This is a genomic window from Saccharopolyspora taberi (assembly GCF_039534165.1).
Classification (GTDB): domain Bacteria; phylum Actinomycetota; class Actinomycetes; order Mycobacteriales; family Pseudonocardiaceae; genus Saccharopolyspora_D; species Saccharopolyspora_D taberi.
In genome coordinates, this window is record NZ_BAAAUX010000012.1 from 136,651 (window position 1) to 177,247 (window position 40,597).

Annotated in this window: 44 protein-coding genes and 2 pseudogenes (1 of these 46 cut by a window edge); 24 read left to right on the forward strand and 22 right to left on the reverse strand. The window is 69.6% G+C overall.

The genetic code is table 11. The features are described from left to right. A protein-coding gene (locus tag ABD691_RS13140; RefSeq protein WP_344679902.1) for an IclR family transcriptional regulator crosses the window boundary here: on the forward strand, positions 1-666 show its 3' portion. 117 nt of this gene lie to the left of the window's left edge; only the last 666 of its 783 coding nucleotides appear in the window; its start codon lies beyond the left edge, outside the window; its stop codon occupies positions 664-666. A 116-nt stretch (positions 667-782) separates the two neighbouring features. Further along, a complete protein-coding gene (locus ABD691_RS13145; RefSeq protein ID WP_344679903.1) occupies positions 783-1,883 on the forward strand; it encodes a hypothetical protein in 1,101 nt (366 codons plus the stop codon). Positions 1,884-1,893: 10 nt separating this feature from the next. Here the strand turns inward: ABD691_RS13145 and ABD691_RS13150 are convergent, their stop codons facing one another. The 4 genes from ABD691_RS13150 to ABD691_RS13165 are packed head-to-tail and all read right to left on the reverse strand — an operon-like array spanning position 1,894 to position 5,253. Beyond that, positions 1,894-2,766 (reverse strand): ABC transporter substrate-binding protein, encoded by an 873-nt coding sequence (locus tag ABD691_RS13150; protein ID WP_344679904.1) that lies wholly within the window; start codon positions 2,764-2,766, stop codon positions 1,894-1,896. Further along, positions 2,763-3,518, reverse strand: a complete 756-nt coding sequence (locus ABD691_RS13155; protein ID WP_344679905.1) for an ABC transporter permease — start codon at positions 3,516-3,518, stop codon at positions 2,763-2,765. Before ABD691_RS13155 ends, ABD691_RS13150 begins: the two co-directional genes overlap by 4 nt. Next, on the reverse strand, positions 3,515-4,180 hold the full coding sequence (locus tag ABD691_RS13160) for an ABC transporter permease (RefSeq protein ID WP_344679906.1): 666 nt from the start codon (positions 4,178-4,180) through the stop codon (positions 3,515-3,517). Before ABD691_RS13160 ends, ABD691_RS13155 begins: the two co-directional genes overlap by 4 nt. Beyond that, positions 4,177-5,253 (reverse strand): ABC transporter ATP-binding protein, encoded by a 1,077-nt coding sequence (locus ABD691_RS13165; RefSeq protein WP_344679907.1) that lies wholly within the window; start codon positions 5,251-5,253, stop codon positions 4,177-4,179. The genes ABD691_RS13160 and ABD691_RS13165 overlap by 4 nt, the downstream gene beginning before the upstream one ends. Positions 5,254-5,466: 213 nt before the next feature. On the opposite strand from ABD691_RS13165, the gene ABD691_RS13170 reads away from it, so the two are divergent. Beyond that, positions 5,467-6,981: a bis-aminopropyl spermidine synthase family protein gene (locus ABD691_RS13170; RefSeq protein WP_344679908.1), complete on the forward strand. Its 1,515-nt coding sequence runs from the start codon at positions 5,467-5,469 to the stop codon at positions 6,979-6,981. A gap of 3 nt (positions 6,982-6,984) precedes the next feature. Here ABD691_RS13170 and ABD691_RS13175 read toward each other — a convergent pair whose 3' ends face one another. After that, positions 6,985-7,866: an RNA polymerase sigma-70 factor gene (locus ABD691_RS13175; protein ID WP_344679909.1), complete on the reverse strand. Its 882-nt coding sequence runs from the start codon at positions 7,864-7,866 to the stop codon at positions 6,985-6,987. A gap of 148 nt (positions 7,867-8,014) precedes the next feature. Here ABD691_RS13175 and ABD691_RS13180 point away from each other — a divergent pair, with 148 nt between their 5' ends. Then, the gene (locus tag ABD691_RS13180) at positions 8,015-8,500 is read left to right on the forward strand and encodes a carboxymuconolactone decarboxylase family protein (RefSeq protein WP_344679910.1); all 486 of its coding nucleotides are present in this window, start codon (positions 8,015-8,017) and stop codon (positions 8,498-8,500) included. 37 nt (positions 8,501-8,537) lie between these two features. Here ABD691_RS13180 and ABD691_RS13185 read toward each other — a convergent pair. The 3 genes and pseudogenes from ABD691_RS13185 to ABD691_RS13195 form a co-directional block, all read right to left on the reverse strand. Then, positions 8,538-9,809 (reverse strand): annotated as a pseudogene (locus ABD691_RS13185) (putative bifunctional diguanylate cyclase/phosphodiesterase); the annotation flags it as partial. After that, complete coding sequence (locus tag ABD691_RS13190) at positions 9,701-10,072, reverse strand: hypothetical protein (RefSeq protein WP_344679953.1); 372 nt, start codon at positions 10,070-10,072, stop codon at positions 9,701-9,703. The gene ABD691_RS13190 and the pseudogene ABD691_RS13185, both read right to left, overlap by 109 nt. A 350-nt stretch (positions 10,073-10,422) precedes the next feature. Then, positions 10,423-11,616 carry an NAD(P)-dependent malic enzyme gene (locus ABD691_RS13195; RefSeq protein ID WP_344679911.1) on the reverse strand — a complete coding sequence of 398 codons (1,194 nt, stop codon included), beginning with the start codon at positions 11,614-11,616 and terminating at the stop codon, positions 10,423-10,425. Positions 11,617-12,177: 561 nt separating this feature from the next. On the opposite strand from ABD691_RS13195, the gene ABD691_RS13200 reads away from it, so the two are divergent. After that, positions 12,178-12,783, forward strand: a complete 606-nt coding sequence (locus tag ABD691_RS13200) for a dTDP-4-dehydrorhamnose 3,5-epimerase family protein (RefSeq protein WP_344679912.1) — start codon at positions 12,178-12,180, stop codon at positions 12,781-12,783. A 1-nt stretch (position 12,784) separates the two neighbouring features. Here ABD691_RS13200 and ABD691_RS13205 read toward each other — a convergent pair whose 3' ends face one another. Together ABD691_RS13205 and ABD691_RS13210 are read right to left on the reverse strand one after the other, a co-directional pair. Further along, entirely contained in the window at positions 12,785-14,392 is a 1,608-nt protein-coding gene (locus ABD691_RS13205; RefSeq protein ID WP_344679913.1) for a GMC oxidoreductase, read from the reverse strand. A 90-nt stretch (positions 14,393-14,482) separates the two neighbouring features. Continuing rightward, on the reverse strand, positions 14,483-14,797 hold the full coding sequence (locus ABD691_RS13210; protein WP_344679914.1) for a S24 family peptidase: 315 nt from the start codon (positions 14,795-14,797) through the stop codon (positions 14,483-14,485). A 111-nt stretch (positions 14,798-14,908) separates the two neighbouring features. On the opposite strand from ABD691_RS13210, the gene sodN reads away from it, so the two are divergent. The 7 genes from sodN (at position 14,909) to ABD691_RS13245 (ending at position 21,661) form a co-directional block, all read left to right on the forward strand. Then, positions 14,909-15,316 (forward strand): superoxide dismutase, Ni, encoded by a 408-nt coding sequence (gene sodN / locus ABD691_RS13215; RefSeq protein WP_344679915.1) that lies wholly within the window; start codon positions 14,909-14,911, stop codon positions 15,314-15,316. Positions 15,317-15,980: 664 nt separating this feature from the next. Then, positions 15,981-18,401: a hypothetical protein gene (locus ABD691_RS13220; protein ID WP_344679916.1), complete on the forward strand. Its 2,421-nt coding sequence runs from the start codon at positions 15,981-15,983 to the stop codon at positions 18,399-18,401. A gap of 56 nt (positions 18,402-18,457) precedes the next feature. Further along, a complete protein-coding gene (locus tag ABD691_RS13225) occupies positions 18,458-19,693 on the forward strand; it encodes a helix-turn-helix domain-containing protein (RefSeq protein ID WP_344679917.1) in 1,236 nt (411 codons plus the stop codon). Further along, the gene (locus ABD691_RS13230) at positions 19,690-20,265 is read left to right on the forward strand and encodes a flavoprotein (RefSeq protein ID WP_344679918.1); all 576 of its coding nucleotides are present in this window, start codon (positions 19,690-19,692) and stop codon (positions 20,263-20,265) included. The genes ABD691_RS13225 and ABD691_RS13230 overlap by 4 nt, the downstream gene beginning before the upstream one ends. Positions 20,266-20,370: 105 nt before the next feature. Then, positions 20,371-20,640, forward strand: coding sequence for a hypothetical protein (locus ABD691_RS13235; RefSeq protein ID WP_344679919.1), 270 nt, complete (start codon positions 20,371-20,373; stop codon positions 20,638-20,640). A 41-nt stretch (positions 20,641-20,681) separates the two neighbouring features. Next, entirely contained in the window at positions 20,682-20,900 is a 219-nt protein-coding gene (locus tag ABD691_RS13240; protein ID WP_344679920.1) for a hypothetical protein, read from the forward strand. Positions 20,901-21,202: 302 nt separating this feature from the next. Beyond that, the gene (locus tag ABD691_RS13245; RefSeq protein WP_344679921.1) at positions 21,203-21,661 is read left to right on the forward strand and encodes a tyrosine-type recombinase/integrase; all 459 of its coding nucleotides are present in this window, start codon (positions 21,203-21,205) and stop codon (positions 21,659-21,661) included. 171 nt (positions 21,662-21,832) lie between these two features. Here the strand turns inward: ABD691_RS13245 and ABD691_RS13250 are convergent, their stop codons facing one another. Continuing rightward, positions 21,833-22,804 (reverse strand): hypothetical protein, encoded by a 972-nt coding sequence (locus ABD691_RS13250; RefSeq protein ID WP_344679922.1) that lies wholly within the window; start codon positions 22,802-22,804, stop codon positions 21,833-21,835. A gap of 129 nt (positions 22,805-22,933) precedes the next feature. Between ABD691_RS13250 and ABD691_RS13255 the strand changes: the two genes are divergently transcribed. From ABD691_RS13255 to ABD691_RS13270, 4 genes are read left to right on the forward strand one after another with little or no spacing between them, the layout of a single operon-like run. Then, positions 22,934-23,884 (forward strand): GlxA family transcriptional regulator, encoded by a 951-nt coding sequence (locus ABD691_RS13255; protein WP_344679923.1) that lies wholly within the window; start codon positions 22,934-22,936, stop codon positions 23,882-23,884. A 12-nt stretch (positions 23,885-23,896) separates the two neighbouring features. Then, entirely contained in the window at positions 23,897-24,523 is a 627-nt protein-coding gene (locus tag ABD691_RS13260; protein ID WP_344679924.1) for a DJ-1/PfpI family protein, read from the forward strand. 18 nt (positions 24,524-24,541) lie between these two features. Beyond that, a complete protein-coding gene (locus ABD691_RS13265; protein WP_344679925.1) occupies positions 24,542-25,138 on the forward strand; it encodes an acid phosphatase in 597 nt (198 codons plus the stop codon). Between the two features lie 14 nt (positions 25,139-25,152). Continuing rightward, a complete protein-coding gene (locus ABD691_RS13270) occupies positions 25,153-25,620 on the forward strand; it encodes a GNAT family N-acetyltransferase (RefSeq protein WP_344679926.1) in 468 nt (155 codons plus the stop codon). Position 25,621: 1 nt separating this feature from the next. Here ABD691_RS13270 and ABD691_RS13275 read toward each other — a convergent pair whose 3' ends face one another. After that, entirely contained in the window at positions 25,622-26,050 is a 429-nt protein-coding gene (locus tag ABD691_RS13275; protein WP_344679927.1) for a hypothetical protein, read from the reverse strand. A 402-nt stretch (positions 26,051-26,452) separates the two neighbouring features. Here ABD691_RS13275 and ABD691_RS13280 point away from each other — a divergent pair, with 402 nt between their 5' ends. Together ABD691_RS13280 and ABD691_RS13285 are read left to right on the forward strand one after the other, a co-directional pair. Further along, on the forward strand, positions 26,453-27,379 hold the full coding sequence (locus ABD691_RS13280) for a diacylglycerol/lipid kinase family protein (RefSeq protein ID WP_344679928.1): 927 nt from the start codon (positions 26,453-26,455) through the stop codon (positions 27,377-27,379). Between the two features lie 244 nt (positions 27,380-27,623). Next, a complete protein-coding gene (locus tag ABD691_RS13285; protein WP_344679929.1) occupies positions 27,624-27,881 on the forward strand; it encodes a WhiB family transcriptional regulator in 258 nt (85 codons plus the stop codon). A gap of 237 nt (positions 27,882-28,118) precedes the next feature. Here ABD691_RS13285 and ABD691_RS13290 read toward each other — a convergent pair whose 3' ends face one another. Together ABD691_RS13290 and ABD691_RS13295 are read right to left on the reverse strand one after the other, a co-directional pair. Beyond that, entirely contained in the window at positions 28,119-29,612 is a 1,494-nt protein-coding gene (locus ABD691_RS13290) for a histidine kinase N-terminal domain-containing protein (protein WP_344679930.1), read from the reverse strand. 3 nt (positions 29,613-29,615) lie between these two features. After that, positions 29,616-29,840, reverse strand: coding sequence for a biotin/lipoyl-binding carrier protein (locus tag ABD691_RS13295; protein WP_344679931.1), 225 nt, complete (start codon positions 29,838-29,840; stop codon positions 29,616-29,618). Positions 29,841-30,037: 197 nt separating this feature from the next. Here ABD691_RS13295 and ABD691_RS33730 point away from each other — a divergent pair, with 197 nt between their 5' ends. Further along, a complete protein-coding gene (locus ABD691_RS33730; RefSeq protein WP_372448851.1) occupies positions 30,038-30,112 on the forward strand; it encodes a 50S ribosomal protein bL37 in 75 nt (24 codons plus the stop codon). A 77-nt stretch (positions 30,113-30,189) separates the two neighbouring features. On the opposite strand, the gene rsrA is transcribed toward ABD691_RS33730, so the two are convergent. Then, positions 30,190-30,525, reverse strand: coding sequence for a mycothiol system anti-sigma-R factor (gene rsrA / locus ABD691_RS13300; RefSeq protein WP_344679932.1), 336 nt, complete (start codon positions 30,523-30,525; stop codon positions 30,190-30,192). Then, entirely contained in the window at positions 30,522-31,214 is a 693-nt protein-coding gene (locus ABD691_RS13305; RefSeq protein WP_344679933.1) for a sigma-70 family RNA polymerase sigma factor, read from the reverse strand. Before ABD691_RS13305 ends, rsrA begins: the two co-directional genes overlap by 4 nt. Before the next feature lie 308 nt (positions 31,215-31,522). Here ABD691_RS13305 and ybaK point away from each other — a divergent pair, with 308 nt between their 5' ends. After that, complete coding sequence (gene ybaK, locus ABD691_RS13310) at positions 31,523-32,002, forward strand: Cys-tRNA(Pro) deacylase (RefSeq protein WP_344679934.1); 480 nt, start codon at positions 31,523-31,525, stop codon at positions 32,000-32,002. Next, positions 32,003-32,269, forward strand: a pseudogene (locus ABD691_RS33735) (IS982 family transposase); the annotation flags it as partial. A 20-nt stretch (positions 32,270-32,289) separates the two neighbouring features. Here the strand turns inward: ABD691_RS33735 and ABD691_RS13315 are convergent. From ABD691_RS13315 to ABD691_RS13330, 4 genes are read right to left on the reverse strand one after another with little or no spacing between them, the layout of a single operon-like run. After that, positions 32,290-33,096, reverse strand: a complete 807-nt coding sequence (locus tag ABD691_RS13315; protein ID WP_344679935.1) for a PhzF family phenazine biosynthesis protein — start codon at positions 33,094-33,096, stop codon at positions 32,290-32,292. Positions 33,097-33,155: 59 nt separating this feature from the next. Beyond that, a complete protein-coding gene (locus tag ABD691_RS13320; protein ID WP_344679936.1) occupies positions 33,156-33,767 on the reverse strand; it encodes an alpha/beta hydrolase family protein in 612 nt (203 codons plus the stop codon). After that, entirely contained in the window at positions 33,764-34,474 is a 711-nt protein-coding gene (locus ABD691_RS13325) for an SOS response-associated peptidase (protein ID WP_344679937.1), read from the reverse strand. Before ABD691_RS13325 ends, ABD691_RS13320 begins: the two co-directional genes overlap by 4 nt. A 15-nt stretch (positions 34,475-34,489) precedes the next feature. Beyond that, entirely contained in the window at positions 34,490-35,224 is a 735-nt protein-coding gene (locus ABD691_RS13330) for an SOS response-associated peptidase (protein WP_344679938.1), read from the reverse strand. Positions 35,225-35,332: 108 nt separating this feature from the next. Between ABD691_RS13330 and aroA the strand changes: the two genes are divergently transcribed. Together aroA and rsgA are read left to right on the forward strand one after the other, a co-directional pair. After that, positions 35,333-36,598, forward strand: a complete 1,266-nt coding sequence (gene aroA / locus ABD691_RS13335) for a 3-phosphoshikimate 1-carboxyvinyltransferase (RefSeq protein WP_344679939.1) — start codon at positions 35,333-35,335, stop codon at positions 36,596-36,598. Further along, positions 36,598-37,605 carry a ribosome small subunit-dependent GTPase A gene (rsgA, locus tag ABD691_RS13340; RefSeq protein ID WP_344679940.1) on the forward strand — a complete coding sequence of 336 codons (1,008 nt, stop codon included), beginning with the start codon at positions 36,598-36,600 and terminating at the stop codon, positions 37,603-37,605. Before aroA ends, rsgA begins: the two co-directional genes overlap by 1 nt. Before the next feature lie 3 nt (positions 37,606-37,608). Here rsgA and ABD691_RS13345 read toward each other — a convergent pair whose 3' ends face one another. Together ABD691_RS13345 and ABD691_RS13350 are read right to left on the reverse strand one after the other, a co-directional pair. Then, entirely contained in the window at positions 37,609-38,112 is a 504-nt protein-coding gene (locus ABD691_RS13345) for a DUF6912 family protein (protein ID WP_344679941.1), read from the reverse strand. Continuing rightward, positions 38,109-39,545, reverse strand: a complete 1,437-nt coding sequence (locus tag ABD691_RS13350) for a WS/DGAT/MGAT family O-acyltransferase (protein WP_344679942.1) — start codon at positions 39,543-39,545, stop codon at positions 38,109-38,111. Before ABD691_RS13350 ends, ABD691_RS13345 begins: the two co-directional genes overlap by 4 nt. A 68-nt stretch (positions 39,546-39,613) precedes the next feature. Between ABD691_RS13350 and ABD691_RS13355 the strand changes: the two genes are divergently transcribed. After that, complete coding sequence (locus tag ABD691_RS13355) at positions 39,614-40,372, forward strand: TrmH family RNA methyltransferase (RefSeq protein ID WP_344679944.1); 759 nt, start codon at positions 39,614-39,616, stop codon at positions 40,370-40,372. Positions 40,373-40,597: the final 225 nt, after the last annotated feature.

Here is a 40,597-nt window from a genome sequence, read left to right on the forward strand (position 1 = left end):
CGCTCGACCACCTACCACCTGCTCTCGGAGCTGGTCGCGGCCGGATTCGTGACCCACCTGCCGGAGGAACGCCGCTACGGGCTGGGCGTCGCGGCCTTCGAGCTGGGCTCGGCCTACCTGCGCCACGACCCGCTGGAGCGGCTCGCCGGACCGCTGCTGCGCAAGCTGGTCGACCAGGTGGGCCGCACCGCGCACCTCGGCGTCCTGCACGGCGACGAGTCGCTGTACCTGATCAAGGAGCGCCCGTCCCAGCCGCAGACCCTGGTCACCGAGGTCGGGGTGCGGTTGCCCGGGCAGCTGACCGCTTCCGGGCGCTCGATGCTCGCCCACCTGCCCGCCGCCCAGGTCCGCGCGCTGTTCCCGTCCACCTCGCGGTTCCTGCTGCGCACCGAGCGCGGCCCGCGCAACCTGCCCGAGCTCCGCCGCCTGCTGGCCGCCGAACGGCGGCTCGGCTGGGCCGTCGAGGACGGCTACGTCACCGCGGGCTTCGCCTCCGTCGCCGCGCCCGTCTTCGACTACAACGGCAGGCCCACCGCCTCGATCAGCGTCACCTTCCGCCACGTCTGCGACACCCCCGAACCCTGCGGGCGGACATGGCCGGACCTCGCCCACCAGGTCCGCCGCACCGCGGAGGAGCTGACCACCCGGATCGGCGGTCACGGCTAGGAATTCGCGTCCCCCGTTCGGGAACCGCGGGCAGCGGCTAGCGTTCTCCAGTGCGCCAGACGCAGGTAGCACTGGGGGAAGATCTACTTTTGGACCCGCCGGAGCCGCGACTTCCCGTGCCTTCGCTCCTCCGGGGCGCCGGCCGGTTCGACCACGTCGCCGCCCGCCTGGGCGACGCCTGCGGCGAGCTGGAGGCCGTGCTCGGCAACGGCGAACTGCTGGCCGGGCTCCGGATCGCGGCCCGGCCTCCCGAGTTCGACCTGCTGATCCGGGAGATCGACGGGCTCTCCTCGGTCCAGGCGCTGGGACTTTCCTACGAGGTGGTCGAGCCCGGTCCCAGCGGGGTGCGGGAGCTGGTCCGCGCGGTCGACCAGCTCACCGCGATCTCCGCGCTCGGGATGCCCGAGGCGCTGTTCAGCGGGATTCCGGAGAAGTTCGTGCGGTCCTGGTCCGAACGGGCGGCGCGGTCGCACGCCGGTGAGCTGGGCAGGTTGCCCAGGGAGGTCCGGGTGACGTTGCTGGCCGCGCTCTGCGTGGTCCGGCGCCGCGAGCTCGTCGACGTCGTGGCCGATGTGCTGGTGGGGCTCGTCCACCACCTCCGGGCGCGGATCGAGCAGCGGTTGCGGCGGGATCCGCCCGAGCTCGACGGGCTCGGCAGGGACGCGCTGCTGCGGCTGCTGGAGGCCGCGCTGGACCGGCCCGACTCACCGGTGCGGTCGGTGCTCTACCCGATCGTGGACGAGGACTCGATGCGCTCGGTGGTCGAGGAGGCCAGGGAGGTCGAGCCGTCGAAGCGCGCCGTGCTGCGCAGCGTCTACTCGCCGTACTACCAGCAGGTGCTGGCCCTTCTGCTGGGAACGCTGGAGTTCCGCTGCCTGAGCACGCGGCGCTGGCCGCTGATGGCCGCGCTCGGCGAACTGGCCGGCGACTACACGTCGACCTGGGGCACCCCGCGCCGCTACGAACCGGACCTGCTGGTGCCTGTCGACGGCATCGTGCCGGCCGCCTGGCGCGACGCGGTGATCGACCGGAGCGCGCGCGTCGACCGGGTGCTCTACGGCCTGTGCGTGCTGACCTCGCTGCACGATGCGTTGGGCAGCAAGGAGATCTGCGTCGCGGAGGCGGACCGGTGGGGACCGTCCGCCGGGGAGCTGGTCCGGATCGCCTCGGGCGGGACCGCCGACGACGTCATCGCGTGGCCGGGCGGTCCCGCGTGAGGTCGTGGACTCAAATCCCCGCGACGAAGGTCTTGGCGACGTCAGCCGGATTGGCCTTGTCGACCTCCAGCTGCTTGTTCAGCTCGGTGAGCTTGTCGGTGGTCAGCGCCGCCGACACCTTGTTCAGCACGTCGACCTGCTCCGGCTTGAGCGCGCCCTTGCGCACCAGCGGGACGACGTTCTGCGCCGGGAACATGTTCTTCGGGTCTTCGAGCTTGACCAGGTTGTTCTGCTGGATCTGCGACGAGGTGGTGAACAGGTTGGCCACCTGCACCTGGCCGCCGGTCAGCGCGTCGACGGTGATGCTTCCCGCCTCCACGCTGCGGATCTCCTTGAACTTGCAGCCGTAGAGCTCGCCGATCTTGGCCTCCCAGCGCGACTTCCACTCCGCCGGGGCGCCCAGCACGAACTCGCCGCAGCGCGGTCCGAGGTCGGCCATCGAGCGCACGCCGGTGCCGGCGGTCCCGGCCGTCACGGTCAGCACGTCGGAGTCCTCGGCGGGCGACTGCTCCAGCAGGTCCAGCTCGGCGGGCAGCTTGCCCTTGAGCTCCCCGTAGACCGCCTGCGACTCGGTGGCGGGCGCCTGCTGGTCCAGGTAGGCCAGCAGGTTGCCGGTGTAGTCCGGCACGACCGTCAGCTCGCCGCTCTTGACCGCGTTGACGTAGAACTCGCGGGCGCCGATGCGCGGCTTGGTCTGCACCTCGGTGCCGCTGGAGCGCAGCGCCTCGGCGTAGATCTCCATCAGCAGCTCGCTCTCGGCGAAGTCTGCCGAGCCCAGGACAACCTGGTCGCCCTGCGCCCTGCTCGCCTCCAGGGGGTCCTGCGAACCGCAGCCGGTCAGGGCCAGTGCCGCCACCGCGGCGAAGGCCAGCAACCGCTTCATGAATTCCTCCTCGGTGTCTTGCGGGCCACCCGCACCCGGTCGGAGCTGGTGAGCCGGTGGAGGAATGGTGGCCCACCATTCCTCCTCTTCCGGGTGGCCAGCGCCAGACCTCGGGGGATCAGTCCGCGGGACGCTCCGGCCAGCACGAGATCGAGCACCACGGCCAGCAGCGCGATCATGATCGCGGCACCGGCCATCTGCGCGTAATCGCTGATCTTCAGGCCGTCCAGCAGGATGCGGCCCAGTCCGCCGAGGCCGACGTAGGCCGCGACGGCGGCGGTGGCGACGACCTGCAGCATCGCGCTGCGCACGCCGCCGAGCAGCAGCGGCAGCGCGTTGGGCAGTTCCACCTGCCACAGCCGCTGCCGGGACGTCATGCCCATGCCCTTCGCCGCGTCGACGGCGTCGGCGGGGGCGTTGATGATCCCGGCGTAGGCGCCGGAGACGATCGCGGGGATCGCCAGGATCACCAGGCCCGCGAGCGCTGGTCCCTCGCCGAGGCCGAAGAACAGCACCAGCAGGGTCACCAGGCCCAGCGTGGGCAGGGCGCGCATGGCGTTGCCCAGGCCGACGACCAGCACCGAGCCGCGCCCGGTGTGTCCGATGTAGACGCCGAGCGGGACGGCGACCAGCGAGGCGATCGCGACCGACACCACGCAGTAGTACAGGTGCGCCAGCGCCTGGGCCGGGATCCCGCCGGGGCCGCTCCAGTTCGCCGGGTCGGTCAGCCAGGCCACCAGTTCCGCGATCACGCCCGTCCTCCCGCCCGCGCCCACGGCGTCAGCACCCGCCACAGCGCGACCAGCAGCAGGTCGACGACCAGCGCCAGGAGCAGGGTCAGCACGATGCCGACGACGATCTCCACCAGGTAGTCGCGCTGGAAGCCGTCGGTGAACAGCCTGCCCAGACCGCCGATGCCGACCAGCGCGCCGACGCTGACCAGGCTGATGTTGCTGACCGACGCGACCCGCACGGCCGCCGCCAGCACCGGTACCGCCAGCGGCAGCTCCACCGCCAGGAACCGGCGGCGCGGCCGGTAGCCCATCGCGGTCGCCGCCGCCGTGATGTGGCCGGGCACCGACTCCAGCGCGTCGACCACCGGGCGCAGCAGCAGCGCCGCGGTGTAGACGGTCAGCGCGATGACGACGTTGACCGGCGACAGCAGGGGCGTGCCGAGCAGCCCGGGGATGATCACGAACAGCGCCAGCGACGGGATCGTGTAGAAGACGTTCGAGGCCCCCTGGAGCAGACCGCGCAGCCAGCCGATCCGCTGCGCCAGCCTGCCCAGCGGCAGCGCCACGACCACCCCGAGCACCAGCGGGACGAGCGCGAGGTAGACGTGTTCGAGGAGCTGGCTGACCAGCAGCTCCCGGTTGCTGGGGCTGCCGAAGTAGCGGAGGAGCTCGTCGATCATGTCCGGCGGCTCTCGATCAGGTCGAGGACCTGCTGGGCGGTGACCACGCCGACGTAACCGCCGTCGCCGTCGACCACGACGCCGAGCCCGGAAGGCGCCGACAGCGCCGCGTCGAGCGCGCCGCGCAGCGGGGTGCGCTCGGTGTAGAGGGAACCGCCCGCGACCAGCTGGTCCTCGGTGAGCTGCCCGTCGACGGCGGCGCCCGGAGGCAGCCAGCCGCGCGGGCGGCGCTCGCCGTCGAGCGCGAGCACCCAGCTCGCACGGGCGGGCGGGGTGTCGCCGACGGCGACCGTGGTCACCGAGCCGGGGCGGATCCCGTCCGACTCCACGAAGGACAGCCGCCGGTAGCCGCGGTCGCGGCCGACGAAGGAGGTCACGAAGTCGTCCGCGGGTTCGGCCAGCAGGTCGTCCGGAGCGGCGTACTGGGCGAGGTGGCCGCCCTCGCGCAGCACCGCGACCTTCTCGCCGAGCTTGATCGCCTCGTCGATGTCGTGGGTGACGAACAGGACCGTCTTGTCCAGCTCGGCCTGCAACCGCAGCAGCTCGTCCTGGAGACCCTCGCGCACGACCGGGTCGACGGCGCTGAACGGCTCGTCCATCAGCAGCACCGGCGGATCCGCGGCCAGCGCCCTGGCGACCCCGACCCGCTGCTGCTGCCCGCCGGAGAGCTGCGCCGGGTAGCGCTTGCCGAGTTCCTGTTGCAGTCCCACGAGTTCCAGCAGTTCGGACGCGCGGGCGCGGGCCTCGCGGCGGCTGCGGCCGAACAGCAGCGGCACGGTCGCGACGTTGTCGAGCACGGTGCGGTGCGGGAACAGACCGGCCTGCTGGATGACGTAGCCGATGCCCCGCCGCAGCTGCGCAGGGTCGGAGTCGCGGACGTCGGAGCCGTTGACCCGGACCGTGCCCGACGACGGGTCGATCATGCGGTTGACCATCCGCATCAGCGTGGTCTTGCCGCAGCCGGAGGGGCCGACGAAGACGGTGATGGTGCCGGTCTCCACGACCAGGCTGAGCTCGTGCACGGCGACCGTGCCGTTGTCGTACTGCTTGCGAACGGACTGGAACTCGATCAACCGAGCCCCCTTAGCAGTTCGGTGCCGGAATCTCCCCCATCGGCGCGCTCCCCGCGCCGCAACCCGGCCGACCCTAGCTCGATCGGCCCAACGACGCGATCGACTGAGACCCAGGTGTGATCTTCACAGCGCTTTCGGCCTGCGGTTTCCCGCCCATCGGGAGCCCTCGGCGGAACGGCGACCGGCAACCGCGCACCGTAAGCTGAACGACTGATGAACGCTGCTCCGCAATCCGACGACGCGCTCCGCGCGCTGCTCACCGAAGCCGGTGCGCTCGCCCGCCCGCTGCGCGAACTGCTCGCGCTGCTCGCCGGGGGAACGCACCCGCTCGACGACCTCATCCGCCTGTCGGCGGTCCCCCGCCGCACCGTCGAGGAGGTCCTGGCCGCCGCGGGCGACGACGTGGAGCAGCTGCCCGGCGGCTACCGCCTGACCGCCGAGGCCGCCGACCGCTACCGCGAGCGGTTCGCCCTCGACGACCTCGGCCGCCCGCGGCCGACCGATCCGGGGCTGCTGGACGAGCTGCGCGAGTTCATCGCCACCGGCCCGAAACCGCTGCCCGCGCTCGACCACGTCTCGGCGACCGCGGAATCCGTGCTGCACCGCGCGGAGTGGCTGCGCGACCACTACGACCTGAGCGGCGCCCGGCTGCTGTGCCTCGGCGACCACGACCTGACCTCGCTGGCCGTGGCGCTGACCGTGCCGTCGGCGTCGGTGACCGTGGTCGACCTCGACGAGCGGATCCTCGCCCACATCGACCGCGTGGCGACCGAGCGCGGCCTCGACGTCCGGACGATGCACGCCGATCTCCGCTTCGGGCTGCCCTTGCTGGAAGCCGACCTGGTGTTCACCGATCCGCCGTACACCCCGGAGGGCGTCGGGCTGTTCGCCACCCGCGCCGCGGAATGCCTCGCCGGACCGAACAGCCGGCTGCTCATCGCCTACGGCTACAGCTCGCGCAGCCCGGCGCTCGGGCACAAGGTGCAGCAGGAGCTGCTGCGGCTCGGGATGGTCTTCGAAGCGATCCTGCCGGACTTCCAGCGCTACCACGGCGCGCAGGCCATCGGCAGCGCCAGCGACCTGTACGTCTGCCAGCCGACCGCGCACACCCGCAAGCTCGCGCTGCGCCAGGCGCCCGGGATCTACACCCACGGCCCGCAGTCGGTGGAGGCCTTCGAGGCCGCCGCGTCGGCGGACCTGCTCGCGGCCATCGGTGAGCGGGTCGGCGCGGACGTCGCGGCGTTGCAGGAGCCCGGCTGGGCGCGTCCGGTGCAGCCCAAGCGGGGGACGCCGGTGTTCGACCTGCGCGCCGACCCCGGACCGTGGCTGCTGCGGATGTTGTTGGCGTGCAACGCCGAACGGGTCGCCTTCCTGGTCGACAACAACCACCCGGACATCACCAGCGAGGCCGCCCAGACCGATCTGGACGAGCTCATCGGGGCCAAGTACGCGCTGCGCTTCCACCGCAGCACTCCCGATCCGAAGCACGCGGTCGTGGTCGCGCAGGAGACCGAGCACGCCACGCCGCGCCGGTTCCTGCTGCGGCGAGCGCACGGGAAGGTCGGCAACACCTGGCGGGAGGCGCTGATCAGCGTCGCCGAGGACCTGTCCAAGCGCGAGGCGCGGGACCGCGTCAGCGCCGCCGCACCGCAGGCGGGCGATCTGGAGCTGAGGCTGATCGACCTGCCCCGGCACCGGCTCGCGACGCTGCTGCGGACGGTGGGGTGAGGATCAGCGGCGCAGCGCGGTTTCCCGCTCCATGTGCGAAAGCTTCTCGGGATTGCGCACGGCGTAGAGCCCGGTGACGAGGCCGTCGTCGATGCGCAGCGCCACGACGGAGTCGAGCTCGCCGTCGAGGTGCACGACCAGCGCCGGGTAGCCGTTGACGTGCGCCGGCCGCATCGACACCGCGTCGGCGATCCTGCCCATCCCGGCGACCAGCAGGCGGGCCACCTTGCCGGCTCCCGTTACCGGCCGCAGGACCGCCTGCTTGATCCCGCCGCCATCGCCCATCAGAACCACGTCCGGCGCGAGGATGTCGAGCAGTCCCTGCAAATCCCCGGTTTCGGTCGCGCGCCGGAACGCGTCGAAGGCGGCCCGGCTCTCGTCGGCGGAAACGACTCCGCGCGGCCGGCGCGCGGCGACGTGTTGCCGCGCGCGGTGCGCGATCTGGCGCACGGTGGCCGGGCTTTTGCCGACAGCTTCGGCGATTTCGTCGTAAGCGATGTCGAACACCTCGCGCAGCACGAACACCGCGCGCTCGGTCGGTGCGAGCGTCTCCAGCACCAGAAGCATCGCCATCGACACGCTGTCGGCGAGTTCGACATCCTCCGCCACGTCGGGCGTGGTCAGCAGCGGTTCGGGCAGCCAGGAGCCGACGTAGGACTCCTTGCGGCGGCCCAGCGCGCGCAGCCGCGACAGCGCCTGACGGGTGGTGATCCGGACCAGGTACGCGCGCTGGTCCCGCACCTCGCCGAGGTCGACACCCGCCCACCGCAGCCAGGTCTCCTGCAGGACGTCCTCCGCGTCCGCCGCCGAGCCGAGCATCTCGTAGGCGACGGTGAACAGCAGGTTCCGATGGGCGACGAACGCCTCGGTGGCCGCTTCGCTCACTGGTTGCTCCTCTCGACGACGTCCCCACAAGACGCCGGGCCGCACCGGTTCGTGACATGACGTGCGCCACTCGGGCGCGGTGTCACGGGGATCGGCGCACCGGCATCTGGTGTTCGTCCAGCGCAACACCGCGAGAGAGGACGAGGTCATGGAACCCCGCATCGACATGTTCGGCAACGAGATCGCCACCAGGTTCAGCAAGCGGTTCGCCAACTCGGCCCAGGTGATCCACCGGTCACCGCTGCCGAAGGCCGTCCAGGAGCTGGTGTCGCTGCGCGTCAGCCAGATCAACGGCTGCGGTTTCTGCGTCGACATGCACACCAAGGACGCCGCGGCCGCCGGTGAAACCCAGATCCGGATCAACCTGGTCGCCGCCTGGCGCGAAGCCACCGTGTTCACCGAGGACGAGCGGGCCGCGCTCGCGCTCGCCGAAGAGGGCACCCGGCTCGCCGACGCCCACGGCGGCGTGTCCGACGAGACCTGGTCGCAGGTGCGCAAGCACTACGACGACGACCAACTCGTCGCGCTGGTCTCGCTGGTCGCCCTGGTCAACGCGGCCAACCGGCTCAACGTGATCGTGCGCAACCCGGCGGGTTCCTACGAAGCGGGCATGTTCGCCGCGATGCTTGACTGACGCGCGAGGCCCCGGCCGGCCCGGAAGGGTCGGCCGGTCAGCCGCTGCGCGGGACGTGCAGCGGCCCCATCGACAGGATCGTGCGGAACTCGCGCGCCGGGATCGGGCGGGAGAACAGCCAGCCCTGGTAGGCGTTGACGCCCACGCCGGACAGGACGTGGAACTGGGTCGCGGTCTCGACGCCCTCGGCGACGCACTGCCTGCCCATCGCCCGAGCCATGTCGACGACCGCCCGCGCCACCGCGAAGTCCGACGCGTCACCGCCGACCCCCGAGACGAATCTGCGGTCCACCTTGATGATCTGCGCGGGCAGGTCCTTGAGCCGCGCCAGCGACGAGTACCCGGTGCCGAAGTCGTCGACGGCGAACCGCACCCCGCGCTGCACCAGCTCGCCCATCGCGTGCCGGGTCCGCGACGGCAGGTCCACCAGCGCGGTCTCCACCAGCTCCAGGATCACCCGGCGCCAGTCGATGCCGACCTCGGCGACCACGTCGGCCACGGTGTCGACGAAGTCCGGCCCGCCCGGCACCAGCCCGGCGAGGTTCACCGCGATGCCGACCTGGCGGCCGTTGGACTCCGGCCAGCTCGCCGCCTCCTTCAGCGCGGTGCGCAGGACCCAGCGGTCGAGCTCGCGCAGCAGGTCGCCCTGCTCGGCCACCGGCAGGAACGCGTCCGGGCTGAGCAGGCCGCGGTCCGGGTGCGGCCAGCGCACCAGCGCCTCGGCCGTGACGATCGAGCCGTCCGAGGCGACCACCGGCTGGTAGTACAGCGTCAGCCCGTCGTTGTTCAGCGCGTCCCGCAGCTGGCCCTCCAGGTGCAGCTGCCGGTCGGCGGAGGCCATCAGCGCCGGGCTGGCCAACGACACCTTGCCCGCGCCGCGCCGCTTCGCCTCGAACATCGCCGCGTCGGCGAAGCGCAGCAGGTCCTCGCCGCCCGCACCGCTGCCGTTGGGCACTGCCGCGCCGATCGACGCCGAGACCCGGATCAGCTGGCCGTGCACCGGGACTGCGGTGCGCAGCAGCCCCGCGACCCGGGTGGCCAGCGAGTCGACACCGCCGACCGCGCCGATGTCCCGGCAGATGATCACGAACTCGTCGCCGGAGAGCCGGGCCGCGGTGCAGCCGTCCGGCAGCCCGCCCTCCAGCCTCCTGGCCAGCGCGACCAGCAGCTCGTCCCCGGCGTCGTGGCCCAGGGAGTCGTTTACCCGCTTGAAGTTGTCGATGTCGCAGAACAGCACCGCGACGCCCTCTGCGGAGTCGTCCCGGCCGAGCAGGTGCCCGAGCAGGTCCTTGACCGCGGGCGCACCGGGACCTCGCGGTCGCGGCCCTTGAGCCGGGCCAGCGCACCCTCGCCGACGACCAGATCGGTCAGCTTGCGGCCGATGAGCGGCGCGGGCGAGCTCTCCCCGGCCAGGCGCACGGCCTGCCCGGTCGCCCGGATCACCACCCCTTCGGCATCGCTGAGCAGTGCCGGAGCCGCGGGCAGCACGAGCTGTTCGGCGTCCCATCCGAGTGTGCCGTCGACGTCGAGCACACCGGAGGCACGCCGGATCCTTTCGCTCCGCTCGGTCAACAGCACCCCTCCTGCGTAGTGGCCGCTCCAGCGGGCACACCACCGACTCGCGCGCGCCAGCTCGCCGCGAACGAGTGACCGGAACCACACCGAGCGACCTCGTCGACCTTACCGGCACGGACCGGTGGCTCCCGCCGTGGTGCCGTCCGAACTCACCTGGTACCGCAACGGATTCGCGCCGCCGATTGGCTCTGCCCCTGTGGGTGACTCACCACACTCGAGATGATGACGCCGACAGCGGAAAAGGGATGAGCGTCACCCCGGGGCGGTTTCGCCCCCGCCCATGCGGACGGGACCGAGAGCTTCACCGTACCGGGTGAAGATCTCGGCCCCGCCAGCTTACGACCGCGTCAGTTCGGCGCGACGCCGTCCTCCCTGGCCGCCCGCGCCACCGCGGCGGTGACCGCGGGCGCGACCCGCGGGTCCAGCGGGCTCGGGACGATGAAGTCCGCGGCCAGGTCGTCGGCGGCCACCGCGGCGATCGCCTCGGCCGCGGCGACCTTCATCCGGTCGGTGATCATCCGGGAGCCCGCCTCCAGCGCACCCCTGAAGATGCCCGGGAAGGCCAGCACGTTGTTGATCTGGTTGGGGAAGTCGCTGCGGCCGGTGGCGACCACGGCGGCGTGCCGGGAAGCCACGTCGGGCAGGATCTCGGGGTCGGGGTTGGAAAGGGCGAACACGATCGCACCGTCGGCCATGGTGGCGATCTCCTCCTCGGAGATCTTGCCGCCGGAGACGCCGACCAGGACGTCGGCGCCCTTGATCGCGTCGGCCATGCCGCCGGTGACGCCGCGCGGGTTGGTGTAGCCGAGCAGTTCGGTCTTGATCGGCGTCAGGTTGTCCCGGCCCTCGTGGATCACGCCCCGGGAGTCGGTCACGACGATCTCGCCGACACCGGCCGCGTGCAGGATCTTGGCGCAGGCCACGCCGGCCGCACCGGCACCGGCGACGACCACCCGCAGCGAGGCGAGCTCGCGGCCGACGACCTTGGCCGCGTTGGTCAGCGCGGCCAGCGTGACCACGGCGGTGCCGTGCTGGTCGTCGTGCATGACCGGGCAGTCCAGCGCCTCGACCAGCCGCCGCTCCAGCTCGAAGCAGCGCGGGGCGGCGATGTCCTCCAGGTTCACCGCGCCGAACGACGGGCGCAGCCGGACCAGGGTCTCCACGATCTCGTCGACATCGGTGGTGTCGAGCACCAGCGGGATCGAGTTCAGCCCGCCGAACTCCTTGAACAGCGCGGACTTGCCCTCCATCACCGGCAGCGACGCGCGGGGCCCGATGTCGCCGAGACCGAGGACGGCGGTGCCGTCGCTGACCACGACGACCAGGTCCCGGGTCCAGGTGTAGCGGGCGGCGAGCGCGGCGTCGTCGGCGATGGCGCGGCTCACCTTGGCCACGCCGGGGGTGTAGGCGATGGAGAGGTCGCGGGCGCTGGCCAGCGGCGCGGTCACGCCGACGCCGAGCTTGCCCCCCTCGTGCGCCTCGAAGATCTCGTCGTCGGTCAGCTCCGACGCGTTCGCGCTGCGGTCGTTCACGGTGGTCACGGCGTCCCTCCTGTTGCCATGGCCTGAGGTCGGGAGCCCCTGCTCCGTTCCTGGCGAGTGGACGGCGAAGTGCCGTCCGGGCGACGGGCCCGGCGCGCTCGGGCGGTACCGAGCGGGCGGGCGTCTCGAACTACCGAGTCCGGCCGTCCTGGTGCGGACAGCGGTTCGGCGGACGCTGCGGTCCGGCCAGTGTGACAGGGTGGCCTGCCACTTTCAGCGATCGGGATCACATCCCACCAGCCTTTTCAACATTTTGTCAACCTCCAGGTGGAGGTCGGCGCATCGCTGGTGGCGCGGCTCGCGGCACCCGGCGACACTGCCGGGATCAACCCGCGAACGATCGGACCGATTCCCCGAGCGGCCCGGGATCATCCGAGCTGCTCCTTTAGAGATACCGAAAAAATCGCACCGCGTCGCAGCCCCCAGCGAAGAACACGCCTGCAATGTTGCCAGAAGAGAAAATCTGGCGGGTGGTTCTCGATCGACTGCCTGAAATGTCGGAAAAAACGGCGTCTCGCCCCGCCTGCGCCCACGAAGACACCGACCATAGGCTCTTCGACCGTGCAGGTACGTCAACTTGAGATCACCGGCGCCTTCGAGTTCAGCCCGAAGTCCTTCCCCGACCACCGCGGCCTGTTCGTCGCCCCGTTCCAGGGGCCGGCGTTCGCCGAGGCCACCGGCCACGATCTCCAGGTCGCCCAGACCAACCACAGCGTCTCGGCCCGCAACGTGATCCGCGGGGTGCACTTCGCCGACGTCCCGCCGGGGCAGGCGAAGTACGTCTACTGCCCGCAGGGCGCGCTGCTCGACGTGGTGGTCGACGTCCGGGTGGGCTCGCCGACGTTCGGCCGCTGGGAGGCGGTCCGGCTCGACTCCGCCGAGTACCGCGCGCTCTACCTGGCCGAGGGTCTCGGGCACGCCTTCGTCGCGCTCACCGACGACACGGTCATGAACTACCTGTGCTCCACGCCCTACAACCCGTCCGCCGAGCACGGCATCAACCCGCTCGACCCGGCGCTCGGCCTGCCGTGGGGCGACCTGGACGGCGAGCCGGTCCTGTCGGACAAGGACCGCGACGCCCCGAGCCTGGCCGAGGCCCGCGAGGCGGGACTCCTGCCGGACTACGAGGAATGCCTCGCCCACTACGAGAAGCTGCGCTCCGCCTGACCTACCGCGGGAAGTCCTCCGCCAGCACCCTCGCCACGTTGCGCTCGGCGAGCGCGGTGATCGTGACGAACGGGTTCACCCCTGTCGAGCCGGGGATCAGCGAACCGTCCGTGGCGTAGAGGTTGCGGTGTCCGCGCACGCGGCCCCAGCTGTCGGTGGCCCTGCCCAGCGCGCAACCGCCGAGCGGGTGGTAGGTGAAGCGGTTCTCGAAGGCGCGATCGTCGCCGAAGAGGTCGTGGCGGTATCCGGTGCCGTTGGCCCGGTTGATCCGGTCGAACAGCGCCTTCGCGGCGTCGATCGACGGATCGCCCTGCGAGACGTCCCACCGCAGCCGCACCGAGTCGTCGGCCGCCCGGTACTCGAACTCGCCGCGCTCGGGGTTGCGGGTGATCGCCAGGTACAGGCTCGTCCACAGCTCGGTCCCGGCGGGCAGCGGGGCGATCTCGGCGAACACGGGGTGGACCGGGTCGTGCCAGTGGTCGATCCCCAGCGCGGGCATGCCGGATTGCAGTTCCCCGGTGCGCTCCCAGGGAGCCAGCAGGCGGCCGAGCATCACGTTGCCGTTGGTGCCCCAGTGCCGCCCGACCTCGCTGCTGAGCGCGGGCAGGGCCCCGGTTTCCCGCGCCCGCACGAGCAGTTCGGTCGTCCCAAGGCTGCCCGCGCCGAGGAACAGCCACCGGCAGCCGATCTCCTTGGTGCCGAGCGGGTTTCCCAGCTCGTCGATCTGCTCGACGGCAAGCACGTGGGTGCCGTCGGGTTCCTGCCGCAGCGCCCGCACCCGGTGCAGGCTGCGGATGGTCACGTTGCCCGTCCCGACTGCGGCGGGCAGGTAGCTCCGGTCCAGGCTGCGCTTCCCGTGGTTGTTGCCGTAGATCACCTCGGACGCGAGCGCGGATCGCGGTGCCTCGCCCAGCTCCTCCCGCCGCATGTGGTCGAAGTCGTAGACGTTCGGCACGAACGTGGTCCGCAGCCCCGCGCGGTGCGCGTGCGCGCGGGAGACCCTCGCGTAGCGGTAGGACTCGCAGGTCTCGAACCAGTCCTGGTCGACGGAGTTGACGCCCAGCATCCGGTTCGCCAGCGGGAAGTACCGCCCGTACATCTCGTCCGCATCGACCTCCGGCAGGACCTGCTCGAAGTAGTCCCGCTTCGGGACCACCGCCATCCCGCCGTTGACCAGCGAGCCGCCGCCGACCCCGCGGCCGAGGTAGACCGACATCCCGCCGTGGTGGACCCGGTCGAGCACCCCGGCGAAGGGCCGGACGGCGCGGTTGACCAGGTCGAGCCACATCAGCGAGGCCAGCGGCGCCTCGGTCCGGTTCTTGAACCAGCTCGACCGGTGGTCGGGTTCGAGCATGGAGCAGAAGATCCTCCCGTCCTCCCCGGCGCGGTCCCACTGCCTGCCCGCCTCCAGCACCAGCGTCGGGACGCCGGCCTCGCCGAGCCGCAGCGCGGTCACCGCGCCGCCGTAGCCGGACCCGATGACGACCGCGGGCACGAAGTCCCGCTCGGCGGCGGCAGCCGGGCGGAGCGAGACGGAGGTCAGGCCGAGCGCGGCGGCGCTCCGCATCGCCGCGAGTCCGAGGAAGCGCCTGCGGGAGTGGAAGCTCATGGCCGGTGATCATGCGTCGCTGCCCGCGCCGGACCAACGCTCGTCCACGGTTTTCACGTAAACGGCGTAAAGTAAGTTAACGACTATTACTCAACGTATCCGCCCTGGTCGCGGCCACAGGCGGCAGCGCACCACTCCCAGCACCTCGGCGGGCCCGAGCTCCCGGGAGTCGGTGGAGCCGAACTGGTTGTCCCCCTCGACGTGCCACCCGTCGCCGTCCCGCCGCAGCGCGCGCTTCACCGACAGCTGGCCCGGCCGCTGCGCCCACCGCACCAGCACGACCGCGCCCGGAGCGGGCCGCGCGCGCAGCCGCAGCAGCACCACGTCGCGGTCGCGCAGCGTCGGCACCATCGAGGGTCCGCGCACCAGCAGCCGTCGCCACGGCCAGCGTCCGAAGGAGTCCACCGCCCCATCCTGCCCCCGCCCACGTTCCGGGAAGCAAGATCCTTCAAAGCCGTCGCAAGTGGAACGCGGTAGGGTCCGTGCTGTCGGAGCATTCACTGTCAGGGAGGAAAGATGCGGCTACTGTCGCGAATCCTCAGCCCACGTCTGGAGGCGACCGCGCACTGCGATCTGCCGTGCGGCGTGTACGACCCGGCGCAGGCCCGGATCGAGGCTGAGTCCGTCAAGGCGATTCAGGAGAAGTACCAGGCCAACGAGGACGTCGAGTTCCGCACTCGCGCGATCTTCATCGCCGAGCAGCGGTCCGAGCTGGTCAAGCACCACCTGTGGGTGCTGTGGACGGACTACTTCAAGCCGCCGCACTTCGAGAAGTACCCGCAGCTGCACGAGCTGATCAACAAGGCCACCAAGGCCGCCGGTGCCGCGGGCACCAAGGGCTCGATGGACCCGGCCAAGGGCCAGGAGCTGCTGGACTACATCGCCGAGATCGACAAGATCTTCTGGGAGACCAAGCAGGGCTGAGGCTTTCGGTCGAAGAGGGACGCTGACCAGCGGGAACCACTTCCGTTGGTCAGCGTCTTTTTTGGTCTCCTGCCAGTCTCATACGGCCCACAGACGGCCCGAGTGACGGCCCAGCGCGCACGTCCATACCGGACCCGCCTCGCGGATGGCGTGGTCGTCTGGCGCGCCCTGCGGCGGGCGACCCCACACCTCTGTTGGCAAGTCGACCCGGACCGCAGCGGAGTTCTACGGAGCGAGGACCGGAAGCGGCGCGGCAGCGATCGCCAGGATCAGCCGCACCAAGTCCGGCAGGCTCGGCGATCGTCGGGACGTCTGCCGGCACCGGCCGTGGCTCTGCTCCTGGTGCTCGACTCCGGTTAGCACGCGATGGCCCGCCTGCTCGGCGTCCGGGCGGTGGCTGGCGCGCGAACGGCCGCCAGGCCGCACGCGCAAGCGCCATGCCAAACCGCCAGGACGCGCGCCGCCCCCGGCGGCGCGCCTTGATCCATTAGAGCGAAATTCGGCAACGATCTTAGCAAGATGACCTGTAGTGTCGCAGACCTTGTAACTATTAGGCAGGGTGCAATGCGGACGCTTGTTCACAGCGTTTGACCGCCTTGTCCACGCGCGTATGGATAGGCTGACCCTATAAAGTAACTGGCTGGACAGATGCGAAGGGTATCGGATGGAATCGCCTCCGTTAGACTGGTCGCCGACTGAGAAAGCTCTTTGGGGCGCATTTTGCCGTGGCGAACAATTAGATGTCCGACCCGCCGACCCCACTCAGAGTGACCCGTTTGATAATAATCAGTGGGATTCAAGCCGGGATATTCGCGCCGAGGTTTTACACCATCTGCTTCTATCGGATGCTGTGACGAACGAGGGCTACCCGTGTCGCCTAATCCTGATTGGGGCACGCGTAACTGGAACGCTTGATCTGGGCTGTGGCAAGGTCAATCCTTTCCTGTTTACATCTTGTCGGTTTGATGAAGTGTCCAATTTAAATGACGCAACAGGAAGCTTTGCGGGTTTTGGCGAGTGTAAACTGCCCGGACTCTCCGCCGAGCGCTTCGATTGCTCGGGTGCAGTTTGGCTACAAGGAACGCGTGCCCATGGTACTCTCAATTTCGAGAATTGCGCATGCATTGAGTTCGATGCTCGATTCTTGGAGTTTGTCGGATCGAACGACGGCTATCTCAACCTTAATGGCTCAAGAGTTGGTCGGGATATAAATCTTCATGGTACCTCAGCCCCGTGTGTTTCTCTGACACAGGCAAGCCTTGAAGGTGATTTGCTACTTGGAAAGGCAACGCTAGGTAAGGGCGGCCTGCGTGCTTTTCAAGCTACGATTGGTGGTTCCGCATACCTAACGGATGGATTTGCGTCCGAGGGGCCGACTTACTTAGAGGGCGTTACTATCGGCGGGAAATGCGTAATCAACGAAGGGAAGTTCACCGCCGACGAGCAGTCAGCGCTACACTTAGACCACGCCGAGATTCGCCTCGGATTCCAGGGACGCAATGCTGAGGTGAATGGCACGTTTCGGGCGCATCATGCCAAAATAGGATGTCAGTTATCGTTGCAGGATGCCAAACTGCGAAATCCAGGCGACGTTGCTCTACAGGCGGACCATATACTGATCGATGGTTCGCTCCTTTTAAATGGGGACACCATAGTGGAAGGGGCAATTGACCTGCATGGCGCAGAGATTGAGTGCACACTCAATCTTGTTGGGGCCTCATTTATTGAGCAATCCAACTCGATGCCCGCGCTTTCTGTGAGGAACGTGAGAATCGGCGGGAACGTATTAGGTCACTCCCTTTCGATGAAGGGACAGGTAGCCCTCGACTCGTCAACTATTTCCGGCGCGGTCGACCTTACCGAAGCAAGCATTCAGAACAGGCGTGGACGAGTCTCGCTTAGTGCAACAAAGGCAACGATCTCGAAACTAATGCTTAGCTCGAACTTCTCAAGTATCGGTGAGATTCGACTTGCAGATTCCACCATTGAAACTGATTTGGTACTATCGGGAGCCACTCTAGATAACGCTGAGTCGACATCACTGCGTGCGCCAAGGCTGGCAGTACAAGGTAATATTTTGGCGAGTGACTGCAAAGCCATCGGCTCCATTGAATTAACTGACGCGACGGTGAATGGAGACGTCCGACTTCTTGACTCATCGCTAAAGGGACTGCCGCTCAAAGAGCCTTCCTTCGGTAGGCCCCGCGACCCAAATAGTGGGCGCGAGTGGCGCGGCATATCGATTAATCTCAGCGATGCAGAAATATCTGGGGATGTAGACGTCAGGGGCAGTGCGTTCACGGAGTCGATTGTTCTCGAATCCGCCCGCATCGGTGGTGCGGTCATACTTGACCAAGCGTCCGTAGAGACGAGCAGCACGGTTTCTTTGCGTGCGGAGGGATTAACTGCGGGCTCTCTCAGAATGGATTTTAAGCGACGTCCCCAGGGGATGATCGATCTGACATCGGCGAGCGTAAAGTTACTGGCCGATAGCGACAACAGTTGGCCAGATAGTGGGCTGAAAATCGAAGGTTTTGAGTATCGCCGCTTGTCTTCTTCGATGTCGACCAGAGACCGTATTGCGTGGCTACGCGGCGCCACCAATCCGTATGCGGCTCAGCCGTACAGTCAGCTCGCTTCGTGCTTTTCCTTGGCTGGACAAGAGGACGACGCACGTGAGGTGCGTTTCGCGTCTGACAAGAGATATCACCAAACGGGCAACCTTACCCTTAGGTTTTGGGGACGATTGCAAGAATGGACAGTCGGGTTTGGGTACAAGCCGGCAAGAGCCTTACTGATTTTCTCCTTGCTCTGGGTTTCCGCGTCGCTTTGGTTTAGCTTCGGAGTAGCATCATGCGGTCGCGAATCCGCCGGTCTATGTCCTGTAAAGGCAGGTGAGCACCCGACCTGGGATCCTTGGCTGTACTCGCTCGATCTTCTGGTTCCACTTGTAAACTTGGGGCATGAAATAGCTTGGGATCCCACGGGTTGGAGTAAGTTAGTGATGTATGTGCTTACTGTTTCTGGTTGGATCTTGGCCACAACAGTTATCGCGGCTGCTAGTAGAAAGCTTAGGCGAACGTAAGGTGGCTGTGGTCCTTATCCCTAATCCTAAGTAGGCCGCTTTGGTAGGGTGCGTGTATGCGCGGCGCTGGCGATGAGCTGAGCATTGGGGAACGGCTGGCGTTCTACCGGCGTCGCCGCGGGCTTTCGCAGGCAGTCCTAGCTGGGCTGATGGGGAAGTCTGAGGACTGGGTCAGCAAGGTTGAGCGTGGTAAGCGGCAGGTCAACCGGCTCGACGTCCTCGTGGAGCTGGCGCGGCAACTTCGGGTGACGCTGAATGATCTGCTTGGTGAGCCGGTCCTCTTCGAGGACGAGGAAGCCAACGATGACGTGCCCGCGGTGCGCGATGCTCTGATGTCGCCTCAGCGGTTGTCGCGCACGCTGTTCGGTAGTGCGTTGCAGCCGGAGTACGTTGACCCTGAGCCGGTCGCGCGGGTGACTGAGGAAGCTTGGAACCAGTACCAGAACGGCAGCGTCGGACACGTGATCGGCGTGCTCCCCGGCCTGATCCGATCGGCACAGCAACTCGAAAGCGGGGCGTCGGGCAGGCCGACGTATGCGCGGCGGGCGTTCGCGGTGTCGGCGCGGATTCACCACCTGGCGGCCACGACGTTGAGCAAGGTCGGTGAGTCGGACCTGTCGTGGATCGCGGCAGAGCGGGCCATGCAGGCGGCCGACCAGTCGGAGAGTCCGCTTGTACTTGCATCAGCGGCGCGGGCGGGTACTCACGCCCTGCTCGCGGTTGGCAGGTTCGATGACGCGCTGAGCCTCGGGGAAACGGCGGCACGGTGGCTCGGACCGGAGATCCGCGAGGGTGATCCGGGCGCGTTGAGCCTGTACGGGATGTTGTTCCTGCGGACGGCGGTGGCTGCTGCGCGTCGACAGGATCGGCAGACAACGCGCGAGTTGCTGCGGCAGGCCGGGACGGCGGCCGATCGGCTCGGTGAGGACGGGAACTACTGGCAGACCGGCTTCGGGCCGACGAACGTGGAGCTCCACCGGCTATCGGCGGCGCTCGACCTCGGGGACGTGGCGAACGTTGTGGAGAGTGGCGCGGCGGTTCGGCCAACACATCTGCCTGTCGAGCGGCAGGTCACGCATGCCATCGACCTCGCCCGCGCGCTCAGCCAGCTCGCGCGGGACGACGAGGCGCTGCGCGTGCTCCTGGATGCGGAGTCGCAGGCACCGCAACTGGTGCGGCACAGCTCGATGGTCCGCGAGGTCGTGCGGACCATGTACCGTCGTGCCCCGGTGAGCAGCGGGAAGTCGTCGCCGCTGCTGGGGTTGGCGGAACGATGCAGGGCGGTTCGATGAGCACACGCACTCTTGGCCTGATCGGCTCGGCGGCCGGCGGCCTGGAGAACATCCGCCCATCCCTGATCGAACCTGCGATCGCTCGCGGCTGGCAGGTCGCGGTCACGTTGACCCCGACGGCTGGAACCTGGTTGCAGGACAGCGGAGAACTCCAGCGGATCGAGGACGTGACTGGTCTGCCGTGCCGGGTCTCGCCACGCATGCCGACGGAGAACAGCCCGCACCCGCCGATTGATTGCTACCTCGTGTGTCCGGCCTCGTCCAACACGGTCGCCAAGCTCGCCCTCGGCCTCGCCGACAACCAGGCGCTGACCTCGGTGTGCGAGGCGATCGGCGGCCAAGTCGTCCCGGTGGTCGTCTTTCCACGGATCAATGCTGCCCATGTGCGGCAGCCCGCGTGGAACTCCCACATCGATGCCCTGTGCAGCGTCGGCGTGCACCTGTTGATAGGTGAGGACATCTGGCCGCTGCACGAGCCTCGGAGTGCGCCGGGCAAGGACCTTCCGTGGTCGAAGATCCTTGATGCTGTGGACGCGATCGTGCCCGGTCAAGGCCCGTCTACCCCAAGCTGATCATTACCCGGACAGTTTGTCCGGGTGATCCACTCGGTTCCGGGTTCTCCTGTTGTCAGCGCCCCAGAAGGCGGGGCCTGACCAGGAAGGACCGACACCGTGAGCATGTACGTGATCCTGCAACCGGACCCCGGTTACGGGGCCGAAGTCATCGAACCCGCGCCGGGCATGCGGCAGCTCGTCGTCGGTGGCGGCGGGATGGCCCTCACCGTTCAGGTACCCGCCAGGATGGGCGGGCCTGGCGATGCGGCTCGGTTCGCTCGCGGCCTCGCGAGTGCAGCGCTGGACTTCGCGGAGTGGTGCGAACAGCAGGGCGTCGGTGCTCACCGCCTGCGGGAATCACCCGGTCTGTTCCGTAGCGAGGGTGACGCCTGATGTCCGATCCACTGGGGTTGCCGTTGTCGGCGGAGCACCTGATGGGGCTGCCGCTGCCCATCGGCCAGGCGAAACGCCTGCTGATCCTCGACCGCACCGACATCAGCACCGTCACATGGCCGGAGTTCAACACGGCGGATGTGTTCATCGGTGCCCGCACGCCGATCGTCTACACGATGTGCCGCCGAAACCTGTTGCGGCTGCACGAATCCGTGACCGTTGCACCGGGGCAGCTCGGCGAGCAGAAATGGCGGGACTGATGTTGGCCAGGCTTTTCCAGCGCTGGCGCAAGAACCGCGAATGGCGGCGGATGCGTCGTCGCCGCGTCCGCATCTACCTGTAGTTGAGGCTCGGCCGGTTCTCGTCTCCCCCGATTGAGAGGGCCGGTCGTCGGTTGGCGGGGTGGCTCTTCCCCCGGCTGTGCCCCGCCAACCATCCAAGGACGGGATCAGGGACATGGGGAACAAGCAAGCAGATGTAGCGGAGTTGCACCGGCTGGCGTTGAAGATCGCGGACCAGGTGCAGAGGCTCAGCGATCGTGTTTCGGTGCTGGAGCGTCCGGTTGGGCCGGAAGGTGCGCCTCGATCGCGGTGACGCGCTCGGTGAGCTGCTCGACGGAGGCACTGATCTTGTGGAGAAGCCAGACGGCGCACCACACTCGGCAGAGCTGATCATCACGTCATCGTGGGGCAAGGTCGTCAAGGCCAACGACTTCAACCGTGACTACTGGAAGCGGGCGCTGAAGATGGCCGACGTGCCGCACGGGCGGTACGAGAACGGGATGCACGAGCTGCGGCACTTCTTCGCCTCCGTGCTGCTCGACCAGGGCGAGTCCATCAAGGCGGTCGCCGAGTGGCTGGGACACTCCGACCCGTCCTTCACGCTGCGGACGTACACCCACCTGATGCCCAGCAGCGACAAGAGGACCAAGACAGTGATCGACGGCGTGTACCGCCGAAGGGACGGCAACGCGGCCCGGAACGGCCCAGACACGGCCCAGCAAGATCAGAAACCGGCGTAGTGGCTGTTCGGCGCTGGTCTTGCGTGAGATCGACAAGATCTTCTGGGAGACCAAGCAGGGCTGAGGCTTTCGGCCACGAAGCGACGCCGGCCAGCGGGAACGATCTCCGCTGGCCGGCGTCTCTTTTCGCTTGGTGCCCGGCGGAAAAATCCGCCCGCGCCTTCCGCGCTCCTAGCCCACCAACTTCGCCAGCGACGCGAGCGACGCCTTGTGCAGGTTCGAAATGATGTTGCGCGGCTTGTCCTTCGGGTCGTCGGCGTAGAACGACGCACCGGACTCGTAGGCCACGTAGACATCGTCGCCGTACACCGTCAGGCCCTCGGACATGCTCGGCGAGCGGAAGCAGGACAGCTTCGCGTCGTCCAGGTCGGTCTCGCCCTTGCCGCGGCCGACGACGTAGATGTTGCTTCGGTTGTTCCGGCCGTGCGAGGTGCTGTAGATGAACAGGTCCTCGGTGACCACGACGCCCTGCGTCTTGGTCGGCACCTCCCAGGAACCTTCCTGCTTGGTCAGCCCGCCGTCCGCGCCGACCTTGTACGACTGCATCGTGCCGCGGCCCGCTTCGTTGAACTTCCCGGCCCACAGCGTGTCCGTCGGGCCGTGGCTGGTCAGGAAGGACGCGGACTCGACCTTCTGCCCGTTGTTCTCCGGCTCCAGCGAACCCGACGACTTCAGGGCGTCCTTCAGCTTCGGCAGCGAGTACCGCAGGACCTCGTCGTTCGACCGGCCCGACACGAAGGCCCAGCCCTGCTTCTCGAACACCGCGATGCCGCCGACGTGGGTGCCCGCGATCCAGGCGTTGCCGACCTTCTTGCCGGTCCTGGCGTCGATGCCGACGATCAGCGACTTCGAGCCCTCGAAGTACTCGGTGACCAGGATCAGGTCGTCCTCGCCGTCCCAGTTGGACCAGGTCGCCGTCCCCTGCGGGATGTGCGTCTCCAAGCCCGGAACCGGGTGGCTCTTCGAGAACCGCTCGTCGTAGGCGTACGACGCCGACTCGCCGTGGTAGAAGGGGCCTGCCTGCCCGCTGGACTTCGCGTCGCACTCGATCGCCGCCGCCGACGCCGTCCCGGTGGCCACCGTGGTCCCGAGCGCCAGCGCGGCCACGACCGCGCTGACCGTCGCCTTGCGAAGTGAGCTCATCGTTCCCCCGAAAGTCGTGAACATTTCACTTCTTCCGACTCCGCCGGGCCCGTTCCGGTTCCCGCCGATGTCCTGATCCGTGGGCAGGATGTCGTTGCTGCCAACTTCCGGCCCGCACATGCTGGAACCGTGATCACGCAAGAGGTCGTGGTGGTCGTCTACGACGACGCGCAGCTGCTCGACGTCGCGGGCCCGGTCGAGGTCTTCGACGCCGCCACCCGGTTCCTCGGCGGCGGCTACCGGGTGCGGCTGGCCTCCGCCGGCGGTGGGCAGGTGCGCACCTCGTCCGGCGTCCGGCTCACCGCCGATCTCGACCTCGCCACGGCGGACCCGCCGGACACCCTGGTCGTGGCGGGCGGCTGGGGCTACACCGACGCCGCAGGCGACGCCGAGCTGATCGCGCACCTGCGGCGGCTGGCGTCGGGAGCCTGCCGGACCGTTTCGGTCTGCACCGGCGCGTTCCTGCTCGCCGAGGCCGGCCTGCTGCGCGACCGCCGGGCGACGACGCACTGGGCGTTCTGCGACCGGCTCGCCGAGTCCTACCCGGACGTCGCGGTCCAGCCCGACTCGATCTACGTCCACGACGGCCCCGTCCTCACCGCGGCCGGGGTGACCTCGGGCATCGACGTCAGCCTCGCCGTGGTCGAGCAGGACCACGGCGCCGACCTCGCGCGCCTGATCGCCAAGGCGATGGTCGTCTTCCTCCGGCGCCCGGGCGGGCAGTCCCAGTTCAGCGTCTGGAACGGCACCCGGCCGGTGCGCGACCAGGCGCTCGACGACCTGCTCGCCGACATCGCCGCGCAGCCGGCGGGCGACTTCAGCGTGCCCGCGATGGCCCGGCGGCTGTCGATGAGCACCCGCCACTTCAGCCGCACGTTCACCAGGGAAGTCGGCGTCAGCCCCGGCCGCTACGTCGAACGCGCCCGCGTCGAGGCGGCCCGCTCGCTGCTGGAGACCGGCCAGGACGGGGTGGTCCGCCGCTGCGGCTTCGGCAGCGCCGAAACCATGCGCCGCGCCTTTCTCCGCGAGCTGGGCGTCCCGCCAACCGCCTACCGAAACCGCTTCCGCACCGCGATCTGAGAGGAAAACCCGATGCACATCGCATTCGTTCTCTACCCCGGGATGACGGCGCTCGACCTGGTCGGCCCGTCCCAGGTGCTCTGCTGCCACCCGGCCGTCGAAGCGCACTACGTCGCCGGGACCCCGGACCCGGTCCGCACCGACAGCGGGCTCGTCATCCAGCCCACGACCACCTTCGCCGAACTCACCGCCCCCGAGGTCCTCGTCGTCCCGGGCGGAGGCGGCTGGCGCCGGGCGCTCGACGACACCGCGCTCGTCGACTACATCGCCACCGCGCACCCGGCGGCCACCTGGACGACGTCGGTGTGCAGCGGGTCCACGCTGCTGGCGAAGGCCGGAATCCTCACCGGCAAGCGCGCGACGACGCACTGGGCGGTCCGCGACGTCCTGGTCGAGCTCGGCGCCGAGCTGAGCACCGACCGCGTGGTCTTCGACGGGAACGTGGTCACCGCCGCCGGGGTGTCGGCGGGCATCGACATGGGGTTCGCGCTGGCCGCCGCGATCTGGGACGAGCCGACCGCGCAGCAGTTCCAGCTCGGCCTCGAGTACGACCCGCAGCCGCCCTTCGACACCGGATCGCCGGAGAAGGCGCCTGCGGAGATGGTCGCGGCCATCCGCGCCGCGGTACGCGCCGCCTAGCCCGGTTACTCTCGTGCCGTGACCGAGCACCGCGTTTTCCTGCTGCGACACGGCGAAACCGAATGGTCCGGGAACGGCAGGCACACCGGCCGGACCGACATCCCGCTCACCGCCAACGGCGAACGCCTGGCGCGCCGCGCGGGCCGGACCCTCGCTGCGCTCGGGCTGGTCCTGCCCGCGCTCGTGCTGGCCAGCCCGAAGCAGCGCGCACAGCGCACCGCCGACCTCGCCGGACTGCGCGACGTGATCACCGAACCGCTGCTGGCCGAGTGGGACTACGGCGACTACGAGGGCCTGACGACCCCGCAGATCCGCGAGCGGGTGCCGGACTGGACGGTGTGGACCCATCCCTGCCCCGGCGGCGAGTCCGCCGAGAAGGTCACCGCCCGCGCGGACAAGGTCCTGGCCGCCGTCCGGCACGCCGAGTCCGATGTGGTGCTCGTCGGCCACGGCCACTTCAGCCGCTCGCTGATCGCGCGCTGGATCGGCGAGCCCGTCGGCTCCGGAGTCCGCTTCGCCCTCGATCCCGCCGCCGTGACGGTGCTCGGCCGCGAGCGCGGGGTCCCCCAGGTCGTCCGGTCGAACATCCCGGCATGGCAGGATTCCGGCGACTGAGGAGGTGGCCGGAAATGATCCGCAGGGTGGCCGAGACCGACGTGCCGGCGGTGGTGGAGCTCGTCTACGACCTGGCCCGCTACGAGCGGCTGGAGCACGAGTGCGGGCTCACCGAGCAGCAGCTCACCGACGCGCTGTTCTGCGAGTCCCCCAAGGTGTTCGGCCATGTGGCCGAAGTGGACGGTGCGATCGGCGGATTCTCCCTGTGGTTCCTGAACTTCTCGACCTGGCGGGGAGTCCACGGCATCTACCTGGAGGACCTCTACGTGCGTCCGGAGCACCGCGGCCTCGGCCTCGGCAAACAGCTCCTGCAGGCCCTCGCCCAGGAATGCGTCGAGCGCGGCTACGCCCGCCTGGAGTGGTCGGTGCTGGACTGGAACGAGCCGTCGATCAACTTCTACAAGGCGGCCGGGGCGATCCCGATGGACGAGTGGACCGTCTTCCGGCTCACCGACGACGCCCTGCGCTCGTTCGCGGGCTGAGTCAGTCCCGGTCCGCGTCCGGGGCCGCGCCGGAGTGGAACGCCCACGCGCGGCCCTCGCGGTTGAACATGAAGCACAGCACGGCGATCGCGGGCACCCCGATCGCCAGCCCGATCCCCGGCTGACCCGACGGCCCCAGCGCGTACCAGGCCGCGCCGATCAGCAGCAGCTGCAGCAGCAGCGCGGGCGTCCTGGCCCAGTGCTTGCCGCGCAGCAGGCCGATGCCCGCCGCCAGCACCGCCAGCGACAGCACCCCGAAGTAACCCGCCTCGCCGTAGGTCGAGCTGCGGTCCAGGGTGCCCACCCCGCCCAGATCGCTCGCGGTGCTGCGGATCAGCAGGGCGACGACGAAGACGAGGCCGGCCACCGCCTGCAGGGTGGTCAGGACCCCGGCGATGCGCACGGTGCGCGGGGGTGCTTCGGTCGACACGGGCCATCGCCCTTTCCGAGGGAGAAAACTGGTAACTCTGCGTGTACGGGTTCGATGGTAATACCGCCCGAACGACCCATGGCCGTGGCGGGGTCCGCGAGCAATGATCGGATCATGGCTGGCGCGGCGGTCCGGGGGTGCGGGGTTCCTCCACGTCCCGCCGCGGGTCCGGCCGGAGCCGATCCGCTCGAAGCCGGCGCGTTCCGGGGTTGCGCGCCGCGGGCGGAGCGGCCGGAGGTGGGAATCGACGGCGAGGCGCACCCGTGGCAGGTGTCTCAGCCCGCCGGAACCACCGTCGCCGGGACGCACCCGGCCGCCCTCCCGTCCGCAGGCCGGAAGGGGGTCGCGCCCAGGATCTGAACCGACCGAGTCGGCGCCCGGAGGGTCGCCTAGGCTGCGGGTGTGCGCGCCGTTCTTGTCGTCAACCCGCAGGCGACGTCGACCACCGCGGCAGGCCGCGACGTGCTCGCGCACGCGCTGGCCAGCGCGCTGAAGCTCGACATCGTCGAGACCGCGTACCGCGGTCACGCGGCCGACGCCGCGCGCGCGGCGGTCGTCGACGGCGTGGACCTGGTCATCGCGCACGGCGGCGACGGCACGGTCAACGAAGTGGTCAACGGCATGTTCTCGGCGGCGCCGGCGGGAGACCGCTCGATGCCGACGCTGGGCGTGGTCCCCGGCGGTTCGGCGAACGTCTTCGCCCGCGCGCTCGGACTGCCGAAGGACCCGGTCGAAGCGACCCACCGGCTGCTGCGCGCGGTCGAGTCCGGCAGCGGGCGCCGGGTCGGCCTGGGCCGGGCCAACGACCGCTGGTTCACCTTCAACGCGGGTGTCGGCTGGGACGCAGACGTGGTCGCCGAGGTCGAGCGGCTGCGCGCCGAGGGCCGCGAGGTCACCCCCGCCCTGTACGCCCGCACCGCCCTGGCCTGCTACTTCCGTGTCGCACGGCACAAGCCGCTGATCACCGTCCGGGCCGGCGACGAGGAACCGGTGACCGATCTGCACACCGCGTTCGTCACGAACACCGACCCGTGGACCTACCTGGGCCCGCGGCCGGTGCGGATGAACCCCGACACCTCCTTCGACACCGGTCTCGGGATCTTCTCGCTCCGCAGCATGAACGCTTACACAGTGTTACAACACGTAGCTCAGATGCTGCGCGGTAGAGCGAAACCACACGGAAGAAACTCTTTTCGGCGTGCGGACGTGGGGTACCTCCACGTAACCTGTCAGGAGCCGTTGCGCCTGCAGGTGGACGGCGACAACCTCGGCGAGCGCTCGGTCATCGAGTTCCTCTCGGTGCCGGACGCTCTACGCGTCGCCGTATAACCTTCTCGTAACGGATGGTCGTCGTCGGCCGGTGACCTCGTCCAGGTCCGACGATCAACCGAAACCCCTGGTCAAGAACCATCGATCTTTCAGGTGAGTTCCCTCACCGCCGGAGATCGAACCCTTGACATCACGCCAGTTCGTGAAAGCATTCACAAGCACACGGACTCCGTGAAAGCATTCACAAACACCCCGAACGAAACTATCGGCGCGCGTGGGCGCGCCTAGCGAGGAGCAAGGAACAATGGACTGGCGCCACGATGCGGTTTGCCGTGACGAGGACCCGGAACTGTTCTTCCCCGTAGGGAACAGCGGTCCTGCGCTCCTGCAGATCGCCGAGGCGAAAGCCGTTTGCCGGCGGTGCCCGGTCGCTTCGGAGTGCCTGGCCTGGGCACTTGAGAGCGGTCAGGACGCCGGTGTCTGGGGCGGCATGAGCGAGGACGAGCGGCGTGCCCTGAAGCGGCGCAACTCCCGCACCCGGGCGGCCCGAACCACCGCCTGAGTCGCGCGTCCCGCTGGAAGAGTAACGGGTCGGCCACGGTCCACTGGCCGACCCCTCGTCTTCCGCCCGCGAACGGCTATCGCAGACAACTCCACACCCGACGAGAACCCCCGGTCGATCAGCGTTGATGTCGGCCCCGCCCCGGAGCACGGAACCCCTGAACCCGGTGCACCGACCGATCGACCACCGGCACCTCACCCCGTATGCAGGTGCCAACGGACATCGACGCAGCGCAGGTCAGCGTCGGTACTTCAGCGGAACTCTCAGAACGGCCTCCGTTCCACGCTGACGACCGCGACCGCGCAAACTCAACGACCCGCGGAGCTCCGACTCCACGAGGGTCCGCACGATCTGCAGGCCGAGGCGTTCGGCGCGTTCGAGGGAGAATCCCTTGGGCAGGCCACGACCGTCATCGGAGATGACGACGTCGAGCCAACGCGCCGAACGCTCCGCCTGCACCACGACCTCACCTCCCTGGCCTTCCGGGAAAGCGTGCTCGAAGGCGTTCTGCACCAGCTCGGTCAGCACCATCACCAGCGGCGTCGCCAGCTCCGCCGACACCACCCCGAAGCGGCCCTCCCGCCGGACCTTCACCCCGGTCTCGGCCACCGCGACATCGCTCATCATCGGGATCACCCGGTCCACGACGTCGTCCAGGTCGACCCGCTCGTCCACCGACATCGACAACGTCTCGTGCACCAGAGCGATCGACGTCACCCGCCGCACCGACTCCTCCAGCGCGAGCCGCGCCTCCGCGTTGCCGGTGCGCCGCGACTGGAGCCGCAGCAGCGCGGCCACCGTCTGCAGGTTGTTCTTGACCCGGTGGTGGATCTCCCGGATCGTCGCGTCCTTCGACAGCAGCGCGCGGTCCCGCCGCTTGACCTCGGTGACGTCGCGCACCAGCACCAGCGCGCCCGCGGCCTGGCCGCGCGGGTGCAGTGGCAGCGCGCGGAAGAGCACGGTGGCGCCGCGCGCGTCGGCTTCCATCCGCAGGCTCGGCTGACCGCCGTTGGCCCGGCGAATGCGCTGCGACACTTCCTCGGCGTCGAACGGGTCGGTCAGCAGCGACCGGGTCAGCGGTGCGAGCTGCGCGCCGACCAGGTCGGACGCGTGGCCCATCCGGTGGTACGCCGACAGCGCGTTCGGGCTGGCGAACACGACGGTGCCGGAGGCGTCCAGCCGGACCAGGCCGTCCCCGACGCGCGGGCTGGTGTGCACGTCCGGCGACGGTTCCGGGGTCGGGAAGGTGCCGTCGGCGACCATCTGGCACAGGTCGGCGGCGCTGCCGAGGTAGGAGATCTCCAGCGGGCTGGGCACCCGCGGGACCGCCAGGTTCGTGTCCCGGCTGAGCACCGCGACGATGTCGTCGCCGAGCCTGACCGGGATGGTCTCGCGCCGGACCGGCACCCCGAGGTGCCAGCGCGGGTCCTCCTCGCGGCAGATCCGCCCCTCCAGCGCGGCGCGCCGCAGCTGCGGGTGTTCCTCGTAGGTCACCTCGGTGCCCACCACGTCCTCCGGGTGCGCGGTGGGCGCGGTCGTCGGCCGCGCCTGGGCCACGCAGAGGAACCGGGACTCGGGAGCGTCGTCCGGACCGACCTGCACCCACAGCAGGAAGTCCGCGAAGGACAGGTCCGACAGCAGCTGCCACTCCGCCACCACCTGCTGGAGGTGGTCGGCAGCCGTTCCGGACAGGCCGGTGTGCTCGGCCAGCAGGTCGCTGAGCGTCGACACGGATCAGCCCTCGACGACCGCGAGGAGGTCGCCCTCCCGCACCGCGTCACCGACGCGGACCGCGACCCTGCGCACGGTGCCCGCGGCAGCGGTCAGGACCGGGATCTCCATCTTCAGGGACTCGAGCACCACCAGCGGTTCACCGCCGCGCACCGAGTCGCCCTCCGCCACCGGAACCGCCGTCACGTTGGCGACCATCTCGGCGCGGACCTCCCCCCGCTTGGCCATCAGTTCCCCTCCTCGGTGCACCCCAGATCGGTGCACCCCGGACAAGCAAACCACGTGCCGGGCCACCCATCAGCGGCAGGTGGCGACATGTCAGACTGGGAGGCAAGACCCCAGCCCGAACCGGCGGTTGCGATGCTCCGCGTCCCCGCGGTGCCGGGCTGGTCGACGGAAGCCATCTGACCGACGAGGGAGTTGCCATGGGCAAGCGGGCCCGCAAGAAGAAGGACCGGCGCAAGAACAAGGCCAACCACGGCAAGCGCCCGAACAGCTGAACGGCCGCGCGACCAGCGCGCCGAACGCACAACGGCCCCGAACCACGCAGGTTCGGGGCCGTTGTGCATGTCCGGGCTCATTCCGCGGACGAGGTCTTCCGGGTGCGCACCTCGACCGAGGTGCCGTCCGGTCCGTGCTCGACGGTGACCTCGGCCTGCCGGAGCACCGTGTCGCGGATCGAAGCGCGCAACCGCTCCTTCAGCTCCGCCGGTGCGTGCTCCCCGCCGCACTTGCGGTGCAGGAGGGCCTTGATGTGCTCCTCGATGCCGTAGTGCTCCAGGCAGCTGCCGCAGTCGTCGAGGTGTTTCTGCAGCGCGGCACGCCGTTCGCGGTCGCACTCGTTGTCCAGGAACAGCCACACTTCGGCAAGCACGTCGTCACAGGAGGCGTGCTCCCGCTCGCCGTGACTCATGAAGTGCTCACCTCCCGCTCCTTGCCCTCGCGCAGGAAGCCCCGGTCCCTGGCGACATCGGTGAGCATCCCGCGCAGTTGCCTGCGGCCGCGGTGCAACCGCGACATGACGGTGCCGATCGGCGTTCCCATGATCTCGGCGATCTCCTTGTACGCGAAGCCTTCGACGTCAGCAAGGTAGACGACCATACGGAACTCTTCGGCGAGCTGTTGCAGCGCGTTCTTGACGTCGGTGTCGGGCAGCCGGTCGAGCGCCTCGACCTCGGCCGAACGCAGGCCGCTGGAGGTGTGGTTCTCGGCCTGCGCGAGCTGCCAGTCGGCGATCTCGTCGGTCGGCTGCTGCTGCGGCTGTCGCTGCTTCTTGCGGTAGCCGTTGATGTAGGTGTTGGTCAGGATCCGGTACAGCCACGCCTTCAGGTTGGTGCCCTGGGCGAAGGACTTGAACGCCGAGTACGCCTTGAGGTACGTCTCCTGCACGAGGTCCTCGGCGTCCGGCGCGTTGCGGGTCATCCGCAGCGCAGCGCCGTAGAGCTGGTCCAGCAGCGGCATCGCGTCGCGCTCGAAGCGGGCGGCGCGTTCGTCCTCGGTCTCCTCGACCTGTCCGTCTGGGGAGGCCGTCTGGTCGAGCCGCTGCTCTTCGGCAGTGTCGAGCTGCCCAGCATTCTTCGGCGGCTGGGGGGTGCTAGGCACCTGGCTCCTTTCCCGTCGCCAGGACGAGGTGACAACTGGCGACGAACCCATGCGGTCCTGCGCATGGCTCGCCTTCGAGGGTACCCGGGGCGACCCCTGCCCACCTGCGGCCGAATGCGACGCGGCCGCTGGCCGGTCGAGTACGCACGTGTTCGTCTTCTCTGCTGGCACGCCCGATCCAACGCGCCCCGCCCTGATCGTTATTCCACCCTGGTGCTTTGGCCGGCTGGTGCTTCCGGTCACGCGAACCGTACCTCCGACCCCCGACACCTCCGCCAGCGAAATTCGCCGGTCCCTAGAGTGTCGGCATGGCAGGCAAGGGCACTCCGGCCACCGCACTCCTGGCCAAGCGCAAGATCGACCACCGGGTCCACGCCTACGACCACGACCCCCGCGCCGAGTCCTTCGGGCTGGAGGCCGCCGAGCTGCTCGGCCTTCCGCCGGAGCGGGTGTTCAAGACGCTGGTCGCCGACGTGGACGGGAGGCTGGCGGTCGGCGTGGTGCCGGTCACCGGGCAGCTGGACCTCAAGGCGCTCGCCGCGGCCTGCGGCGGGAAGAAGGCGAAGATGGCCGAGATGGCCGCCGCCGAGCGCGCCACCGGCTACGTCGCGGGCGGCATCTCGCCGCTCGGCCAGAAGAAGCGCCTGCCGGTGGTGCTGGACAGCTCGGCGACCGCCTTCGACACCATCTTCTGCAGCGCGGGCAGGCGCGGGCTGGAGATCGAACTCGCCCCCGCCGACCTGGTGCGACTGCTAGACGCAGAGGTCGCCGGGATCGCGGCAGGCTAGATCGATGAACGCCGAGTCCTGATGGCCATCCTCGGCCACGACCCGCAGCTGCTCGCCCGGCGTCGAGGGCTGCCGGTCGTGGCCGACAAGGGCTACGTACCGGCTGAACTGACTGCTACCTCGCCGAGCGAGACGCCCGGCTCCTGCGACCGTCCTACCGCAACCGCGCCCCGCACCGGCTCAAACCGATCCTCGCGCTGACCTGTGCGATCCGGCACAACCGCTGGCCGGCCCATCACCCGCTCCCCGACCACCTACGACCACTGATCAATCAGGACCTAATTCGGCTAGACGTGCAGCTCGCCGTCGACGACGGTGACCGCGTTGCCGGTGAGCAGGACCCGGTCGCCGCGAACCTCGGTGCGGACCACACCCGTCCGCGCCGACACCTGCAAGCCGACGAGCCCGTCGCGCCCCAACCGCTCAGACCAGTACGGGGCCAGGGCGGTGTGCGCGCTGCCGGTCGTCGGGTCCTCGAAGATGCCTTCGGCCGGTGAGAAGAACCGCGAGACGAAGTCGTAGCCGGAGCCTTCGGCGAGCGCGGTGACGATCACGCCGCGCAGGCCCTCGCGCCGGGTCAGCTCGGCCAGCGCCGCGTCGTCGGTCGACACCGCGCGCACCGCGGCCTCGTCGGGGAGGACGGTCAGCAGGTCACCGAGCGCTCCGGTGCGCAGGGTCCGCTCCGGCCGGACGCCCAGCGCGTCGGCCAGCCCTGCCGGGATCGGCGTCTCGGTTCCCGGCGCGGCCGGGAAGTCCAGCGTGATGCCGTCCGCGGCGATGTGGGCGACGAGCACACCGCTGCGCCTGCTGTGGAACCGGACTTCGCCGTCGATCCCCCTGGCCGTCCGGAGGACGTGCGCCGTGGCCAGCGTGGCGTGCCCGCAGAGGTTGGTCTCGGCGAGCGGGGCGAACCACCGGATCGCCCAGTCCGGCCCGCTGGGCAGCGCGAACGCGGTCTCCGAGAAGTTCAGCTCCGCGGCCACCCGCTGCATCCAGGCCTCGTCCGGCCAGTCCGCGGACTCCAGCAGGCACACTCCGGCGGGATTCCCGGCGAACGGCTGATCGGTGAAGGCGTCGATGATGTGGATACGCACTCAGCCACCGTACGAAGGCCAATCATCCCGGCCCAAGAGCCAATCCCGGCTCGGTGGACTCAGTCGATCAGCCGGAGGACCCGGACCAGCCACTCCTGCGCGGCCCTGGCGACGGCGTCCACGTCGGCCTTCAGCGAGTGGTCGCCCGGGACGAGCACGACCTCCCGCTCGTGCGACGGCTCGGGCTGGCCGAACGGGTCCCGCTCGCCCTGCACGACCAGCACGGGCGCGTCGACCGCGTCGAGCTCGCCGAGCCTGCTCTTCTCCGGCTTGCCCGGCGGGTGCACCGGGAACGCCAGGCACAGCACCGCCGACGCCTCCCCCGCCTCCGCGGTCCGGCACGCCACCCGCGCCCCCGACGACCGGCCGCCGAAGATCAGCGGCAGGTCGGCGAACCAGCGCTCGCCCAGGTCCTCCGCGACCGCCAGCCACGCCGCGTCGAGCTGCTTCGCCGGAGCGGGCGCCCGGCGGCCCGCCACCCGGTACGGCTGCTCGACCAGCGCGACGTGCACTCCGGCGTCGGTCGCCGAGCGCGTGACCGCGACCAGGTCCGGAGCGGCGAGCCCGCCTCCGGCCCCGTGCCCGAGCAGCAGCGCGGCGCGGCCCTCCTCGGCGCAGTGCAGCTCGGCCCGCGCCGGGCCGTGCGGAGTGTCGACCTCGACCCTGGTCATGACTCGAACAACGCCGCTTGCTCGGCGGGCTCCGGCACGGGCTCGGCCCGTTCCATCAGCTCGGGACGGTTGTTGCGCATGTTGTTGACCTCTGTGGACACCGGGTGCAGCACGAGCTCGTCGAGCACGCCCGGCTGCGGGCTCAGCAGCTCCGGGACCTCGGTGCGCTGCGGGTCCAGCCACTCCGACCACGCCGACCGCGGCAGCACCAGCGGCATCCGGTGGTGGACGCCGGCCAGCTCGCCGACCGCGTCGGTGGTGACCACCGCGCACGTCACGAGCGGATCGCCGCTCGGCGGCCACCAGGCGGAGAACACCGCCGCCATCGCCAGGCTTTCCCCGTCGCCGCGACGGCAGAAGTAGGGCTGGCGACGCTTGTCGTCGGGCTTCCACTCGTACCAGCCGGAAGCGGGCATCAGGCACCGCCGCCGCGCGGCCGACTCGGCATAGGCGGGCTTGGTGGTGATCGTCTCCGCCCGCGCGTTGATCATCGGCGGGCCGCTGGTCGCGTCCTTCGCCCACGTCGGCACCAGGCCCCAGCGCACCGGGCGCACGCTGCGCTCCGCACCCCGCTCGACGATGATCGGCACGGTCTTGGTCGGAGTGACGTTGTAGTCCGGTTCCAGCGCGCCGTCCGTGCGGTCGACGGCGTCGAACTCACCGGCCAGCGCGGCCGGATCCTGCCGGACTGCGTATCGCCCGCACATCAGCACTCACCCTGACTAGCTGTCACGGTCCAAACCTACCGGTGCCGCGATCGGGTCAACCCGTTCGAGGAGTTCGACGCCGTTGTTGCGCACGTTGTTCACCGCCGTCGACACCGGGCGCAGCTCCAGCGACTCGACGAGGTCCTGCGGGGGCGGCCCGAGCAGGTCGGACACGTCGACGGCCTCCGGGTCGAGCCAGTGCGACCAGGCGGACGTGGGCAGCAGCAGCGGCATCCGCTCGTGGATCTCGGTCAGCTGGCCGACGGCGTCGGTGGTCAGCACCGAGCAGCTCACCAGCGGCTGCGCGTCCTCGCCCGCCTCCGGATCGCGCCAGGTCGACCAGATCCCGGCCATCGCGAGGCTGGAACCGTCCGGCGGGGTCATGAAGTACGGCTGCTTCGCGGTGCCCTCCCGCTTCCACTCGTACCAGCCGTCGGCCGGGATCAGGCAGCGCTTGCGCTTGATCGAGCTGCGGAACGCGGGCTTGCTGGTCACCGTCTCCGACTTGGCGTTGATCATCTTGCTGCCGATGGAGGCGCTCTTCGCCCAGTGCGGCACCAGCCCCCACCGCATCACCCGGACGCTGCGCTCGGTCTCGTCGTCGGAGTGGCGGGCGACCACGCTGAACACGCTCTTGGTCGGCGCGACGTTGTAGTCCGCGCCGGGAGCGGCGCTGCCGGTGGCGTCCACCGCGGCGAACTCCGCGGCCAGCTTCGCCGGATCCTTGGTGGAGGCGTACCTGCCGCACATGCCGTGGGACCTCCTGGTTTGCGCTCTCGACATCATCGTGACAGCCGCCATCCCCGCAGGCGACCCCGTGTCCGGAAGCTGTCGGCGGAGTGGGGGATCATAACGAGTATGACCCAGTTGTGGCCCGCTCCCGTCGCTTCCGGTGCGGTTGACGCGACCGTTCCCGTGCCCGGCTCGAAGTCGATCACCAACCGCGCGCTGGTGCTGTCCGCGCTCGCGGACGGACCCTCCACCCTTCGCCGCCCGCTGCGGAGCAGGGACACCGAACTGATGGCCACCGCGCTCCGCGCGCTCGGCACCCGGATCGACGACGGCCCGGACGAATCATGGCTGGTCACGCCAGGTGCGCTGAGCGGCCCGGCCGAGGTCGACTGCGGCCTGGCCGGCACCGTCATGCGGTTCCTGCCGCCGGTCGCGGCGCTGGCCGAGGGCCGGGTGCACTTCGACGGCGACCCCCGCGCCCGGGAACGCCCACTGGACACCGTGCTGAACGCGCTGCGCGCGCTCGGCGCCGATGTCAGCGGCGACGCGCTCCCGTTCGACCTCCACGGCACCGGCAAGCTCGCCGGCGGCGAGGTCACCATCGACGCCTCGGCGTCATCGCAGTTCGTCTCCGGCCTGCTGCTGTCGGCTGCCCGGTTCGAGCAGGGCGTCACGGTCACCCACGCGGGCGCGCCGGTGCCGTCGCTGCCGCACATCGACATGACCGTGTCGATGCTGCGGGACGCCGGTGTCGAGGTGGAGACCGGCGAGAACGTGTGGCGGGTCGCCCCGGGCGCCATCCGCGCGCTGGACCTGGAGATCGAACCGGACCTGTCCAACGCGACCCCGTTCCTGGCCGCGGCGGCGGTGACCGGCGGATCGGTCACCGTGCCCGGCTGGCCCCGGCGCACAGACCAGGCCGGGGACGCGATCCGCGACATCCTCGCCCGGATGGGCGCCGAGGTGCGGCTCGACGACACCGGCCTCACCGTCACCGGCCCGGCCGAGCTGGCCCCCCTCGACATCGACCTGCACGACGTCGGCGAGCTCGCACCGACCGTCGCCGCGCTCGCCGCGCTCGCCGCAGGCCGCTCGCAGCTGCGGGGCATCGCGCACCTGCGCGGCCACGAAACCGACCGGCTCGCCGCGTTGGAGCGCGAGCTCACCGGCCTGGGCGGCGCCGTCGAGCAGACCGACGACGGGCTGCTGATCGACGCCCGGCCGCTGACCGGCGGCACCTGGCTCTCCTACGCCGACCACCGGATGGCCACCGCCGGGGCCATCCTCGGGTTGAAGGTGCCGGGGGTGCGGGTGGAGGACATCGCGACCACGTCCAAGACGATCCCCGACTTCCCGGGCATGTGGTCGGCGATGCTGGAGGCCCGGATCTGATGGCGCGGCGCGGCTGGCGGGAGCTCGACGAGTCCGACGTCCGCGTCCGGCCCGGACGTCGAGGCAGCCGGCCGCGCAGCAAGCTGCGCCCCGAACACGCCGACGCCGAGGAGGCGATGGTCGTCGCCGTCGACCGGGGCCGCTGGACCTGCGCCCTCGGCGGCGACCCGGACCGGCTGGTCACCGCGATGCGGGCGCGCGAGCTGGGCCGCACGCCGGTGGTCGTCGGCGATCTGGTCGGCCTGGTCGGCGACACCTCCGGCCGGACCGACACGCTCGCCCGCATCGTCCGCGTCACCGACCGCCGCAGCGTGCTCCGCCGCACCGCCGACGACACCGACCCGTACGAGCGGATCGTGGTCGCCAACGCCGAGCAGCTGATCATCGTCACCGCGCTGGCCGACCCGCCCCCGCGCCCCGGGCTGATCGACCGCTGCCTGGTCGCCGCCTACGCGGGCGGGCTGACCCCGGTGCTGTGCCTGACCAAGTCCGACCTCGCCGAACCCGACGAGTGGATCGACGCCTACTCCTCGCTGGAACTCCCGGTGATCGTGACCAGGATGGACGCCGAACCCGACGAGCTGCGCGACCGGCTGCGCGGCCGGGTGTCGGCGCTGGTCGGCCACTCCGGCGTCGGCAAGTCCACACTGGTCAACCAGCTGGTGCCCGCCGCCGAGCGCGCGACCGGCGAGGTCAGCGGTGTCGGCAAGGGCAGGCACACGTCAACCTCGGCGGTGGCGCTCCCGCTGCCGGGCGAGGGCTGGGTCGTCGACACCCCCGGGATCCGCTCGTTCGGCCTCGCGCACGTCACCGCCAACGACGTGATCGCCGCGTTTGAGGGCTTCGCCGAAGCGGCCGAGGAATGCCCGCCGAACTGCGGTCACCTCGGCGGCTCGGACGACCCCGACTGCCACCTGGACGCCTTCGCCGAGGACGGCGGCGGCAAGGAACAGCTCCAGTCGCTGCGCCGGCTCCTGCGCTCCCGGGCCGGAATGGACGAAGCCTAAGCGCTACATCAGCTCCAGCAGGAACGGCACCTCCTGCGGCGCGTACCAGGCGAGCTCGTGGTCCTCGGCCTCCCCGAGCGTGAAGTCGGCGTCCGGATCGCCGAGGTCGGCCGCGTCGATCACCTCGGCCGCCGCCCGCACCGCGTCCTCGGCCTCCGCCGAGTCCACGTGCACGGCCGCCACGTCCTTCCACTGCACCGGACCGGCCAAGCGGACCACCGCGTGGTCGAGATCCGGTCGCAGGGTCACTTCGTCGGCGTCGGCGGACACCACGACCCGGCGCAGGTCGGTCTTCTCGCCCTCCGCCTGCTCCCCGGCGATCAGCCGCAACGACGCCCGGGCGGCCTCGCGCATCGCGGCGTACTCCAGTTCCTCGGTGTCGCCGCTCGCGTAGGACTCGCGCAACGACGGAGTCAGCGCGAACGCGGTGCCGCTGAGCGGCTGCAGTTGCTTGTCGTCGACCAGCTGCCGAAGCATACGCAGCGTGGCCGGCAGGTAAACCCTCATGCGTCGACCGTCCCGATCATCTCGTCCATTGATTCCCCGATCATCGCCGCCAGCACGTCCACGTCGGACATCGCGTCCCGATCCGCGTTGAGACCGAAGTAGACGCCACCGTCGTAGGAGGTCACCCCGATCGACAGCGTCTGGTTCTTGGCGAGCGGAACCACCGGGAACATCTCCATCATCTTCGCCCCCGCCGCGTACAGCGGCACCTGCGGACCGGGAACGTTGGTGACCAGCACGTTGAACAACCGGTCGGAGAACCCGTTGGCCACCCGCGCGCCCAACGCGTGCAACGTCGGCGGCGCGAAGCCGGACAGCTTCACCAGCGCACCGGCTGCCACGGACTGCCCGGACTCGGCGTGCGCGCGCGTCGCGTGGCTGACGTGGTGCAGCCGGACGGTCGGATTCGCTTCTCCCACCGGCAGATCCACCAGGAATGCCGACACCCGGTTGCCCACCGAACCCACCGGCAGGCTGCTGGTGTCCGGGTAGGTCTCCCGTGCCGCCTGGTCGTCGGTGCGCACCGACATCGGCACCATCGCGCGCAGCGTGGTCGATCCCGACACGGCTTCGCCCCTCGACAGCAACCAGCTGCGCAGCGCCCCCGTCACGACGGCGAGCACGACGTCGTTGACGGTGCCGCCGTGGGCGCGCCGGATGGCGCGGAGGTCTTCGAGCCGCGCTCGCGCGACCGCGAAGCGGCGCTGCCGCGAGGTCGGCCCATTCAGCGGGCCGACGGGAGCGGGCACCACCGCGGCGCGCAGCGCCGAGGCGAAGCCGCCGAGGGTGCTGGTCACCTTCTGAACTGTCGCCTGGGCGTCGACGACGGCGGCCCGGACGTTCTCCACCACCTCGCCGGGCGACTGGACCGCATCGGTCACGGCCTCCAGCACCAGCTGCACCAGGCTCGGCTCGGGATGCGGCATCCACAACTCTTCCCGCTCCGGAACCTCCGGAGTTTTCGAGACCTCCAGGATCACCTGGCCGATGTCGATCGCCCCGATCCCGTCGACCATGGCCTGGTGGGTCTTGGTGATCACCGCGACGCGGTCGTCCGACAGCCCCTCGACGAGGTAGATCTCCCACAGCGGCCGGGTGTGGTCCAGCTTGCGCGACATCAGCCGCGCAGCCAGGTCGTGCAGCTGCTCGTCGTTGCCCGGCTTAGGAAGCGCCGACCGCCGCACGTGGTAGGTGATGTCGAAGTCCTGGTCATCCACCCACACCGGACGGGCCAGACGCCCCGGCACCTGCATCACCCGCTGCCGGTAGCGCGGGACGAGCCCGAGCCTGCGGTCGATGAGCGAAAGCACACTGTCGTAGTCGAAACCGCTCCGAGGCCGCCGGAACACCGCCACCCCGCCCACGTGCATCGGCGTCGTGTGGTCCTCCAGGTACAGGAAGGACGCGTCGAGAGCGGAGAGGCGATCTGGCATGTCCGCGATATTCGCACACAATCCGGAGCGAGCGGGGCTTCCCCGAACCCGCATGTGACACTGGACGTGTGACCAGCGAAGTGTCCCCCAAAGATCGATTCGTGACCGTCTACGGACGCAAGCCGGTGCTGGAGGCACTGGCCGACTACGACCTCCGCGTGGACAAGGTGATCATCGCGGAGGGCCTGGGCGGACCGGTCATCAACGAGATCAAGGAAGCAGCCGCGGACCGGGCGGTCCGCGTGCACCGCGCGAGCGCGCACCGCGTCAAGGTCCTTGCCGGAAACGGCCGTCACGACCAGGGCGTGCTCGCCGACGTGGTGGCCCGCAAGATGCGACCGCTGGCCACCGCACTGGAAGACCCCGCCACCGCGCCCCGAACGGTCCTGCTGCTGGACGGACTCACCACTCCCGCGAACGTCGGAATGATCCTGCGCACCGCCACAGCCGCCGGAATCGACGGAATCGTGGTCCCGCACCGCGGAGTCGCCAGCCTGGATCCCCTGGTGATCAAGGCATCCGCCGGAGTCGCGTTCCACGCCCCGGTCCTGCGCTCGACAACCGCGGGAGAAGCAGCGGAACTCCTGACCGAAGCCGGCTACCCGCTCTACGCCCTGGATGCAGGCGCACCCGATTCCCTCTACGAGACGGACTTCGGTTCCCGCGCGGTCTTCGTCCTCGGAAGCGAAACCGCCGGCCTGTCCGAGGACGTGAGCACGAGAATCGCGCAGTCCCTGGCGATCCCCATGCGAGGCGGGGTCGAGTCCCTCAACGTCGCGAGCGCAGCAGCAGTCGTCTGCTTCGAACTCCTCCGCCGCAACCTCTGAAACAGCGCACAGCCTCTGCAACAACACCCAGCAAATGTCGTGGCCCCTGGCAAGCCTTTCTGCCAGGGGCCATACACAAAACGAGGGGTGTTGAGATGCGAAAAGGGGGAGTGGGGGGAAACAGTGTGTCCTGTTTCCCGCCACTCCCCTTCATTGTTGATTGTCGGCGGTGTCCTACTCTCCCACACCCTAACGAGTGCAGTACCATCGGCGCTGGAGGACTTA

What these genes read in the sequence shown, in the direction of transcription:
- ABD691_RS13150 (WP_344679904.1), bottom strand. Translation starts at nt 2,766, where the DNA reads ATGAAGCGGTTGCTGGCCTTCGCCGCGGTGGCGGCACTGGCCCTGACC.
- ABD691_RS13160 (WP_344679906.1), bottom strand. Translation starts at nt 4,180, where the DNA reads ATGATCGACGAGCTCCTCCGCTACTTCGGCAGCCCCAGCAACCGGGAG.
- ABD691_RS13170 (WP_344679908.1), top strand. Translation starts at nt 5,467, where the DNA reads ATGAACGCTGCTCCGCAATCCGACGACGCGCTCCGCGCGCTGCTCACC.
- ABD691_RS13180 (WP_344679910.1), top strand. Translation starts at nt 8,015, where the DNA reads ATGGAACCCCGCATCGACATGTTCGGCAACGAGATCGCCACCAGGTTC.
- ABD691_RS13205 (WP_344679913.1), bottom strand. Translation starts at nt 14,392, where the DNA reads ATGAGCTTCCACTCCCGCAGGCGCTTCCTCGGACTCGCGGCGATGCGG.
- sodN (WP_344679915.1), top strand. Translation starts at nt 14,909, where the DNA reads ATGCGGCTACTGTCGCGAATCCTCAGCCCACGTCTGGAGGCGACCGCG.
- ABD691_RS13220 (WP_344679916.1), top strand. Translation starts at nt 15,981, where the DNA reads ATGGAATCGCCTCCGTTAGACTGGTCGCCGACTGAGAAAGCTCTTTGG.
- ABD691_RS13225 (WP_344679917.1), top strand. Translation starts at nt 18,458, where the DNA reads ATGCGCGGCGCTGGCGATGAGCTGAGCATTGGGGAACGGCTGGCGTTC.
- ABD691_RS13230 (WP_344679918.1), top strand. Translation starts at nt 19,690, where the DNA reads ATGAGCACACGCACTCTTGGCCTGATCGGCTCGGCGGCCGGCGGCCTG.
- ABD691_RS13235 (WP_344679919.1), top strand. Translation starts at nt 20,371, where the DNA reads ATGTACGTGATCCTGCAACCGGACCCCGGTTACGGGGCCGAAGTCATC.
- ABD691_RS13240 (WP_344679920.1), top strand. Translation starts at nt 20,682, where the DNA reads ATGGGGCTGCCGCTGCCCATCGGCCAGGCGAAACGCCTGCTGATCCTC.
- ABD691_RS13250 (WP_344679922.1), bottom strand. Translation starts at nt 22,804, where the DNA reads ATGAGCTCACTTCGCAAGGCGACGGTCAGCGCGGTCGTGGCCGCGCTG.
- ABD691_RS13260 (WP_344679924.1), top strand. Translation starts at nt 23,897, where the DNA reads ATGCACATCGCATTCGTTCTCTACCCCGGGATGACGGCGCTCGACCTG.
- ABD691_RS13270 (WP_344679926.1), top strand. Translation starts at nt 25,153, where the DNA reads ATGATCCGCAGGGTGGCCGAGACCGACGTGCCGGCGGTGGTGGAGCTC.
- ABD691_RS13285 (WP_344679929.1), top strand. Translation starts at nt 27,624, where the DNA reads ATGGACTGGCGCCACGATGCGGTTTGCCGTGACGAGGACCCGGAACTG.
- ABD691_RS13295 (WP_344679931.1), bottom strand. Translation starts at nt 29,840, where the DNA reads ATGGCCAAGCGGGGGGAGGTCCGCGCCGAGATGGTCGCCAACGTGACG.
- rsrA (WP_344679932.1), bottom strand. Translation starts at nt 30,525, where the DNA reads ATGAGTCACGGCGAGCGGGAGCACGCCTCCTGTGACGACGTGCTTGCC.
- ybaK (WP_344679934.1), top strand. Translation starts at nt 31,523, where the DNA reads ATGGCAGGCAAGGGCACTCCGGCCACCGCACTCCTGGCCAAGCGCAAG.
- ABD691_RS13320 (WP_344679936.1), bottom strand. Translation starts at nt 33,767, where the DNA reads ATGACCAGGGTCGAGGTCGACACTCCGCACGGCCCGGCGCGGGCCGAG.
- ABD691_RS13325 (WP_344679937.1), bottom strand. Translation starts at nt 34,474, where the DNA reads ATGTGCGGGCGATACGCAGTCCGGCAGGATCCGGCCGCGCTGGCCGGT.
- ABD691_RS13330 (WP_344679938.1), bottom strand. Translation starts at nt 35,224, where the DNA reads ATGTGCGGCAGGTACGCCTCCACCAAGGATCCGGCGAAGCTGGCCGCG.
- aroA (WP_344679939.1), top strand. Translation starts at nt 35,333, where the DNA reads ATGACCCAGTTGTGGCCCGCTCCCGTCGCTTCCGGTGCGGTTGACGCG.
- rsgA (WP_344679940.1), top strand. Translation starts at nt 36,598, where the DNA reads ATGGCGCGGCGCGGCTGGCGGGAGCTCGACGAGTCCGACGTCCGCGTC.
- ABD691_RS13345 (WP_344679941.1), bottom strand. Translation starts at nt 38,112, where the DNA reads ATGAGGGTTTACCTGCCGGCCACGCTGCGTATGCTTCGGCAGCTGGTC.
- ABD691_RS13350 (WP_344679942.1), bottom strand. Translation starts at nt 39,545, where the DNA reads ATGCCAGATCGCCTCTCCGCTCTCGACGCGTCCTTCCTGTACCTGGAG.